The organism is Aurantimonas endophytica, from assembly GCF_014196845.1.
Classification (GTDB): domain Bacteria; phylum Pseudomonadota; class Alphaproteobacteria; order Rhizobiales; family Rhizobiaceae; genus Aurantimonas; species Aurantimonas endophytica.
Genome location: NZ_JACIEM010000005.1, coordinates 284,567 through 341,089, shown reverse-complemented (window position 1 = coordinate 341,089; position 56,523 = coordinate 284,567). Strand labels below are relative to the sequence as shown.

Here is a 56,523-nt window from a genome sequence, read left to right as displayed (position 1 = left end):
CTGGGCGAGGACGGTGTTCCAGTTCGGCGATGCTCCGCTCGTGAATGTCATCCGGCGGCTGTCCGACGTCGGCCTCCGGCCTGAAGATGCACCGATCCAACCAATGGAAGGATGGTCACCATGCGCTTCGCCCGAGCACTGCTTGTCAGTACCGCCGTCGCTTTCGGAGCTTCAGTTCCCGCGGCAGAGGCCGAGGATATCGACCTGGGCCAGTACCAGATGACCTTCGAGGAGAATTTCGATGACCTCGACGTCTCCGAATGGGGCCCGGGCACCCGATGGATCGCCCATACGCCATGGAGCGGGGATTTCGGAGACGCGAAGTTCGTGGCGCCTGGAGACCATTTCCCGTTCACCGTGCAGGACGGAATCCTGACGATCACGATGAAAAAGGGCGATGACGGTCGGTGGCGCAGCGGTCTTCTGGCCAGCGTCGATCGCAAGGGCGTCGGCTTCTCCCAGCAGTACGGGTATTTCGAGATGCGAGCCAAATTTCCGGCTGGCGAGGGTGTCTGGCCCGCCTTCTGGCTCGTGGGCGTCGAACGTCTGGCCGACAATCCCGCTGGCACGGCCGAGATCGACGTCGTCGAGCATTATGGGCGTGCTCCAGCGGAGTACAGTTCGTCGGTCCATGTCTGGCCGATCGCCGAAGGCGTGAAGAAATCTTCCGTGACCCACAAGACCCCTGTCCCTCGCGGCTCCCTGTCCGACGATTTTCACCGCTATGGCGTCCTGATCGAAGCCGAGCAGATGAGGTTCTACCTGGACGGAACGGAGGTCTGGTCGCACCCTACGCCGGAATTCCACCGTCAGCCGATGTTCATCCTTCTCAATCTCGGCCTCGGCGCAGGTTGGCCGATCGAAAATGCCCCCAATCCGGCCGAAATGAAGGTGGATTATGTGAGGGCCTATGCTCGGCCCTGACGGCGTACCGGAAAACATCGCGCCGCCGGCCGGGAGGTCGCGCCCGACATCCCTGCGCCTTTGCGTCGCGATCGCGACGGCGGGACGGCCGGAGGTGCTGGCAGACACGTTGGAGCACCTGTCGGGACAGAGCCGGATGCCGGACCAGGTCCTCGTCTGTCCGGCGCAAGCGAGCGATGTCGACCTGCATCGTGTCTCCTCCTTGCCCTTCGACGTCCAGATCGTTGCAGGCGGGCGGGGCCTTCCTCTCCAACGGAATGCGCTCATCGCAGCGTCCGATGCCGATATCATGGTCTTCATCGACGACGATTTCCTGCTCGCGCCGGATTTCCTCCAGGAAGCCGAGGCGTTGATGCGTGGTAATCCCGATGTCGTGGTCGCGACCGGCCATGTCTTGGCGGACGGCATACTCACGCAAGGCCTCGATTTCGAAGAGGCGGTCAGGATCATCGACGCCGCCGGCCCGAATCGCGGAGGAGAGTGGCACAGGACGTACAACGCCTACGGGTGCAACATGATCGTGCGCCTGCAGGCTGTTCGCGATCACTCGGTCAAGTTCGACGAGCGTCTGCCGCTATATGCATGGCAGGAGGATCTCGATTTCAGCCGCCAGCTGGCCGTCTACGGCGAGATCGTCCGATCGCCCCGGCTGCGGGGTGTCCATCTCGGCACCAAGCGATCGGGCCGCAGCCCCGGCAGACGCCTCGGCTATTCTCAGGTGGTCAACCCTGTGTATCTCGCCCGCAAGGGCACGATGGCCTGGAGCCGGTGCTTCCGCCAGATTGGCCGGAACATCACGGCGAACTGCGCCCGCGCAATCCGCCCGGAGTCCTGGGTCGACCGGCGCGGGCGGCTTCTGGGAAACCTCATCGGGTTGTTCGACCTGCTGCGCGGGGTTTGCGAGCCGGAGCGGGCAGTCAGACATTGAGCCGCAAATAGCTGGCTCGAAAAAGCTGAACATGCGCCGCTGAAGCGGTCTCGCCTGATGCGCCGAGCGCCGTTGGGGCGCGAGCCGTGCCGTACGGAAAATCGGCGGCGCCGAAAAGCCGTGACGGCACTTTATCGATCACGCAAAATCTTTCCCAAGCGGCATTCCGTCTACGCCATCTATGAATTAATGTTGATGACGTTGAAACAGACCCGACTTACGGGAATGATCACGGCCGCAGGGGAGGCTGCCTGGCTGTGGCGGGTTCAACCTCCGGCCCGCCGAAAAATGATTCATTTAGATCGCCCATTTACGAAATCGAATCTTCCGCGTGCTTTGATGTCTTCGGTCACAATTCATATAAGAGGAAGCTGTCGCAGCTGAAGTCATGATCTTGTCTATCGCCCTCTTGTTCGCTGTTTTCGGATGCGTCGCAGCCTTCCTGTCATCGGTACGTATCGTCATCTCCACGGCGATCCTCACGATACCTCTGTTCATCATCCTGGCAGCAGTTTCCGATTTCTCACTGGGCGACATGTTGCTCATGTGGCTGACCGCGCTTCTTTGCCTGCAGCTTGGGTACTTCGCCGCACTTCTGCTGATGGTGGCAAGGGCCAAGGCGCGGAACCAGGCGGGCGGCCGCGAAATCACCCCATCGGCGAAGACGCCCGGACTATCGGCTCCGAAACCGCCGATCTCGGAGTTGAAAAACTCGACACCGCCGGGCTGACCCAGCCCCGGGTCGGCGCCACCTGCGGTAAGGGTCATCAATGGATGTAGCGGGTTCGGCCGCGTAAAGCCGCGAGCGCCAGGCACAGCCGGCACGATCCATGTCCCTCTGCCATGAAGACGCAGCCGTCAGGCTACGGCGCCGTTGCATGCGACGCGCCACCTCCAGCGGCATCGAAGCATTCCCGCGCAGCGCCTGGCTGATCCGAAACGCAATGCAACCTCCCGCTGCCGCTTCGAACATTGCTTTCATCTGTCACATGGCGGGCGAAAGCTGGCAGCTGATCCCCACTGCCACTTTTGCTGCGACGCAACAAAGCTATAATGGCGCCAGCGAAGGCAATGGATCCTTGGGGTGATCTGGATGGACAAGGTGCTGGTCGTCGGGGGCGCGGGGTATATCGGCTCCCATACCTGTCTCAATCTGGCAGGGCGTGGATTCGAGCCTGTCGTGTACGACAATCTTTCCAACGGACACCGCGAATTCGTGAAATGGGGACCGCTGGAGACCGGCGACATTCGTGACGGCGATCGCCTTGACGCGGTGATAAGCCGACATGAACCCGTCGCGATCGTCCATTTCGCTGCATTGATCGAAGTGGGGCAGTCGGTCACGGAGCCCTTGCAGTTCTACGAAAACAACGTCGCAGGCACGTTGACCCTGCTCGCAGCTGCAGAGCGCGCCGGGATCGACAAATTCGTCTTCTCCTCGACCTGTGCGACCTACGGCATTCCCCGTTCGACGCCTATGGCCGAGACCCATCCCCAGGCCCCGATCAATCCGTACGGACGCAGCAAATATCTGGTCGAGGAGGTGCTGCGCGATCTGTCGGACCTCAAGTCTCTGCGAACGGTGATCCTGCGGTACTTCAACGCGTCGGGCGCCGACCCGGAAGGGCGGATCGGGGAATGGCATACGCCGGAGACACATGCGATTCCGCTCGCGATCGACGCGGCCCTGGGCCGGCGGGAGGGATTCGCCATCTTCGGCTCTGACTACGACACGCGGGATGGAACCTGCGTCCGCGACTACATTCATGTCATGGACCTCGCCGACGCCCACGGCCGCGCCGTGGAGTATCTCCTTTCAGGTGGAGAGAGCGTCGCCCTGAACCTGGGAACCGGCACCGGAACGACGGTCGCCGAGATGCTGGCTGCCATTGAAGCGGTGTCCGGCCGGCCCTTCCCCGTCAAACATGCCGGTAGACGAGCCGGCGACTCCCCCGCCCTCGTCGCCGACAACCAGAAGGCTTGGGAGGTCCTCGGTTGGCGCCCTGAACGCGACCTCGATGCGATCATCGAAAGCGCCTGGAACTGGCATGCCGGCAGAGCCAACGGCGCCGTCTAAATCAAGACGATCCACCGGAGCGAGCGCCTCCTGGCAGTTGAACGGATACCAGCGGGTGTGGACAGAGACAGCTCGTTTCGTCTGAACGCAGATCGAAGGAGGAAACGCCCTCGGCTTCCCCGCGGTCGGCGGTGACGGTGAATCGGCGTCATCCCCGCCAGCGGCCGCTTCCCAGCCGCTGCTTGTCCTCGATCCGGCTGATCCCGTGCCGAACGGCGTTGCAGGCCTTGTAGCACAGCGTCGGAAGGGCAAGCACATCCTTCAGCCGTGGCAGCGCATCCGGCGATTGAGACAGCAGCAGCCGCACAAGTTTCGCGACCGTTATGGCCTACTGGCGCGTCGATTGGCGGACGAATTCAAGGAAGGCCCGCATGGCCGCGCTGCTGTGCCGCTTGTTCGGATAATAGAGGTACCAGCTCGGCAGTGTCGGGCTCCAGTCGGCGAGCACTTCGACCAGCGTGCCGTTCTCGATACCCGCTCTAGCGTAGTCGTCGAACACATGGGCGACGCCCTGTCCGGCGACGGCAGCCTGAAGCTCCTGATGCGCCGAACTGAGGGTCAACCGACCCTCCGGCTCGAACGCGACGGATTCACCGTCCTTCTCGAACGCCCACGTCGCCAGCGCACCGCCGGGATAGCGGCGGCGAATGCAATCGTGGCCGATGAGGTCTGACGGCGTCCTGGGCTGCCCTCGCTCTTGCAGATAGGCCGGAGCGGCGACGATCGCGTAGCGCAACGGCCTTCCCAGCGGCACGGCTATCATGTCCTGAGCCAGTTGCTGCCCGAACCGGACACCGGCATCGAAACCCTGCTCGACGATGTCGACGATGGCTGCATCGCTGACGATCTCGACCCTGACGTCCGGGTGAGCCGCCATGAACGCGAAGGCGAGTGGGCAGAGGACGTGGTCGACCGCAGGCCCTGGCGCGTTGATTCGCAGTGTTCCGGAGGGCTGCTCGCGCAGCTGGTCGAGTTCGACGAGCGCCAGGCGGATGTCGTCCAGTGCCGGGCGAAGCCGCTCGAGCAGCCGCTCGCCCGCTTCCGTGACCGCCATGCTCCGCGTCGTCCGGTTCAGCAGACGGATGCCGAGTGCCTGCTCGAGCGCCGCCATCGTCTGGCTCATGACCGAGGAGGAAACACCCCGCTCGGCGGCCGCAGCGCGAAAGCCACCGCACCGCACGATCATTGCGAACGTCTCGAGATGTTCGAGTCGGACAGATGCCATTGATCTCTCCTGTAGATCAGCCTGCTCGCTTTTGATCGTCTTATCAACGCAGTGCCGAGACGTCATCCTGTAGCAGAGAGGCGTCCGGTCACGCGGCCGCCTTCGAACAGGCTCTCTGCACGAAGGAAGACGATGCTCACGATCAACCGACGCAAGATCATGCTTTCCGCCGTCGCCGGCGCCTCCGGGGCGCTTCTGGGCGGCGCGCTGCCCACGGCCGTCCTCGCGCAGCCCGCGGCGACGGCGCCGATCGGCAATGCCGGCCACTATCGCTTCCAGGTCGGCGACATAGCGGCGACCGTGCTGAGCGACGGCGTCATCGGCGGGCCTCCCAGCGTGTACGCGGGCGATGCGCCGGAAGCGGAGCTGGCGGACGTGCTGCGCCGCGCGTTCCTGCCGACCGACTTCATGACGCTGAACCTCAACACGCTGTTTCTGGAGATCGGCGGCCGCCGCGTCCTGCTCGAGGCCGGCGCCGGCAGCACGATGGGTCCCAATGGCGGCCGCGTGTTCGATCATCTCGGCGCCATCGGGCTTTCGGCCGACGATATCGACGTCGTCGTGATCTCGCACACCCATCCTGACCACGTCGGCAATCTGCGCGCCGCCGACGGTGGCCGGGCCTTTCCGCGAGCCACCATCATGGCGCCGAGGGCGGATTGGGCATTTTTCGTCGAGAACGAGCCGGATCTTTCCTACATGCCGGTGCCGCCGGAGTTCCGACAGCGCTTCGCCGCCAACATCAAGCAGAGCGTGCAGCCGGTCGCAGACGGCATCGAGCTCTACGAAGCCGGTGCGGAGCTGCTGCCGGGCCTGACGACCCTCACCGCGTCCGGCCATACGCCGGGCATGGCGGCGTTCCTCGTCCATTCGGGCGAGGACCAGCTGCTCCTGACGGCCGATCTTGCCTATCACCCGGTGGTCAATATCGAGCGGCTCTGGCGGCCTGGGCCGGACCGCGACCAGGAGGAAGCCGCCACGTCGCGCCGACGCATCTTCGATCAGGCGGCCGCCGACCGGATGCTAGTCCTCGGCTTCCATTATCCCTTCCCCGGCCTCGGGCGGATCCTGCGCACCGATACCGGCTACGCCTGGGTGCCTGCCGGCTGGCAGTTCTGAACGGATGAGGCTCCACACGATGCAGAACGATCCGACGACGATCGACAGACGCAGCTTCCTCGGTGCCGCCGGCATGGTGGCAGGGGCTGCCGCCGTGGGGGCGGCAGCCGGCGGGACGGGCAGCGCCTACGCGCAGGCCGGTTCGGCTGCGCAGGAGGCGCCCGCTTCGCAAAGCAGCGAGCCCGCCATCATCCGCCGGATCGGCCGCACGGGGCGCCGTGTCACGGCTCTCGGTCTCGGCACGTTCCTGACCTTCGACCTCATGCCGGGCGACCCGCGCGAACGCCTTCGCGCGGTCGTCGCCCGCTACGCCGCCGGCGGCGGTGGCGTCATCGACACCTCGCCGCTCTATGGGTCTGCCGAGATCACGATCGGTGCGTTCCTGTCGGAGATGGCGGAGACGCGCGATATCTTCGTCGCGAACAAGATCTGGTCGACCGGCGCCTATCTCGGCGACACCAGCCATGCGACCGCCAGCCTCGAGCAATCCAGGCTACGCGTGTGGCGGCCGACCATCGACCTGATGCAGTGCCACAGCATGACCAATGCCGGCGTCGTCGTTCCGCTTCTGCGAGCCTGGAAGAACGAGGGCCATATCGCCCATGTCGGCGTCACCCATCATGAATCGTCCTACCAGGCGGAGCTGACGCGGTTCGTCGAGCGCGGGGAGGTGGACGTCGTCCAGACGAACTACTCGATCTTCGATCGGTCGGCGGAGGAGCGGCTGCTGCCGGCTGCGGCGGATCAGGGCGTCGGGGTCTTCGTCAACCTCCCGCTCGAGAAGGCGCGGTTGATGCACGTCGTCGAGGGCCATCCCCTCCCCGAGTTCGCCAGCGAGTTCGAAGCCACGAGCTGGGCGCAGTTCTTCCTCAAATGGGTCATCGCCCATCCGGCCGTGACCTGCGTCCTTTGCGGGACCTCCGACCCGGATCACATGGCCGACAATCTGCAGGCCATGCGCGGGACCCTGCCGGACGCCGCGATGCGCCGGCGGATGGTGCGTCACATGGAGACGATCCCGGGATTTGCGGCCATCGGCACCATGGCCTGGTATCCTGGCAAGGACGCTCTGTACCAGGGCCAGATCAAGCAGGCCCAGGGGCTCGCGCGAGCCCGCCTGGCGGGCTGAACGCCGGCCGCAAGGGACTGCCTCTCAGAATGCCCTCCTCAGGTCGGCAGGACGAGGGCAGCCTTCAGACCGGGTTGGCGGGGCGACAGGACGATGTCGCCGCCGTGCTGGCGAGCGATGGCGCGGGCGATCGACAGTCCAAGGCCGATGCCGCCGGTCTCGCGCGAGCGCGAGCCCTCGAGGCGGAAGAACGGCGCGAAGACCTCCTCGATCCGTTCGAGCGGAATGCCCGGCCCCTCGTCCTCGACGACGATCTCGATCGCCGAGCGGGTGGAAACCAGCCGTACCTCGGCATGGCCCGCATAGCGCACCGCGTTCTCGATGAGGTTGCGGATCGAACGCCGGAGGCCCTCCGGCCGACAGCGATAGTTCAGCCGCTCGCTCCCGACGAAACTGACCTTCTGACCGATCTCGGCGAGATCCTCGCAGATGCTCTCGACAAGGGCCGACAGGTCGATCGTGCGTGTCGGCTCCGAGTTGGTTTCCTGGCGCACCAGCGACAGCGTCGCATCCGTCATGGCCTGCATCTCGGCGATGGTGGCGAGCATCTTTTCCTGGAGCTCGGCATCCTCGACCAGCTCGGCGCGCAGCCGCAGCGTCGTCAGCGGCGTGCGCAGATCGTGGCCGATCGCCGCCAGCATGCGCGTGCGGTCCTCCACGAAGCGGTGCAGCCGCTCCTGCATACGGTTGAAGGCTTCGGCCATGCGGCGGATGTCTTCGGGACCACTTTCCTGCAGCGGCGTCACCGCTTCGCCGCGCCCAAGCGTCTCGGTGGCCCTTGTCAGCTGGCGCAGCGGCCGGGTGATGCCCCGCACCGTCATGACGCCGACGAGCGAGACGAGAACCGCGGTCAAGGCGAGCGACAAAGGCAGATGCGTCTTCCAGATCGACGGCATCATGTGCTTGTAATAGGCGACGTTGAGCGTCCGCCCGTCGCTGAGCGGAACGATGACCCCGGCACCGTTGCGCTCGGCAAAGTCGAGCGTACGTGCTCGCGCCGGCAGGTTGGTCCCGCCTGCGATCGGAGCCGTCCACGTCACTCCCTCGAGGAAGAGCGCCGTGGTCGCCCCCTCCGGCACTTGCGTCGTTGCGGCGGAGCTGCCCGCCGAGGTGCCCTCGCCCGCGCCGTTCAGGAGATCGCGCAGGGGCAACTCGAAGCGTACGAACGCAGCGTCCACCCAGGGCCCCAAATCAGGTGCGGGATCGTCGGCGATCCAGAAGCGGGTGTAGTCGGTGCTGTTGACGCGCGCGATATCCGCCTGCAGCGCCGGCGGCACGGTCTCGACCAGGCGGGCGACCGCCGCCGCCCGGCTGCTGAGTTCGTAGCGCGCAGCCGCGCGGAGGTCCGCGATGAACTTGTCCCAGGAAATGCACATGCCGATGGCCTGGGACGCAAACAGCGCGATCAACATCGAGGTCAGGAGCTGGACCGACAGGCTCTTGCGCCAGAGGGTGAGCAGGCCGGTCACGACGCGAAGACCTCCGGCATGAAGCTGTAGCCGCCGCCCCAGTGGGTCTGGATGATGGCGGGATTCTTCGGATCGGTCTCGACCTTGCGGCGCAGGCGGCTGACCTGGTTGTCGATACTCCGATCGAAAGGATCGGCCTCGCGGCCGACGGTGAGATCGAGGAGCTGGTCGCGGCTGAGCACGACGCCGGGATGCTCGACGAAGACCTTGAGGAGGCGGAACTCCGCGGTGGAAAGCGGCACGCCCACGCCATCCTCGCCCTGCAGCTCGCGCCGGCCGAGATCGAGCACCCAGCGCTCGAAGCGCATCTGCCCCGCACGACGCGCCGCGCGCTGGGGCGGCAGGCTGTTGACCCGGCGCAGAACCGCCTTGATGCGCGCCTGCAGCTCGCGCGAGGAGAACGGCTTGACGAGATAATCGTCCGCCCCGAGTTCCAGGCCGATGATGCGGTCGGTTTCGTCGGCGCGGGCGGTCAGGAAGATCACCGGAACGTCCGGTCCCGTACCCGAGCGAAGTTCGCGGCAGAGGGTGAGGCCGTCCTCGCCCGGCATCATGATGTCGAGCACGATGAGGTCGGCCGCCGTGCGTGCCAGAAGGCGCCGCAGCGCCGTGCCGTTCTCCGCGGTGCTGACGCGATAGCCCTGCTGCTGCAGATACTTGCCGACGAGGTCGCGGATGTCGCGGTGGTCGTCGACGACGATGATGTGGGGCACAGACTCCATGATCTGCCTCGATCGCTGAACATGGCCGTCTTTATAACTGCGTCTTCCGCGCGATGCTCTGGCGAAACTGTATCAGGATGTAGCGGATCGCGGCGCGCACGGCTTTTGCCCGTTCCGGCCGATACAATTGATTACAACTGCCGACAGTCCGGGCACAGGGCTGCGACAGGTGCCGGCTAATTTGATCCTCGAAGCAAGAGGACGGCCGGAACGGATTCTCCCCCCGATCCTGCCAGGCGGTTCCAACGGACTGCCCCCGGTCGATGCCTCTGCTCCGGAAGCGCGACGGTGCCGAACGGCATCCGCGCTTCCGATCCTTAGCTCAAGACCGAAAGCAGAAACCATGACCCTTACCAGAACCCTCTCCGCCGCCCTTGTCGCCTCCGCGACCGTCATCTTAGCGGCCCCGGCTCAGGCGATCGTTCCAGGCTCCGAGCACTACGCGGATCGTCGCGACGAGACCGCGCGCCACGCGGTCGCGGAAGCAACTGCCATGGTCGGCGAGGCGGAACCGCGTCAGCGCCCGGCGTTCGAGGCGAGCGGCAACACCACGTTCGGGTACGCCACCGGTCCCCGCGTCAAGGCCGCGCCGCCGATCCTGAACGAACACTACCGCGACCGCGCCGACGAGATGTCGCGCGCCAAGATCCAGGCACGCTGACGGGGCACCCCTCCCCCTCGGTCGCCCTCGGACGACCCGGCCCTCCGCACTGCGGGGGCCGGGTCGAAGGACCAGCGGCGACAGCGATCATCAAGGCGTCGACTGCGGTCCGCCCCACCGGCGCAAACCCCGGAGATCCCATGGTATCCCTCATCGTCAACGGCTTGCCCGTGGAAATCACGGCGCAGGACGACAAGCCCCTCCTCTGGGCGCTGCGCGAGGACCTCGGCCTGTTCGGCGCCAAATATGGCTGCGGCGTCGCCCAGTGCGGTGCCTGCCGCGTCCTCGTCGACGGCGTGTCGACGCCCTCCTGCGCGACGACACTCGGCGACGTCGCCGGTGCGTCGGTGATCACGGTCGAGGGACTGCTAGGCCGGGACGGCACACTCTCCCTCGTGCAGCAGGCCTGGATCGACGAGCAGGTGCCGCAATGCGGCTACTGCCAGCCGGGCTTCCTCGTCGCGGTCACGGATCTCCTGGCGCGCACGCCGCGGCCCACCGACGCCGAGATCGACGAAGCCATCACCAATATCTGCCGATGCGGGACCTATCTGCGCATCCGCCGCGCCATCCACCGCGCCGCTGCGGCGCAGGCACAGGGCTAAGGATCTCGCAATGGCTCGCCTGCTTTCCCGACGCACCTTCCTGATCACCGGCGCGGCCCTCGGCGGCACGGTGCTCGTCGCCGGCGTGGCCGGTGCGGGCTTCCTCGCCAGCGTCGACGTGGATGGCCCCGACGGCTTCGTCGACGGCGACCGCGCGGTGTTCAACGCCTTCGTCGCGATCCACGACGACGGCCGCGTCGTCATCCATGTGCCCCGCACCGAGATGGGCCAGGGCATCCACACAGGCCTCGCGATGCTGGTGGCCGAGGAGCTCGACCTTCCCTTCGACGAGCGCATCGCCGTCGAGCACCCCACGCAACTGCTGCCGGTCTACGCCAGCTATTCCCAGATAATCGGCGTGCGGCCGGAAGAGGCGCGCGGGCCTGTGGCCTGGGCGGTGCGCCGCGCCGTCTCCGCCGTGCCCCTGATCGCCACCGGCGCGTCGGGCTCGACGATCGGCCTGTGGCATCCCATGCGGACCGCAGGCGCCGCGGCGCGCCACATGCTCGTGGCCGCGGCCGCAGCGCGCCTCGGCGTGCCCGCCAGCGACCTCACGACCGCCGACGCCGCCGTCCATCACGCGGCCTCGGGACAGAGCATCCCCTACGCCGATCTGGCAAGGGACGCGGCAATCCTGCCACCACCGCGCGAGCCGGCGCTAAAACCCCGCACCGCGTGGCGTCTGATCGGCCGCTCGCAGCCGCGCGTCGACCTGCCCCCCAAGGTCAGGGGCGAGCCCGTCTTCGGGGCCGACGTCGTCCTGCCCGACATGCTGCACGCCACGATCCGCCAGGCCCCCGTGTTCGGGGCACGTGTGGTGCGCCTCCGCAACGAGGCCGAGATCCGCACCGAGCCCGGCGTCCGCGACGTAGCGGTGATCGACGGGCGGGCCGTGGCGGTGGTCGCCGACTCCTGGTGGCAGGCCGAGATGGCGGCCTGGCGCCTCGACGTCGAGTGGTCCGGCACGGAGGACGATGGCGTCTCGAGCATCGCGCTCGGCGACCGGCTCCGCGCGGCTCTCGACGAGGCCGAGCATCACCTCCACCTCGAGGACGGTGACGTCGAGCCGGCCCTGGCGTCCGAAACGGCACAACTGGTCGAGGCCACCTACGAGGTGCCCTTCGTGACCCATGCCTGCATGGAGCCGATGAACGCGACCGTCTTGATGCGGCGCGACGGCACGGCCGAGGCCTGGGTGCCGTCGCAATCGCCGCTGATGATCCGGTGGGGCGTCCAGCAAGGCGCGGAATGGGCCGGCCTCGATCCCTCCGCCATCATTTGCCACGTGACGATGAATGGCGGTGCCTTCGGGCGACGCGGCGAGCAGGACGTGATCGCGCAGGCGGCCTACCTCGCCGCGCGCCACCCGGATCGCGCCGTCAAGCTCATGTGGCCGCGCGAGGAGGACATCGGCCGCGGCATGTTCCGCAGCCACGCCGCTGCCCGAATGCAGGCCGCCTTGGGCCCCGATGGTCTCCCCGTGGCCTACGACGCCCTTGTCGCCGCACAGTCGATCATCCAGTCCGTCGGCAGCCGCCGCCTGCCGATCACGCCCGGCCCGGACGGCGACTATCTGTCGATCGAGGGGCTCGAGAAGGCGCACTACGCCGTGCCTTCCCGGCGCGTGCGCAGCCATCACGTGCCGTCCCATCTGCCGATCGGCTTCTGGCGCTCCAATGGCTACTCCTTCGGCACGTTCTTCTCCGAATCCTTCGTCGACGAATGCGCCCTGGCCGTAGGGCTCGACCCTTTCGACTACCGACGCGTGCTCCTGCGCGACAGCCCCCGCCACCTCGCCGTGCTCGATCGCGTGGCCGCCCTGGCGGACTGGGGTGCGCCCATGGCGCCGGGGCGCGGGCGCGGGATCGCCATCGAGGAATGCTACCAGAGCGTCGTGGCCGAGGTCGCCGAGGTGACCATCGCCCCCGACGGCGAGATCACCGTCGACCGGGTCTTCTGCGCCGTCGACGTCGGCACCGTCGTGAACCCCGACGCCGTAGCCGCGCAGATGGAGGGCGGGATCGTCTTCGGCCTCACCACCGCGCTGATGAGCACTCTCACCGTCGAAGCGGGCGCCGTGGTGGAATCGAACTTCCACGACTTCCCCATGCAACGGATCCGCGACGTGCCGGAGATCGTCGTCGATATCCTGCCGAGCGACCTGCCGCCCGGCGGTGCCGGCGAGTGCGGCAACGTGCCGATCGCCGCGGCCGTCGCCAACGCGATCCACGCTGCCACCGGCCGGCGCCTGCGCTCGCTGCCGCTTGCCGTCACGGAGGCGACCGGCGAGCGACGCACCCGCTCCGTCCTGCCGCAGCTTACCGCGGGCGCGGCCTGATCGCCGCGCCGCACGACCGAATATCCACAAGGGCCACAGCCAACGACGGACGATCCGTCACGCAAACGAAGGACTCTCCCATGACCAAGCACTGGACAATCGAGGACATCCCGTCCCAGCGCGGCCGCACCATCGTCGTGACCGGCACCGGCGGCCTCGGTTTCGAGGACGCGCTGGCGCTGGCGCGCGCCGGCGGCGACGTGATCATCGCCGGCCGCAATCCCGGCAAGGGCCTCCAGGCCGTCGCCCGGATCAAGGCGAGCGTCCCGGGCGCGCTGGTCAGCTTCGAGGCGCTCGATCTGGCGGATCTCGACTCGGTTGCCGCCTTTGGCACCCGCCTCGCCGTTAGCCGCGAGAGCATCGACGTCCTGATCAACAATGCCGGTGTGATGGCCCCGCCGCAGCGCCAGACCACCGTCGACGGCTACGAGCTGCAGTTCGGGGTCAACTATCTGGCACATTTCGCCTTGACCGCTCACCTGCTGCCGCTGCTGAGGCGAGGCGTCAACCCGCGCGTCGTGACGCTGTCCAGCGTCGCCGCCCGCGGTGGCGCGATCGACTTCGACGACCTTCAGTCTGACGTTGGCTACAAGCCCATGAAGGCCTACGGCCAGTCCAAGCTCGCCTGCCTGATGTTCGCCTTCGAGCTGCAGCACCGCAGCGACATCGCCGGCTGGGGCATCGAGAGCATTGCCGCGCATCCCGGCGTCTCCCGCACCGATCTCCTGCACAACGCACCGGGCCGCACGAGCGCCCAGGGCCGCATGCGTACGTATCTCTGGTTCCTGTTCCAGCCGGCAGAGCGCGGCGCGCTGCCGACACTGTTCGCGGCGACATCCCCGGACGCCGATGCAGGCGGCTATTACGGTCCGGTCGGGATGGGCGAAATCCGCGGCTTTCCCGCCAAGGCCAAGCCGCCCAAGGCAGCGCTGGAAGCGCATGTCGCCCGCCGGCTCTGGGACCTGACCGAGCAGCTCGCCGGCGTCAGCTTCGGCGACGCCTTGCCCGACAATGTCACCCGATACGCCGCGACCGGCCAGTGGAGAGTCTAGGGATGGACCCGATCGGAGGTCTCGTCGGGTGGGTTGCGGTCTACGGCACCTTCGGCCTGTTCGCGATCGGGCTGGCCGAGCGCTTCGTTCCGATGTTGCCGTCCCACGCCCTGCTGCTCGCTGTCGGCGTGACCGCGGCAGACGACTACCGTTTGCTGCCAGCCGCAGTGTTCGCGACGACACTTGGCAGCACCCTCGGCTGCATGGCGAGCTTCTTCGCCGTAAGGGCACTTGGCGAGACGCGCACCTCGCGCCTCGTCGCAGGGACCGGGCGCCTGTTCGGCATTTCTACCGGGCAGCTCGAGCACCGGATCGCGTCCCTTCGGCGCAACGGCACGGCGCTCGCCTTCTCGCTCCAGCTCGTACCGACCGCGCGACTTGTCGCGCCGCCTCTTGCGGCCCTCCTGCAAGGCGGATCGGGACGCTTCCTGTTCGCCTCGGCGGCAGGCATCACGGTCTGGAACGGCATGTTCATCGGGGTCGGATACGCGGCCTCACAGGCGGTCGGAGACATGAACGCCACGGTTCTGGCTCTCGCCATTCTCGCCCTTCTCGTTGCCGCGCAAGCCAGTCTGTTCTGGATCGGCCGGAGAATGCGTGTTCGCCGCAGCCTGATGACCATGCCGGCCGAGACCTGCTGACGCGGACCCGGCTGCCCGTCCGCTCCGACTTCCGACCCTCACCGTATCCGGAACACTCCATGATAGTAACGCATGACATGGCCGAGACGCTTGGCTTCTTCCGGGCGTGGCTGAAGGCCCCGCTACGCGTTGCGGCCGTTACGCCGTCGGGACGTGCACTGGCCAATCTCATCACCTGCGAGATCGACCGCGGCACGGGCCCGGTGATCGAACTGGGACCGGGCACCGGCGCCTTCACGCGGGCCCTGCTCGCGCGCGGCGTCCGGCAGGAGGATCTGGTGCTGATCGAGTCCGGCGCGGAGTTCGCCGAAAACCTCCATCGGCGGTTTCCCGACGCGCGCACGCTGTGCATGGATGCGGCCCGTCTGCGCCGGGTCCATCTTTTCGAGGGGCGGCTCGCCGGCGCCGTCGTGAGCGGCTTGCCCCTGCTGTCGATGCCACCGCGCAAGGTGATCGGCATCCTTAGCGGCGCCTTCGGCAAGATGAGACCGGACGGTGGCTTCTACCAGTTCACCTACGGCCCGCGTTGCCCCGTTCCGGCAAGGCTCCTGGACCGGCTCGGCCTTAAGGCGGAGCGGATCGGCGGCACGCTCGCCAACCTCCCGCCCGCCTCGGTCTACCGGCTCAGCCTGATCGATCACTCCCCTGCCGGGTTGGGCTCCGGGCGGATGGCGATCGGCAGCCAAACGACGAGCCCGCGCCGCGAGCTCGTTCCGGAGGCAGACTGATGGCGTGGTCGGACGGCTACTTCACCGAGCTGACCTACACCCACGGCTACTACCCCGAACTGAACCCGGCCATGCTGCGACTGGCATGCCTCTGCCATGGGGTGGACCCGCATCTGGGAGAGACGCCGACCTATCTCGAGCTGGGGTTCGGTCAGGGCGTTTCGATCAACATCCACGCGGCGGCATCGGCAGGTTCTTACTGGGGCACGGACTTCAACCCGGCGCAGACGGCGTCCGCCCGCAAGCTGGCGCTGGCATCCGGGGCAGAGATCCGGCTTTTCGACGAATCCTTCGAGGAGTTCGCCGAGAGGGACGATCTACCCGACTTCGACATCATCGCCCTGCACGGCATCTGGAGCTGGGTCTCGGACACGAGCCGCGGGGTCATCAAGGACATCATCCGGCGGAAGCTGCGGCCCGGCGGCATCGCCTTTATCAGCTATAATTGCCTGCCCGGCTGGGCGCCGATCCTCCCGGTGCGCGAACTGATGCTCCTCTACAAGGACAGCGTCGCGGGAAAGACCGCAGGGGCGGCGGAGATGGTGGAGGGCGCGCTCAGCTTCGCGGGCGACGTCATGCGGGCCGGGTCGGCCTATTTCCGCGACAACCCCTTCGCGAGGCATCAGCTCGAAGGGATGATGAAGCAGCGCCGCAACTACCTGGCGCACGAATTCCTCAACGCGAACTGGCATCTCGAGCACTTCGCCGACATGGCTCGCAGCCTCGACGAGGCCAAGCTGACCTTCGCGGGCTCGACCCGCCTGCTGGACGCGATGGACGGGCTGCATCTCGACGAGGAGGGTCGCAAACTGGTCGCGCGCATCGACCACCCGGTCACGCGGGAGACGGTGCGCGACTTCATGGTGAACCGGCGGTTCCGGACCGACATCTTCGTCAAGGGAGCCCGGAGAATGCCGGACCCGGAACAACGCCAAGCCTGGCTCGCGCAGGCCTTCGTGCTGGCAAAGCCGTCGGTGGACATCCCGAAACGGATACCGTGCGGCAGGGGCGAGGTGGAACTGCCCGCGCACCGCTACGATCCGGTTCTCGAGGTCCTGTCGGACGACGACTACAGGCCCAAACGGGTCGACGAGCTCCTCGCGCATCCAAGGCTTCGCGACCGCAGGCCGGCAGACATTATCGACGTCCTGACGATGCTGGCAGGCTCGGGCCTCGCCTGTCCGGCCCAGACCCCGACGGACACGATGGTTGAACGGTGCGCCGCATTGAACGCGCACATCCTGCAACGGGCCAGCAGCAGCATGGACCTGCAGCACATGGCCTCGCCCGTCACCGGCGGCGGGATCGTCGTGCCGCACATGGCGCAACTGTTCGTCCTCGCCATGCAGGAAGGCAGGGACGACGTCGAAGCTCTCGCCGGCTATGTCTGGGAATTCCTGGAACGCGTCGGCGAGCGCCTCGTGAAGGATGGCAACAGGATCGAGGATCAGGCCGAGAGCCTGAAGGAACTCAGGGGTGCCGCCACCAAGTTCCTTCGGTTCGAGCGACCGCACTGGGAAGCCCTGCAGGTCATCCGATCCGACGCGTCCCCTGGGCGGACCATCCGCCGCGGGCATCCAACGGACGTGGCATGAACGCGCCGGCCCCTCGCATGGCCCGCCCTGTCGCAACCGCGACCCTGATCATGGCAATCAGTCCGCAAGCAGTCTCTTCCGCGCCGCAAGCATGCCCATAAGGTGCCCTCCAAGCCGCATTGCTCGCGGTACTTGGGGCAGTTCGTTCGCTCGCGGAATCCGCGTGGATTGGCTCCAGACCGGACCCCCCGGCTGAAACGGAACTCAGCCAAGCGGTGCGGTGAGCGGATCGTAGGCATACACCCACGCCGGATCTTCCGGCTCCTTCAGCCAGGTGTTGGCGTTAGAGATTGTCTGCACCCGCGTGGCCCGCTCAAGACGGGTCTGCTCGTAGAGCTGGAAGGCCTCCCCGTAATTCTCCGTGCCGCATTCGGTGAGGCAGCGGGTGAGCACCGCGGCGTCCTCGATCGCCATGCAGGCGCCTTGCGCCATGTGCGGGCGCATCGGGTGGCAGGCGTCGCCGAGGAGGCACAGACGGCCGCGGCTCCACAGATTGAGCGGATCGCGGCTCCAGAACGGCCACTTGGTGACCTCTTCCGTGGCATCGATCAGGGCGTTCACCACCGGGTGCGAATTGCCGAAGATCGCTTCCATCTCCTCGCGCGAAGAATCGACGAAGGCCGTGTCGTGCTCCCAGCCGTCGACCGGGACCCCGGTGACGTAATAGTATTCCGAGCCGTCGCCCTTGGTGTCGTAGGCCATGATGTGGCGGGAAGCTTCCCACCACCATTTCACGCAGGCCTCGAATTCGAGGCCGGAGGCGCGTAGCTTTTCGACATTGACCAGCGCCCGGTGGCCGACCCAGCCCGAAAAGCGCGGCTTCTCGACGCCGAGCAGCATCTCCCGGATCGCCGAGTTGATGCCATCGGCGCCGATCACCAGCTTGGCCGCGACCCGCCGGCCATTGTCGAAGGAGAGGAGGACGTCGTCCTCGCGCTCGTCGATCGCGGTCAGCTTGTGGCCGAAATGCACCCGGTCCTGCGGCAGGGCCTCGATCTGGACGGCATGCATGTCGCCGCGATGGATGGTGATGTAGGGGGCGCCATATTCTTTCTTGGCGAAATCGCCGAGCCGGATCTTCGACAGGTACTCGCCGGTATTGCCGTCGCGCGAGAACCAGAAATCCGGGTGCGAACCGATCGTGGCGAGCCGTTCCTCGAGCCCGATCTCGCGGAAGATCTTCATGACGTTGGGGCCGATGTGGATGCCGGCGCCGATACGGTGGAATTCGGGCGCCTGCTCGAAAGTGTGGACGGAAAAGCCTGCATGATCCAGCAGCGCCATGGCTGCGGCGCCGCCAAGCCCGGCTCCGATGACCGCAATGTCGACGGTTTCGATGGAACTCATGACCAGTCCTGTTGCTTGAATTCGTTTGTATACTAACAATTATGCGAGAGCTGTAAAGCCCCTATTGCGCCGCAGGCCAAAGGCCCGCGCGGCCGAAATGCCCCTCCATTCCAGCCCGCCGTTCGGGAAGGCATCTGGTTCGCCGGCAGGCCGTCCGATCCATTCCCCTTTCGCATCGTCCCGGCGGTAGGCCGGTTCCGGCTTCTCCATGACATGCTCTAGCGCCGCGCCGTGCCGTAGCGCGCGCGGACATAGGCGGCGAGTGCGTCGATCTGCTCGCCCGTCAGTTCCTTGCCGAAGCCGGGCATGTCGCGAGTCTTCAGGGAGAGCGGCGCCTCGATCCCCTCCCGGATGACGGTGCGCAGTGCCTCGTCGTCGCCAGACCGCAGCGCCGGACTGCGCCACAGCGGCACCTGCGCGGCGGTCGCCAGATTACCCATGGCCGGTTCGTGGCAGACCGCGCAGGCGCTCTCGAACAGGCGGTGCGTTGCATCAGGGAGCGAAGTGGCTGTCCGGCCGGCAGCGGCATTGCGCAGATCCTCCGACGGCCGAGGGCCAGCGACCGAACGCCCTGCCTCGTCCGTCGACAGCGAGGCGAGATAGACCGCCATCGCCTGGATGTCGCTGTCCGGAAGCTCCTTCAGATTGGCGACGACGTCGGCCATCGGGCCGGCGGCGGCCGCGAGATCGTCGGCGAGGCCCGTTCGCAGATACTTATAGAAGCGCTCCTCGTCCCAACCGAAGCTGGCGGCATCGGCGCCCGCGATGGCCGGCGCGTACCAGCCCTTGATCGGCGCGCCGGAAAGAGCCGCGTCGCCCCCCTTCTCGGCACCGAGCGCGGTGCGCGGCGAGTGACAGGCGCTGCAATGGCCCATTGCCTCGACCAGATAGCGCCCGCGGTTCCATTCCAGGCTCTTCTCCGCCACGGGCGCGAACGGCCCGGAGCGGAGGTGGAGCGCGTTCCACCCGGCATTGAGCGGCCTCAGGTTGAATGGCACGGCCATCTCTGCCTGGCGCGTCTCCTGGCGTACCGGCTCGAGCGTCTGCAGATAGGCATAGAGCGCGAACATGTCGTCGCCGCTCATCCTGGCGAAGGACGTATAGGGAAAGGCGGGATAAAGGTTGCTGCCGTCGCGGGAAACGCCCTTGCGCATGGCACGATCGAACGCGTCGAAGCTCCACTCGCCGAGGCCAGTGTCCGGGTCCGGCGTGATGTTCGAGCTGTAGATCGTCCCGAACGGCGTTTCGACGGCGAGGCCTCCGGCATTTGCCGATCCGCCGGGCACGGTATGGCAACTGGCGCAGTTGCCGGCAGCGAAGACCTCACGACCCTTCGCCAGGAGTTCGGCCGAGAAGCTCGCCGCCTTCGGAGCTGCCGTCGGCGCGATCGCTTTGTGGATCGGCAGGGCCAGCGCACCCGCTGTCAGCGAGCCGCCCAGCAGCGCCGCTAGACCGATGCCTTTCGCGCCCAAGCCCTTCGCCAACACCCGATCGCGCCAGGAAGGCCTCGCGACGGGACCAGCGACGAGCGCTGTCGGCGCGGACGCGGCGATGCCGAGCGCCGCGCGCATCCTCTCGGGCGTGAACGGCGCCTCGCGCATGCGGATCCCTGTCGCGTCGAAGATCGCATTGGCGATCGCCGCGGCCGCGGGCACCGCCGCGCTCTCGCCGACGCCGAGCGCCGGATCGCCCGAACGCTCGACCAGCATCGTCTCGATCGCCGGCGTCTCGGGGAAGGTCTGCAGCGGATAGGTCGCCCAGCTCTTCGCCGTGACGGTGATCTCGTCGAAGCTCAGCTCCTCCTTGAGCACCCGGCCGGCCGTCTGGTTGACGTTGCCGTGGATCTGGTGGCGCACCCCGTCCGGATTGATGACGAGGCCCTGGTCCTGGCCGACGAAAACGCGGGTGAGTTGCACCTCGCCGGTCTCCATGTCGACTGCGACGTCGCAGACCCAGGCGGAAGCTGCCGCCGCCGTGCCGGGGAAAGCGCCATGGACATAGGTCGCGAAGGCGAAGCCCTGACCGTAGGCCATGCGGCCCTCGCGGCGCTTGCGCGGTGCGCTGCGCGACTCCCAGCCGCCCTTCTCGGCGCTTTCGCGAATGAGTTGTGCGGTGCGCGCATCATCGATATGGGCTAGCCGGAAGGCGACGGGGTCGGCCCCCGCCTCATAGGCCAGCTCGTCGACGAAGCTCTCATGGGCGAAGGTGTTAGGCAGGGCCGACACGCCCCGCATCCACGCCGCGCGCACGATCGGCGCCATGTCGTGGACGGTGATCGCCTTGTGCGCGATCCGGTAGGGCGGGACGATCGTCCGGTCGCCCATGTCCGAGGGGCGAGGCTCGGGCGAGACGCGTCCGGTCAAGAGCAGGGCGAGGTTCGGCCCGCGATTGGACGGATACCAGCTGTCGAGACTGTAGGCGTGGAAGACGCCGTCCTTCAGCCCACCCTCGACGTCCATCACCTGGGCCGCCCCCTTCGGCTCCCAGAGATGCTCCTGAGCCCGCGTCAGCTGCACCCGCACCGGCCGGCCGACGGCCTCGGACAGGAGCAGCGCGTCGCCGCAGACGTCGTCGGCGCAGTTCCGGCCGTAGCAGCCGGCGGCCTGGTAGCGGCGGATGTCGATCCGTGCTTCGTCGAGCTGCATCAGATTGGCCAGATCGGCCCGCAGCATGTGGGGGTTCTGGGAGCCGGACCAGACGACGGGTTCTCCGGCATTCCAGTCGGCAATGGCGCAGGATGGGCCGATCGAGCCGTGCAGGTGATACGGCCAGACATAGGAACGCGTCAGCCGGACTTCGCACTGCGCGATTCCGACGGAGAAATTGCCGGTCTCGTCGCATGTGCGCGGCGTCGCCGGCTGGCTGCGGATCGTCTCCGCAAGGCTTGCCATGTCCGGCAGCTCCGGCGGCAGCAGCCATTCCACAGGCAGGGCTTCGGCGATCGCTTCGGCCTGGTCCGCCCGCTCCGCGACGACGCCGAGGAAGTCGCCCCGCCGGACGACGGCGAGAAAGCCCGACATGTCGCGCACGGCCGCCTCGTCGAAGGCGAGGAGGCTGCGGCCGATGAAGGCGCCACTGTCGCGGCCATGATAGGGCGGCCGCACGACATGGCCGTGGACCATGCCGTCGACGAATACGTCGTGGATGTAGGGATGGCTGCCGGTGACCTTGGCCGGCAGGTCCACCCGCGCCGCGGAGCGGCCGACGACGGTGTAGTCCTTCGGGTCCTTCACCGGCGTGCACTCGTCCAGCCGAAGCGCGATCTCCTCGCCGGCGATCAGGCTTTCGTAGCTTGCTACCGTGTCCTTCCAGCGGACCGAACCCTCCGCGAGCGTGACGCGCGTGGCCGGCGCGTTGAGCCGCCGCGCGCCGCGCAGCGCCAACTCCCGGCGGATCTGGGCCGCCGCGTGGCGCAGCGGGACGGCGGTGATCTGGATGGTCTCGGAGGCAATCGTCGGGCCTTGGTTCGGCGTCCGCGCCGTATCACCGAGCACCATGCGGACCCGGTCGAGCGGCAGGTCGAGCTCCTCCGCAACGATCTGGGAAAGCGCTGTCTCGACGCCGGTACCGAGATCGACATGGCCGTTGAAGCCGATGGCGATGCCGTCTGTATCGAAGGAGAGGAAGACGTTCCGCGTATCGCCATCCTCGCGAAAGACCAGGATGCACCCGTAGTCGCCGGTCACGCGGAGGGTCCTTCACCGTCCTGTGGCAAGGCAGCGGCACTGTCGCCGGTCGCAGCGCTCCCGGCCACCTCGCGCATCAGTTCGGCTGCCCGCATCACCGAGGCGACGATTTCCTTATGGGTCCCGCAGCGGCACAGATTGTGGCGGAGCGCCGATCTCACGTCGTCCTCGCGCGGATCGGGATTGGCCGACAGGAGCGCCAGCGCCGACATGAGCATGCCGTTCAGGCAATAGCCGCACTGCGCTCCAGCTGCCTCGATGAAGCCGCGCTGCACCGGATGCAACGCACCGGTGCTGGCATCCGCAAGCCCTTCGAGGGTGGTGATCACCGCGCCGTCCACCTTCGCCGCGCGAAGCACGCAGCTGCGCGCCGGGGCCCCGTCGACCAGCACCATGCAGGCCCCGCATTGGGCGAGGCCACATCCGTATTTCGGGCTGGTGATGCCGAGATCGCTTCTGATGACGTCGAGGAGGCTGCGTCGAGCGTCGACGGCGAAGGCGTAGCGTCTGCCATTCACGGCAATCTCGATCGACCGATCCATCGTCCTTCGTCACCCCCATCGGCCGATGCCTCGACAACAAGAAAACAAAGCTTGCAGAAAAATCGCTTGTACACAAACAATAATTCGATGGCCCCCTCCCGAGGGCGCTGGCGACCGGCGCCCTGTAGGAGCCTCAGCGGAGCGCGCTTGTCGACTTTCCTCTAACGTGGCAACGAGCGGATCGGACAGAACGCGAAAAGGGCCTCGGCGTGGCGACAGGCAGTGGTGAGGACATCCCGTTTCTTGGTTACGTGCTCGACGAGCAGGTCGGCTTTCTCTTGCGCAAGGCCTATCAGCGCCACATGACGATCTTCGCCCGGTCGACGATCGGCGGCCTGACACCGACCCAGTTCTCGACGCTGTTCCGGCTCTTTGCCGAGCCCGGCCCGATTTCGCAGAATGCCCTGGGCCGGCTCGTCGCCATGGATGCCGCCACGACGAAGGGTGTGATCTCGCGCCTGGAGAACCAGGGGTTGCTGACGACGCAGAAGGATCCCAACGACAAGCGGCGCTATCTGCTGCAGTCTACCGAAAGGGGCCGGGCGTTGATCCGCGATGCTATTCCGGTGGTCAAGGGCATCACCGAGGCGACGCTCGCCCCCCTGAGCAAGTCAGAACGCGAGACCTTCCTGCGGCTTCTGGCCAAGCTCTGCTGACAGAGGGCGCGTCACCTGCGCGTCACATCGCGCCCTCCCTTATTCGTCGTCATCCGCTGGCGATGTCGAGCCGATCGACAGCCGTAAGTTGCTGCCGACGGCTCACGCAAGGTCGGTCCCGGCCTGCCCAATAGTTCGGCATTTGGCGATCTGGACCGATGGGACACCAGCCAGATTCCGGGCTAACCATCTGATATTTCTATATCTGCGAAAAATTTCGCCGAGGAACTTGTTTCTATACAAACAATCTGCGTAGCATTATGCCAGCCACGTCAACGAGGTTGCGCCCATGAATGCGATCCGCATCGGCCAGATCGTCCCGAGTTCCAACGTCACCATGGAGACGGAGATCCCGGCGCTTCTGCGCCTGCGCGAGACGATCGCACCGGAGCGCTTCACCTTCCATTCGTCGCGTATGCGGATGAAGCACGTGACCAAGGAGGAGCTCGCGGCGATGGACGGCCAGAGCGACCGCTGCGCGCTGGAGCTCTCTGACGCCCGTGTCGACGTGATGGGTTACGCCTGCCTCGTCGCCATCATGTCGATGGGCCACGGCTATCACAACGAGTCCGCACGGCGCCTGCACCAGGTGACGGTCGACAACGGCAACCCTGCCCCGGTGGTCACCTCCGCCGGCGCCCTGTGCGACGGCATCAAGGCGATCGGCGCGAAGAAGGTCGCGGTCGTCGCGCCCTACATGAAGCCGCTGACCGCCATGGTGGTGGACTACATCGCCAATGAGGGCATCGAGGTCTCGACGTCGCGGGCCCTGGAGATCTCCGACAATCTCGCGGTCGCCGCCCATGATACCGGCAGGCTGCCGGGCATCGTGTCGGAGCTCGACGTCGGCGACGTCGATGCGATCGTGTTGTCGGCCTGCGTCCAGATGCCCTCGCTCGCTGCAGTCTCGATGGTCGAAGCACAGACCCGCAAGCCGGTGCTGACGGCCGCCATCGCCACCACCTGGTCGATGCTGAAGGCGCTCGACCTCGACACCCGCGTGCCCGGCGGCGGCACGCTGCTTTCGGGCCTCTACTGATCCGGACGAAAGACGAGATCCCAGGAGGAGTACCCATGGCCTTCGGCTACAACGTCCACGCCAACGGCATTCGCCAGCACCTGATCCGCTATCGCGGGAATGGTCCAACGATGCTGCTCATTCCCGGCATCACCTCGCCTGCGATCACCTGGGGTTTCGTCGCCGAGAGGCTGGCGGAAAAGTTCGACGTCCACGTCCTCGACGTGCGGGGCCGAGGTCTGAGCCAAGCGGGCAAACTCGACTATTCCCTCGACGCCATGGCGCGGGACGCCGTCGAGGTGACCAAGGCGGCGGGGCTGGGCAAGCCGATCGTGCTCGGCCACTCGATGGGCGCCCGCAACGCCATTCGCGCCGCGCGCCTCGCCCCGGACGCCTTTGCCGGCCTCGTCCTCGTCGATCCGCCGGTTTCCGGCCCCGGACGACGGGAGTATCCGTCGAAATGGGCGTGGTACGAGGATTCGATCCTGATGGCCCAGAAGGGCTGCTCCGCCGACGACATGCAGGTGTTCTGCCCGACGTGGACGCAGGAGCAGCGGGCGGTGCGGGCCGAATGGCTCCATACCTGCCAGCTCGACGCCATCGACACCGCCTTCAAGGGCTTCCACACCGACGACATCCACCAGGACCTGCCGCATCTGACGCTGCCGCTGCGGCTCGTCGTTGCCGGTGGCGCGCCGGTCATTCAGGACGAGGACGTCGCCGAGATCAGGCAGCTTGCTCCTCGAATCGAGGTGCGCACCGTCGAGGGCGCCGGACACATGATCCCCTGGGACGATCTCGACGGTTTCGTCGAGGCGGTCCTGGACTTTTCGGCCTGACGGCCTGCCAGACGAACAGGGAAGGACAGCCACGATGGATCCGTTCAGCTTTACCGAGATCTGCCTGCATCAGCTCAAGATGTCGGGTGTCCACGAGGGCGAGAAGCTCGTGGTGCTGACGCAAGGGTCCGAGCGGCTCGACTATGCCGACGCCTTCATGGCGGCCGGCCAGCGGCTCGGCGCCAAGATGTATCACATGCGGCTTCCGGCGGTGCCGCCGACAGGCGCATGGGCGGTCGGCCAGACCGGACTTGCGGCAATGCCCGATGCGGTCGAGGCGCTCAAGAACTGCGACATGCTGATCGACTGCATCTTCCTCCTGTTCTCGCCCGAGCAGATGGCGATCCAGGCCGCCGGCACACGCATCCTCACCGCCGTCGAGCCGCCGGAGCTGCTCGCCCGCATGCTGCCGACCAGGGAAATCCGGGAGAAGGTGGAGATCGGCGGCGAGATCCTGTCGAAGGCCAAGGTGATGCGCATCACCTCGCCGCACGGGACCGACGTCACCTACAAGCTCAATGCCTATCCGACGATCACCGAATATGCCTGTACGGATGAACCGGGCCGCTGGGACCACTGGCCCTCGGGCTTCGTCTTCACCGGCGGTGACGACGACGGCGTCGATGGCCAGATCGTCGTCGCGCCGGGCGACATTCTCCTGCCGCAGAACATCTATGTCCGCGAGCCGATCACCTACACGATCGAGAATGGCTGGGTCACCGACATCCGCGGCGGCCTCGATGCCGAACTCGTCAAGTCCTACATGGCCGGCTTCAACGACAAGCGCGGCATGGGCATGAGCCATGTCGGCTGGGGCATGAACCCGAACGCCAAGTGGCACCGCTTGGTGCCAGGCGAGTTTCCCGGCGGCATGGGAATGGAGCCGCGCTCCTTCTACGGCAACGTGATGTTCTCGACCGGCCCGAACAACGAGCTCGGCGGCCCCAACGACACCGCCTGCCATCTCGACATCCCGATGCGCGGCTGCTCGCTGTTCCTCGACGACGAGCCGATCGTCATCGACGGCGACATCGTCGTCAAAGAGATGCAGATGGCGCGCCACTGAGCGGTTTGCCCTCCCTCCGCCGCGGTTCGAGGGGAATCGCGGCGGCCACATCGACCGTCTTCCACCGTGCCCGCCGGGGACCCGCATGACCCAGGAAACCGTCTACAAGGATGCCGGCTTCGGCGCGAGCGTCCCGCGCGGCAGCAAGCCAGCGATCCTCGTCGTCGACTTCAGCTATGGCTTTTCGGATACGGCCTATCCGACGGCCGCCGACATGAGCGCCGAAATTGCCGCGACGCGCCGGCTGACCGATTTCGCCCGCTCCGCCGGCATGCCGGTGATCTTCACCACCATCGCCTACACGCCGCTGGAGCGCGACAGCCTGCCCTGGCTGAAGAAGGCGACCGGCATGGCGGCGCTGATGGTCGGCACCCGCCTCGTCGAGATCGACGCCGCCTGCGGCAGGACCGAGACGGACGCCCTCATCGTCAAGCACGGCGCTTCGGCCTTCTTCGGCACCAATCTCGCCGCGATCCTCACCGGCGCCGGCGTCGACACCCTCGTCGTCGCCGGTGCAACGACCTCGGGCTGCGTCAGGGCGAGCGTCGTCGATGCCGTGCAGTCGGGCTTCAACGTGCTCGTCCCCGCCGACTGCTGCGCCGACCGGGCGAAGGCGCCGCACGACGCCAATCTCTACGACATGGGTCAGAAATACGCCGATGTCACCGACAGCGAAGACGTGCTCGCCTGGCTGAAGAGCCTGGCCAGCCGATAAATCCGTCCGGCCCGGCGCGGCGCCACGCCTGCAGCCGCCGGATCCCACGAAAGAGGCGGTGCGCTTCGTGCCACTGCGCCGTACTTCTCGACGTCGGCAGGACAGCAGTCCGGCGACGGCGAAGCTTGGCCAGATCTAAAGTCCCGAAACCCCGCTTTGTTGGGAGGAGAATGCCTTGCGAAAACTCAGTCTTGGCTTGATGGGGCTGCTGATCGCAGCCTGTTACTTCGTGCCGTACGGCCTGCTTGGAAACGTCGAGAGCTGGAAGGGCGCCTTCCTGTTCTGGACCATCGCGGGCCTGCTCGTGATCGGCGTAAACGCCATGGCCACCGCCAGCTTTGGGAGTGACGAACAGTGAGCACGACCCTCATCCTCGTCGGGGTCGCGATCTACATCGTCGCCTCCGTCGTCGTCGCCTACATGTCGCGGTCCGGAACGGCCGCCACCATGTCCGACTACTTCATCGGCGGGCGCTCGATGGGCGGCCTCGTCTCGGCCCTCTCCTATTCGGCAACCACGTACTCGGCCTTCATGATGGTCGGCCTCGCAGGCCTCACCTACAAGGGCGGGGTCGGCGCGCTCGGCTTCGAGATCGTCTATTTCGCCGGCGTCTCGCTTGTCGCGATCTTCGGCCCGCGCTTCTGGGCCGTCGGCAGGAAATACGGCTTCGTCACGCCGTCCGAAATGCTCGGCGCGCGCTATGGCAGTCGCTGGGTGGCAATGGCCGCGGCGGTGGCGAGTTGCATCTTCCTCATCCCCTACTCGGCCGTGCAGCTTGCCGGCGTCGGCTACCTCCTGTCCGGCATGAGCGACGGGGCGATTTCCTTCGGCGCCGGCATCATCGTCGCCACGATCCTGGCCATCGCCTTCTCCTACATCGCCGGCATTCGCTCGGTGATGTGGACCGACAGCCTGCAGGCCCTCGTCATGATCGTCGCCTCCGTCGCCGTCGTCGGCTACGTCGTCGCCGAACTCGGCGGCTTTACGGCGCTATTCGACGCGGTCGCGGAGAGAAACCCGGCGATGCTCACCGTTCCCGGCCCGGGCCTGTTCTCCTTCACCACCTTCCTCGGCCTGACGATCCCGTGGTTCTTCTTCGCGATCTCCAACCCGCAGGTCTCCCAGCGCCTCTTCATGCCCGCATCGCTCGGCGCGCTGCGGCGGATGCTCATGATCTTCCTCGCCTTCGGCTTCGTATACACGCTGGTGTCGGTGCTCTGGGGCTTCTCCGCCTTCGTCGCCTTCCCCGATCTCGCCAATCCCGATCTTGCGACCTCGACGCTCCTGGCGTCGGACTTCGTGCCGCCGGTCCTGGGCGTCGTCGTCATGGTCGGCATCCTGGCGGCTGCCGTCTCGACGATCGACTCGATCCTCCTGACCCTCTCCTCGATGGTCGCCCGCGACGTCTACGCCAATGTCGCGACAAGGACCGACGACCGCAAGCAGCTGATGATCGGCAAGGTGATCATCCCGATCATCTCGCTCATCGCCCTCGGCTTCGCCGCGATGCAGTTCAGCCTGATCGCGGTCCTCGCGGTCGCCGCTTCGACCGGCCTCGTGGTCGTCGTTCCGGCGATCGTCGGCGCGTTCTTCTGGAAGCGCGGCACAGCTGCCGGGGCGCTGGCCTCGATCGTCGGCGGCGGCATCTTCGTCGTCGTGATGTATCTCACCGGCAACTCGATCCTCGGCCTCAATGCCGGCATCCTCGGCTTCCCGGTCTCGGCAGCGATGTTCGTCGTCGTGAGCCTCGCGACGCGCAGCCGGACCGACCTCGCCGAGGACTTCATCGCAACGGCCGATGCCTCGCTGCGCACGCCGGGCCTCGCAGCCCGGCCCGCCGCCGCCTGACCGAGGTTGCCAGCCGGCAAGGAGAGAGGAGGCTCGCGCTTCAGCGCGGGCCTCTTTCGTTGCAGGCATTGGCGTACAGCAAAGGCGGGGCCGATGGCTGGGGCCGCCAAGGGAAATCGCGCCGCCTCCCGTGAGTGCGCGGCACTCTGAGGGGTCTCCACAGCTTCAACGCCTGCAGCCCCCGCCCCGCAACCCGCCTTGACAAGCAGTACCTGAAGCTGAAAAGTACAGGTACAGACAAGTATCATGGACAGGTTCATACAGTCGTGCGGACAGTCGCTTCCTCCGCAGTCGCCTCCGGTAAGCCCGAGAGGATTGCCCGGATCCTGGAAAAGGAGATCCGCTCCGGCCAGCTCGCCCATGGCGATCAGCTGCAGAGCGAGAACGAGCTGGTACGGCGCTTCTCCGTCAGCCGCTCCACCGTCCGCAAGAGCCTCAGCGAGCTCGCGCGCCGTGGCCTGATCACCACCAGCGTCGGCATCGGCTCCTTCGTGACCTTCGACGGCAACGTCGTGGCCGACGAAGCAGGCTGGACCAAGGCTCTGGAAAAAGCCGGCGCCAATGCCGTCACCCGGACGCTGCGCCTCGAGATCGTGTCGGACCCGGCGCTAGGCGAGAAGCTCGGGCTGGAGAGTTCCGAGTTCATCGCGCTCGATCGCATCCGCACCCATGCCCTGGACGGTCACGCCATCTCGATCGAGCACTCCCGCATCCCGATGATGCCCGAGATCGAGAACCTGCCGGTGAAGGGCCTGCGCGACGGCTCGCTGCATGCCACGCTGCGCGAGGCCGGGCTGCACCCCGACCACGGCGAGGAGTGGATCGACGTCGTGCCCCTTGGCACCGAGGACGCCGGTATCATCGGCTGCGAGCCGGGCGCAATGTTCCTGCGCACCCGCCGCGTCATCCGCACCCGGGAGGGCCGCGTGATGGAGCACATCACCAGCCTGCTCAATCCCTCGCATTTCGCCCTGCATCGAGAGTTCTGACCATGGCCGAGGCCAACGACCAGAAATTCGACCGAGCCATGGGGGCGCTCGTCGGCGGCGCGCTCGGCGATGCACTCGGCATGCCGACACAGCTGCTGTCGCCCGCCGAGATCCGGCGGAGATACGGCTCTGTCGAGCGGTTCGTTTCGCCGAGCGCGGACCACCCCGTGTCGCGGGGGTTGCCCGCCGGCATGGTCACCGACGACACCGAGCAGACGCTGCTCCTCGCCGAGCAGCTTCTGGAAAGCCCCGATCGCTTCGACCACGGTGCCTGGGTCGACCGGCTGCTTGCCTGGGAAGCCGACGTCAAGGCGCGCGGCAGCTATGACCTCCTCGGCCCCTCCACCAAGCGGGCGATCGACCTGATCCGCGCGGGCACACCGCCCGGGGAGGCAGGACGGGAGGGCACCACCAACGGCGCGGCGATGCGCATCGCGCCGGTGGGCATCGCGTTGCCGGTCGACCCCCTCGACCGTCTGGTGGCCAAGGTGGAGGAAAGCTGCGCGGCGACCCACGCAACGTCGGTCGCCATCGCCTCGGCCTCCGCCGTCGCCGCGGCGATCAGCGCCGCCATCGACGGAATGGCGTGGAACGAGGCGGCCGAGCGCGGCATCGAGGCGGCGAGAGCCGCCCGCCATGTCGGCGCATGGACGGCCGCACCGGACATCGCGGCGCGCATCGAATGGGCGCGCGGACTCGTATCCGGCGTCGACGAGCAGGCGGCCATCGCGGCGATCGTCGACCTCGTGGGCACCTCGGTGGCCTCGCAGGAATCCATCCCGGCCGCCTTTGCGGTGGTGGCCGCCGCCAAGGGCAATCCCTGGCGCGCCGCCGTCATCGCCGCCAATCTCGGCGGGGACACCGACACGATCGGCGCTATCGCCGGGGCGATGGCGGGGGCGGCGAGCGGCCGATCCCGCCTTCCAACCGACAGGGTCGCCGAACTCGAGGGCTTCGACCTCGCCCATGCCGCGAGGCTCGCCAAGGGTCTCCTCGCCCTTCGGCTTGCCGCCTCGCCGACGACGGAGGCGGCCTGACGATGGCGCGGCTCGTCCATATCGGCGGCGCGGTCATGGACTATGTCTATCACGTCCCCGGCCTGCCCCGCCGGTCGGAGGAACTGATGGCGACGAGCTTTGCCCGGTCGCCTGGAGGCGCCGTCAACATGATGACGGCGGTCCGGCGCACCGGCCTTGCCACCGCCTGCGGCGGCTATCTGGGCACGGGGCCCGACGGCGACGCGCTGCGGGCGTTTCTCGCCGCCGAGGGCATCGACGTCCTGCTGCCGCCGCTCGCCGGCATCGACAGCGGCAACTGCGTGGTGCTGATCACACCGGATGCCGAGCGCTCCTTCGTCTCCTTTCCCGGCGCCGAGGCCCGGGCGATGGATCTGGAAGTCCTGGCCGAGTGCATGTCGCCTGGCGACTGGCTGGCCGTCAGCGGCTACGTCCTGTCCTATCCGGAAAGCCGCGAGGCCGTTCTGTCACTTGTCGCGGTGCTGGACGAGAGCGTCCAGGTGATCTTCGATCCGACACCGGTGATCGCCGACGTTCCCGCCGATGCTCTCTCTGCCATCCTCTCACGTACGACCTGGATGAGCGCCAACAGGCGCGAGGTCGCCTCCATCGCGGGCGGCGAAGCAAGCCTCGATGCGGCCGCCTCGATCCTTTCCGGCGGCATGCCACGTGCCCGCGGCATCGTGCTGCGCGACGGCGAGAACGGCGCCCATCTGCTGACGCGCGACGCCGCACCGGTCCCGGTGCCCGGATTTGCGGTGGCGGCAATCGACACCAACGGCGCCGGCGACACCCATGTCGGCGCCTTTGTCGGAGCCCTCGCCCGCGGCTTTCCAGCCATCGATGCCGTCACTTATGCCAATGCCGCCTCGGCGATATCGGTGACGCGGCGCGGCGGCGCCTGCGGCCCGTCCCACGACGAGATTCTCCACTTCCTGTCCCTCGCGGACCAAGACCGGCGGAGAACCGGCGCGATGAAAATGGGTCATTGAACCGGCCGCAGACGGCCAAAAGGAAACCAGCGATGCACAAGACACCCGCAATCCTCGCAGGCATCGGCCTGCTTCTGTCTGCCACCACGGCGATGGCGGCGGACCTCCACGTCCTCAACTGGAAGGGCTACGGCGCCGACGAGCCGTTCGCCACCAAGGCCTTCGAGGAGATGACCGGCGACAAGGTCGTCAACGACTTCTTCAACTCCGAGCAGGAGATGCTGACCAAGCTGCGGACCAATCCCGGCCTCTACGACGTCGTGATGATCAACGCCGCCTTCATGCAGCAGGCTCTCGACGAGAAGCTGGTCCAGCCCATCGACACCACCAAGATCGCGAACTACGGCGACCTGAACGAGGTCCAGGCCCGCTCGAATATGCTGAACGTCGACGGCAAGACCTATGGGGTTCCCTGGACCTGGGGCCTGACCACCATCGCCATCAACGACAAGGCCTTCGACACCCCGCCGACCTCGATCAAGGAAATGTGGAAGGCCGATCACAAGGGCCGCGTGACGATCCGCGACGACGCCGTCGAGGCGATCCAGCTCGGGGCGCTCGCCACCGGGCAGAGCATCAACGACGTCGAGGACATCGAGGCCGTCAAGCAGTCGTTGAGCGAGCTTCTGCCGAACATCCGCACCTTCTGGTCCTCGGAGAACGACTGGAACCAGATGGTCGCATCCAACCAGATCGACCTGGGCACCTACTGGTCGGGCTCGGCGGGACGGGCGAAGACCAAGTTCAACCTGCCGGTCTCCCTTGCCGTCCCCGACGAAGGCGCCGTCGGCTGGCTCGACAGCTTCGCCATTCCGCAAGGCTCGACCAATGTCGAGGGCGCGGAGAAGTTCATCGACTACATGCTCTCGCCCGAGTTCTACGCAGAGTGGGACTCAAGCGTCGGCGCGCCGGTGTCGGCGAGCCAGCGGGCCGTCGCCGCCCTGCCGGAGGACAGCTTCAACCGCAAGGTCATGGGAGCACCGGAGGTCGCCGAGCGTGTCCAGTTCCAGGAGCCGATCACCGACGCCCAGCGCGAGGAATATCTGAAAGTCTGGCAGGGCCTGAAAGTCGGCGCGAACTGAGGAAGTCGTCTCGTCCCGGCCGCAGGCACACGCTGGCGGCCGGAGTGAACATCGAGACGAGCGGCAAGCTGCCTCGCAGCGCCGCCGACAGGGATGAGGATCATGGCCACCACCGGCAAGACCCGAGATAACGGCCTGTTCCGGGCCCTGCCTCTGCTGACGCCCGCCTATGCCTGGCTGGCGCTGGCGATCTTCCTGCCCTTGTCGGCGATGGTCTACTTTTCGCTCCTGACTTCGATGTCGCCGGACGAGCAGTCCTCATCGCTGACCCTTGCTAATTACGCGACGTTCTTTTCCGACCCTCTCTATGCGACGCTGCTCCTGCGCTCGCTGAAGCTCGGGCTGCTGGTGACGCTGATATGCGTGGCGGTGGGCTTTCCCGCCGCCTATGTTCTCGCCAAGATCTTCAGGGGCCGCTCCCGCGAGGCGATCTTCCTGCTCGTCATCCTGCCGTTCTGGAGCAACTCGCTCGTCCGGGTTTTCTCCTGGTCGATGGTACTGCGCGAGGGCGGCATCCTCGATACCGCGCTGAACGCCCTCCTTCCCTTCAACGTCACCTTTGACCTGATGTATTCCTATCCGGCCGTCGTGATCGGGCTCGTCCACTCGTACCTGCCCTACATGGTACTGACCTGCTATCTCAGCCTCCAGGCCATCGACAACGCGCTGATCGAGGCGGCCCGATCACTCGGCGCGTCGCGCTTCACGACGTTGCGCCGGGTCGTCGCGCCGCTCGCTTTGCCCGGCGTCCTCGCCGGCTCGGCGCTGATCTTCATCCCGGTCGTCGGGTCCTTCATGGAGCCGCGCATCCTCGGCGGGCGCGGCGGAACGCTCTACGGCACGGTGATCGAAGACCAGTTCACCGCCGTCTACAACTGGCCGCTCGGCGCCGCCCTCTCCTTCATCCTGCTGGCCGTCGTCCTGGCAATCCTGCTCGTCGCGGCACCGGTCCTGAGGAAAGCCGCATGATCCGTGCCCCAGCCTTCCTGTCCGGCCTCGGCCGCGCCTATATCGGCGTCGTCCTTCTGTTCCTCTATCTGCCGCTGATCATCATGGCGGCGATGTCGTTCAACGCCTCGCCATTCTACCAGCTGCCCTTCGAGGGAACGACCGAGTGGTACGCGGCGCTGGCGCAGAATGACGGGCTGATCGCGGCGACGCTGAATTCCCTGCAGATCGCCGTCATGACGACGATCATCGCGACGGTCCTCGGCACCGCGGCCTCGCTCGCTCTGTTTCGCTACGATTTTTTCGGCAAGCGGGTGCTGCAGGCGCTGCTCTTTCCGCCGATCGCCATCCCCTGGCTGATTTCCGGCACGGCGATGCTGATCTTCTTCTTCGGCACCGGCATCGGCCGCGGCCTGCACGCGATCCTGCTCGGCCACGTCGCGCTGGCGCTGCCCTACGTCATCATTGTTGTCTCGGCGCGGCTGCAGACCTTCTCCAGGGATCTCGAGGATGCCGCCGCCTCGCTCGGCGCCAGCGCCTGGCAGACGACCCGCAAGGTGACGCTGCCCTGCATCGCCCCCGGCATCGTCGCCGGCGGCCTCTTCGCCTTCGCTGTCTCCTTCGACCAGTTCGTCGTCTCCTATTTCCTGGCGACACCCGGCCAGACGACACTGCCGGTCGAGATCTACGCGGCGATCCGCAAGGGCTTCACCCCCGAGATCAACGCCGTCTCGACGATCATCATCGTGTTTTCCATGAGCATGATGCTCGTCGTCTCACGGTTTTTCCGCTTTGGAGGCGATCAGTAATGGCGCGAGTCGAAGTCCAGAACGTCAGCCTCACCTTCGGCGCCCACAAGGCGGTGGACGACGTGTCGATCGCTTTCGAGGACGGCGGCTTCTATGCCCTTCTCGGCCCGTCCGGCTCCGGCAAGACGACGCTGCTGCGCATGATCGCCGGCTTCGAGTTCCCCGATAAGGGCTCGATCCGCATCGATGGCGAGGCGGTGGAGAACGTCCCCGTGAACAGGCGGCGCATCGGCATGGTGTTCCAGAACTACGCGCTGTTTCCCAACATGAGCGTCGAGGCCAACGTTGCCTTCGGGCTCGAGGTGCGCGGCGAGAAGGGCGAGAGCGTCCGCCGGGCGGTGTCCGATGCGCTGGACCTCGTGCAGCTGGGCGCGCTTGCCAAGCGCCGTCCACATCAGCTTTCCGGCGGCCAGCGCCAGCGCGTGGCGCTCGCCCGGGCCATCGTCACCAAGCCGCGGGTCCTGCTTCTCGACGAACCGCTGTCGGCCCTCGACAAGGCTCTGCGCACCGACATGCAGGTGGAGCTGAAGCGGATCCAGCGCGAGGTCGGCGTCACCACGATCTTCGTCACCCACGACCAGGACGAGGCGCTGTCGATCTCCGACCGGATCGGCATCCTCAAGGACGGCCGGATCGTGCAGGAAGGGGCCCCGGAGGAGATCTACGACCGGCCGAAGAGCGAGTTCGCCGCGACATTTCTCGGCGACGCGAACATCATCGCGGGCGAAATCGAGAGCGGACGGCTACGTCTTGACCAAGCGACCTTGATCGACTTGCCCCCTGGGGCGAAAACGATGTCCGGAACCCTGCGCTGCGCAATCCGGCCCGAGCGTGTGCGGATCACACCCGTGGACCTCGCCGCGGGCCCTGTCGCCGACCGGCCGGGAGTTCTCCGGGGAACGCTGGCGCGGCGGCTGTTTTCCGGCAGTGCGAGCACCTATTTCGTCGACTGTTCCGGCCGGGAGTTGAAGGCCGTGGTTCAGCGCGACACAAGTGCCGACATTTCCGTCGGGTCGCCCGTCATCCTTGATTGGCAGGTGGCGGATCTCATCCCGCTTCCGGCCACGTGAAGTCTGCGCCTCCCTAATTCGCAATGTGAGTAAGGTAGGTGACGGGTGGCCCGGTTCGCTGCTCAGCCTCGACAGCTCCGCGGGATTGGCACCGGCGCGCCTCTTCGGGGAACAACGCAAGCGTCGCAGTCGCGGCGTTGAGCTGTACCTGAATATTCGGGTGCTCGTGGTAGTCGACGAGCAGCCGCCGCGCGTCGCCAGGTCGCGCCGTCAGTTCGGCCTCGACGGCAAAGCGCCGACGGATCGCGCGATTGACCTTGGACTGCCCGAACTTCACCCAAGCAGCGTCCTGCTCTACGCGCAGGTCGACGAAGTGAGAAGTAGCTCGTCCAGAGCCGCCGCCCGGAGATCAAACGTCTTCATGGCTTAAGCACCCGAATTTGCGCATCGGATGGGCAGAAATCATTCCCACTCGATCGTGCCGGGGGGCTTGGAGGTCACGTCGTAGACGACCCGGTTGATGCCCTTCACCTCGTTGATGATGCGGGTCGCGGTGTTGCCGAGGAATTCCATGTCGAAGGAGTAGAAATCCGCCGTCATGCCGTCGACGCTGGTCACCGCGCGCAGTGCGCACACGAATTCGTACGTGCGCCCGTCGCCCATGACGCCGACGGTCTGCACCGGCAGCAGCACGGCGAAGGCCTGCCAGATGGCGTCGTAAAGGCCGGCCTTGCGGATCTCGTCGAGATAGATCGCGTCGGCCTGGCGCAGGATCGCCAGCTTCTCGCGCGTCACGCCACCCGGGCAGCGGATGGCGAGCCCTGGTCCCGGAAAGGGCTGGCGACCGACGAAGCGCTCCGGCAGGCCGAGCTCGCGGCCGAGAATGCGCACCTCGTCCTTGAACAGTTCGCGCAGCGGCTCGACGAGCTGCATGTTCATGCGCTCCGGCAGGCCGCCGACATTGTGGTGCGACTTGATCGTCACCGACGGGCCGCCGGAGAACGAGACGCTCTCGATGACGTCCGGATAGAGCGTCCCCTGGGCAAGGAAGTCGGCGCCGCCGAGCTTTTTCGCCTCGGCCTCGAAGGTCTCGATGAACAGCCGGCCGATGGTCTTGCGCTTGACCTCGGGATCGAGCTCGCCTTCCAACGCGTCAATGAAAAGGTCCTGCGCTTCGACGTGGACGAGCGGGATGTTGTAGTGGTCCCGGAACATCGAGACGACTTCCTCGGCCTCGTTCATCCGCAGGAGGCCGTGGTCGACGAAGATGCAGGTCAGCTGCTCGCCGATCGCCTCGTGGATCAGCACCGCGGCGACCGAGGAGTCGACGCCGCCGGACAGGCCGCAGATCACCCGTCCATCGCCGACCTTGGCGCGGATCTCGGCGATCGCCTGATCCTTGAAGGCGGCCATGGTCCAGTCGCCGGCAAGGCCGGCGACATTGTGGACGAAATTGGCGATCAGCTTCGCCCCGTCGGTGGTGTGCACCACTTCCGGATGGAACATCAGCCCGTACATCCTGCGGCTCTCGTCGCCAAACACGGCATAGGGCGCGCCGGGCGAACGGGCGAAGATCTCGAAGCCAGGCGGCATGTCGATGACCCGGTCGCCGTGGCTCATCCAGACCTGGTGGCGAGTGCCCTCCGGCCAGAGACCGTCGAACAGCGCACAGCTCTTCTCCACCTCGAGAAAGGCCCGGCCATACTCGCGATGCGGCGAGGCTTCGGCGCGGCCGCCGAGCTGCACGCACATCGTCATCTGGCCGTAGCAGATCCCGAGCACCGGGATGCCGGCTTCAAACACCGCCTGCGGCGCGCGCGGCGAGTCGATATCGCCGGTCGAGGCCGGCGAGCCGGAGAGGATCACAGCCTTCGGCTTCAGCCGGGCGAAGCCTTCCTCGGCCGACTGGAAGGGAACGATCTCGGAATAGACGCCGGCTTCGCGGACGCGCCGGGCGATCAGCTGCGTGACCTGCGAGCCGAAGTCGATGATGAGGACGGTATCGGGATGGGCTTTCATGGCGAGGCTTTAGGCAAGGAGGGCCCGGATGGCAAGGGCTTGGCAGGCGCTCCGGGGCGATTCCTTTCGCGCCTGCACAACGAATGGCGCGGGAACATCGACCCGGTCACGCCGTTTTGAAACATCGCCAGCACGCTGGCCCCCGGAAAGGACGAACCCATGGAAATCAAGAGCCTCGACGACCTGTTCCTGCACACGCTGCAAGACGTCTATTACGCCGAGAAGACCATCGTGAAATCGCTGCCGAAGATGTCGAAGAAGGCGACGTCGCCTGAGCTGAAGAAGGCGTTCGACAAGCATCTCGAGGAGACCAAGGGTCAGGTGACCCGACTCGAGACAGTCTTCGAGACCCTCGGCCAGAAGGCGAAGGCAGAGAAGTGCCCGGCCATCGAAGGCATCGTCAAGGAAGCCGAAGAACTGATGGAAGAGATCGAGGACGCCGAAACCCTCGACGCCGCCCTGCTCGCGGCTGCCCAGGCGGTCGAGCACTACGAGATTTCCCGCTACGGCACGCTGGTCTCGTGGGCAGAGACGCTGAAGCACACCGACGTCATCCAGCACCTGCAGGCGACGCTCGACGAGGAAAAGAAGACCGACGCGGCGCTCAGCAAGCTCGGCGAGAGCAAGCTGAACAAGAAGGCCGCCTGACCGGCACCGCGCCGTCGGCGATCAGAAGGGAGGATCGGCTCGGCCGGCCCTCCCTTTTCCACATCTTTTGCCCGGAGCCGTCGTCAGAGACGAGCGCATCACCCAGTTCAGACCGACGCATCCGGCGGAACGGGCTGATCGAGGATCAGCAGGCCCGAATCCAAGGCCACTTCCAGCCTGTCGACCGCGTCCGCCAGCTTCTCGTCGATGACGTGCAGCAGCGTCGCCCAGTCGTCGTAATGGTGAAGGGCGCTGGCTCCGTCGGAGATCCCGCGCAGTCCGAGCAGCGGCACGCTGAAACGCTGGCAGGCGCGCAGCACCGCGAACGTTTCCATGTCGACCATGTCGGCATCTATCTCGCGGTAGCGGATTCCGGAGACGATATCGGAGCCCGTCGAGAGTCGCGCCTGTTTGACGCTGGGGATCGGCGTCGGCAGGGGCGTGTCCACCGGATGGTCGAGGAAGGGCGTGACGCCTCTGACGAAGCCGAGCGGCGAGGCGTCGATGTCGCGCCAGGAGACCGACGAGACCTGGTAGATCTCGCCCTGCTCCAACGTCCGCGAGCCGGCCGAGCCGAGGGAGACGACGAGGTCCGGGCGATGGCCGGCCAGCGACAGCGCATGCAGCGCGACGCCGGTGCCGAGCGCCGCCTCGATCGGGCCGACGCCGGTCATCAGCGGCCGGATCCGCTGTTTCAGCATCGGGCCGTATTCCGCGGCGGCGGCCATGACGAACAGCACCCGCGCGCCGCCGATCTCGTCGAGAACCAGATCGCTTTTTGAGGGGTCGTAGGGGGTCATGACGAGGTCCGGCGATCGAAGACGAGGATGGCGGACGGCCCGCCTGCTAGTTCAACCACCATATCGCGCCGTTGAGAAGCACCGCATAGGCGGTCCAGGCCGCATAGGGCAGGAACAGGAGGGCGGCCGGGCGATCGGTGCCCCACGTCTCGCGCAGGAACCAGACGATCGCGGCGAAGAGGGCCAGCAGCACGACCAATGCCGGGACGATCAGGTTCGCCCCGAAGAACAGCAGTGGCCAGGCGAAGTTGAGCCCCAGTTGCAGCCACCAGACGCGCAAGGCCGACCGGTCGTCAATCCGCCAGACGCGCCAGCCGGCGATGCCGATCAGGACGTAGAGAATCCCCCAGACCGGGCCGAACAGCCATCCCGGCGGGTTGAAGCCGGGCTTTTCCAGTCCGGCGTACCAGCCGCCGGTCTCGACGACGAGGCCGAGCAGCCCGCCACCGCCGACGGTTAGCGCGACGAACAGCGCCAGGGTGACGAGAGGGTGCCTCATCGCCTTGTGAACAGCGCCAGGAAGAAGCCGTCGGTGCCGCTCGTGCGCGGCGTCAGCGTCAGCGTCGTGCCCTCCTTGTGCGGACGCGACAGAAATGCCGGCGGCGCCTCGGGAAAGACCGTGGCCCAGGTCGCCGCGACGTCGAGCAGCGCGAAGTCCGGCTGTGCCGTCAGGAATGCCTCGACCTGCGCCTCGTTCTCGGCCGGCAGCAGAGAGCAGGTCACATAAGCGAGTCGCCCGCCCGGCTTGACGAATGCCGCCGCGCCCGCAAGCGCCTCGCGCTGCTCCACGACCCGGCGCTCCAGCGCCTGTTCCGACAATCGCCACTTGGCGTCCGGCCGCCGCCGCCAGGTGCCGGTGCCCGTGCAGGGCGCGTCGACCAGCACCAGATCCATCCGCCCGCGATGCTCCGACAGGTCGTCGCGCGGGGCGTGCACCTGGACATTGCGCACTTCGGCCCGCTTCAGCCGCTCGTGGATCGGTGCCAGCCGCTGCCGGTCGGAATCATAGGCGTGGATCTGGCCGGTATTCTCCATTGCGGCAGCAAGAGCCAGCGTCTTGCCGCCGGCGCCGGCGCAATAGTCGAGCACCTGCTCGCCCGGCGCGACGCCGGTCAACGCCGCGACGATCTGAGAGCCCTCGTCCTGAATCTCGAACCAGCCCTTCTGGAAGCCGGCCTCGACCTGGACGTTCGGATGCCGCCCGTCGCCGGCGATCGGCGCGATGCGCAGCCCCTGCGGGGCGATTGGCGATGGCTGTGGGGCGAAAGGCTCCAGAGCCCTCGCAACCTTGTCGCGGTCCGCGCGCAGCGTGTTGGCCCGCATGTCCAGCGGCGGCCGCTCGCCGAGCGCGGCGGCTTCCTCGACCCAATCCTCGCCGAACGCTTCGGCCAGATGCGGGCCGATCCAGTCCGGCACGTCGGCCCGGACGGCGTCCGGCGCCTGGGCGATCTCACGCGTGCGATAGCCTGCGAGATCGTCCGCCGAGATCATTTCCGGCGCGAAGCGGTCACCCTCGAGAGCCAGAGCGAGGCCCTTTTCGTCGAGCCCGCTGGAATCGAGCACTGCACCGAATACCAGAGCGCGCGGCGAGGGATCGTCGAGCCGCCAGGCCAGCGAGCGTTTCCGGCGCAGGACGTCGTAGACGATGTTGCCGATCGCGGCGCGGTCACCCGACCCGGCGAAACGGTGCGAAAGCCCCCAATCCTTCAGCGCGTCGCCGACCGGCCGTCGCCGTGTCTCGATGTCGGCGAGAACCTCGATGGAAGCTGCCATTCGGCCGCCTAGACGCATGAAATGTTCCTCGGTGTTCGCAGGCGGCGACACCTCGGGTCGAGCCGCGCGCCGATCGGCAGCAAATGTGGGCGCGTCAGTAAGACACGTCCCGCCTGCCATTTTCCTGATGATGGCCCGTGCATAGGCCTTTGCCGCTGAAACGGAAAGGGCCGGGATCGCTCCCGGCCCTTTCAACGCTTGAAGTCTCGCACCGTCTGGCGAAAGGCTGCTGCCTACTCGGCCGCGGCGCTGTGGCTGGTGGAGAGGCTTGCCTCGGCATCGTCGCGCGTCTGGACCGAAATCGCCTGACGCACGCCGGCCCCGTAGTCGGGATGCGCCTTGTCGAAATGCGCCAGCTGCCGGTCCACGATGAACTGCGGCACGCCCTGCATCGCGCCGGCAATGTTGTTGAACAGGCGCTGCTTCTCGCCGTCGTCAAACAGCTCGAACAGGGCCCGCGGCTGGCTGTAGTGGTCGGCCGTGCCGCGGAAGTCGTAGCGCGCGACGTCGCCGGCATAGCGGTGCGGCGGCTCCTCGACGCTCGGATCCTCGACCGGGCCGCCGAACGAGTTCGGCTCGTAATAGGCGTCCGGGTTGGTCGCCAGGCCGAGCGTCATCTCGCCGCCCATGTGGTAGTGGGCCACGGGGCTGCGCGGCTTGTTGACCGCCAGCGCATCATAATGCGTGCCGATGCGGTAGCGATGCGCGTCCGGATAGGAGAACAGACGTCCCTGCAGCATCCGGTCCGGCGAGAAGCCGATGCCCGGCACCACGTTGGAAGGGTTGAACGCCGACTGCTCGACCTCGACGAAGTAGTTTTCCGGGTTGCGGTTCAGTTCCATCTCGCCGACCTTAATCAGCGGATACATGCCATGCGGCCAGACCTTGGTGAGGTCGAACGCGCTCCAGCCGGTCTTCTCCTCGAAGGCCGCGGCCTCGTCTTCCGGCATCACCTGGATGAACATGTCCCACTTCGGGAACCGGCCGTCCTCGATCATCCCGTAGAGTGCTTCCTGATAGCTCTCGCGGGACTTGGCGATGACCTTCTCGGCTTCCTCGTTGACGAAGTGGGCATGGCCCTGCCGGGTCTTGAAGTGGAACTTCACCCAGAAGCGCTCGCCCTGGTCGTTCCACAGCGAGAAGGTGTGGCTGCCATAGCCGTTCATGCGGCTCGGGTCGGTGGGGATGCCGCGGTCCGACATCAGGATCGTCACCTGGTGCAGCGATTCCGGGCAGAGCGACCAGAAATCCCACATCGCCGTCGCCGAACGCAGATTGGTGCGCGGATGGCGCTTCTGCGTGTGGATGAAGTCCGGGAACTTGTACGGGTCGGCGACGAAGAACACCGGGGTGTTGTTGCCGACGAGGTCCCAGTTGCCTTCCTCGGTGTAGAATTTCAGCGAGAAGCCGCGCACGTCGCGCTCGGCATCCGCCGCGCCCTGCTCGCCGGCGACCGTGGAGAAGCGCGCGAACATCTCGGTCTTCGTGCCCGGCTGCAGCACCTTGGCGCGGGTGTAGCGGCTGACGTCCTCGGTCACGTTGAGGGTGCCGTAGGCGCCCCAGCCCTTGGCGTGGACGACACGCTCGGGTACGCGCTCGCGGTTCTGATGCGCCAGCTTCTCGATCAGCTGGAAGTCCTCGAGCAGCACCGGTCCGTGGCGGCCCACGGTCTTGGCGTTCTGATTGCTCGACACCGGCGCGCCGGCAGTCGTCGTTAGTCTCGGGCGATCAGCCATCGGGGCCTCCGTTCGATTCTGGAATGAGTGTGGTTCCAATATACCCAGCGCGGTCGATAATCTCCAATCGTATTTTCAACCGATGCCAATCAGTTTATCCTATCGAGATGATCACCCTTCGACAGCTCCGCTATTTCGAGGCGCTCAGCGAGACGCTGCATTTCGGCCGCGCCGCCAAGCGTCTGAACATCAGCCAGCCGGCGCTTTCCGCACAGATCGCCCAGATGGAAGCCTTCTTCGGCGGTGCGCTCTTCCAGCGCTCTTCCGGGGGCATCGCCCTGACCGGCGAAGGCGCGGCAATCGGCGCACGTGTCCGTTCGATCCTCACCGAGGTGCGGGAGCTGGAGAGCATCGCGACGGCGGGCGATGCGCCGCTCTCGCGGCGTCTGCGGCTGGGCGTCATCGCCTCGGTCGCGCCCTATCTGCTCCCGTCATTGCTGGCGCTGCTTGCCAGCGAGCATCCGCGACTCGAATGCGAAGTGCGCGAAAGCGTCACCGACCGGCTGCTCCGGGAATTGTCCGCCGGTGAGATCGACTGCGCCGTCGTCGCGCTGCCGGTCGACGAACACGGGCTTGAGACGCTGACGCTGTTCGAGGACCGTTTCCATTTCGCCGTCCCGGCGGACCAGGCGGATCGCTACGCCTCGCAAGTTCCCATCGGACTGATGCGGGACGTCCGGCTCATCCTGCTCGAAGAAGGGCACTGCCTGCGGGACCAGGCGCTGGAGATCTGCCAGATCGCCGATGCCAGCGAGCGGGCGGGCCTCGGGGCGACCAGCCTGTCGACCATCCTGCGCATGGTCGCCGCCGGCCTCGGCGCGACGCTCATACCGGACATGGCGGTCGGCGACGAGACGCGCCGCGGCGGCATCGCCATCCTGCCGTTCGAGGATCCGGCGCCCGCCCGGACCATCGCTCTCGCCTTCCGACCCTCGACCGCGCGGCGGCAGGATTTCGAGGTTCTGGCCGACGTCATCCGGCGTGCCGGCAAGCCCGAGCGCGACTTGGCAGCGTGAGGAGGCTGCCAGTGGTCCCTTGGTTCGAATGGGTCTTCAGCCGCCGCCCGGATAGTTCGGGCTCTCGCGGGTGATCGTCACGTCGTGCGCGTGGCTCTCGCGCAACCCGGCGTTGGAGATCCGCACGAACTGCGCCTTCTCTCGGAATTCGGCGAGATCGGCCGCGCCGACATAGCCCATCGCCGCGCGCAGGCCGCCGGCCAGCTGATGCAACACGGCGGACACCTGGCCCTTGTAGGCAACCTGCCCCTCGATGCCTTCCGGCACCAGCTTCAGCGTGTCCTGGACTTCCGCCTGGAAATATCGGTCGGCCGAGCCGCGGGCCATGGCGCCCACCGAGCCCATGCCGCGATAGGCTTTGTAGGAGCGGCCCTGGTGCAGATAGATCTCGCCGGGGCTTTCGTCCGTGCCGGCGAGCAGCGAGCCGACCATCGCCGCCCTAGCGCCGGCCGCAAGGGCCTTGGCGAGATCGCCCGAAAACTTGATGCCGCCATCGGCGATGACCGGGATACCGGCCTTGTCGGCTTCCTCCGCCGCGCCCATGATGGCCGAGAGCTGCGGCACGCCGACCCCGGCGACGATCCGCGTGGTGCAGATCGAGCCCGGGCCGATGCCGACCTTGATGCCGTCCGCGCCGACGTCGATCAGCGCCTTGGTGCCGTCCGGCGTCGCGACGTTGCCGGCGATGATCTGCACCTCGTTCGACATGCGCTTCACCCGCGCCACGGCGTCCAGCACGCGCTGCGAATGGCCGTGCGCGGTGTCGATGACGATGAGGTCGGCGCCCGCGTCGATCAGCCGTTCGGCGCGCTCGAAGCCGTCGTCGCCGACGCTGGTCGCGGCCGCGGCGAGCAGCCGGCCCTGAGCATCCTTGGACGCGTTCGGGTTGAGCTGGGATTTCTCCATGTCCTTGACCGTGATCAGCCCGATGCAGTGGCCGTCGTCGTCGACCACCACTAGCTTCTCGATCCGGTGCTGATGCAGGAGACGCTTGGCCTCCTCCTGGTCGACAGATTCGCGCACGGTGATCAGCCGGTCCTTGGTCATCAGTTCGTGGATCGGCTGGCTGTCGTCGGTGGCAAAGCGCACGTCGCGGTTGGTCAGAATGCCGACGAGGCGGCCGCGGGTCTGCCCGCCCTGCCCGCCATTCAGCACCACCGGAATGCCTGAGATGTGGTGCCGAGTCATCAGCATGCGCGCGTCGCCGAGCGTGGCGTCTGGACCGATGGTCACCGGATTGACCACCATGCCGCTCTCGAACTTCTTCACCTGGCGCACCGCCTCGGCCTGCTCGGCGGGCGACAGGTTGCGATGGATGACGCCGATGCCGCCGGCCTGCGCCATGGCGATCGCCAGCCGGCTTTCGGTAACGGTATCCATGGCGGCGGAAAGGATCGGCAGATTGAGGCGCAGGGTGCGGGTAATCGCCGTCCGAAGGTCCACCTCGCCGGGCATGACCTGCGAATGGCCGGGCTGCAGCAGGACGTCGTCAAACGTCAGCGCGGTCGCGCCGGTCGCGGTTTCGATGATACGGGCCATGCCAGTCCTCGGTGCTGCATCCACCGCGAATAATCGAGTCGGCGGGAAAAAGGATTGGCACGGGCTGCTATCACGACCCCACCCCCTTGGGAAGGTCGGCTAGCGCAAGGCTGCCACCGCAACCTCATGGCAGGCCACGCAGCGGTTCGAAATGGCAGGCAGGAGCAGACGGATGCGGCGACACATGAACTTTATGGCACGATGGACTCTCGTGACGGTGGCGCTGACCGCCGCCGCGAGCGAGGCGCAGGCGGCACGATGCACCGATTACACGACCTGCCGTCAGGCGGTCATTGCCTGGTGCGCCGGCAACCATCCCGGTGCGGACCGCGACAAAGACGGTATCCCTTGCGAGAACGTTTGCGGCTCGCGCGCAGACGTGCTGGCCATCATGGCCGAGATCGGCTGCTCCCGCTGACTGCGCCGGGCGAGTTCGAGCAGCCCGGCGATAGCCGGACCGCTCGGTCGTGCCGGTCAGCCTTCGTCGGTAAGCGCCAGCTGGTAGGTTTCCGGGATGAAGCGGTAGCCGCCATCCTCAAGCTTCTGCGCATAGCCGATGGCGGGGAATGGCATGTGGAAGCCGATGAACGGGATCCGCTCCTCGGCGATCCGGTCGAAGACGCGCTTGCGCGTCTCTGTGGCCTTCGCCTTGTCCTGATCGAAGGAGACCTGCCATTCCGGTTTCTGCAGCGACGCGACATAATGGTTCGCGGTGTCGGCGGTCAGCCAGAGCCGCTGGTCGCCGGACGCGACCTCGAAGATCATGTGGCCCGGCGAATGGCCAAACGCCTCCATCGCCGTGATACCCGAGACGATCTCGTCGCCCTCGCTGACCAGCGTCATCTGCTCGCGCAGCGGCACGATCAGCCGCTCCACCAGCGCGGCGCCCTGCGCCCTGTCGCCGTTCTTGGCCTCGTCCGACGTCCACCAGTCGTATTCGACCTGACCGGCGACATAGCGCGCATTGGGGAAGGTCGGCGCATCGCCGGTCATCAGGCCCTGGATGTGGTCGCCGTGGAAATGCGTGAGCACGACGATGGTGACGTCCTCCGGCCGGTAGCCCGCCGCGTCCATGCGCTCGACCAGCCGGCCGAAGCCGTTCTCGCGGCCGGATTCGCCAAACCCGGTGTCGAACAGGATCAGATTGTCGTCGAGCTCGACCAGCGTCGGCGTGAAGCCGTTGGCGAAGCGGTCCTCCGGCAGGTAGTTCTCGCGCATCAGCTCGGCCATCGCCTCCTGGCTCTGGTCGGCGCCGAAGGTGGGATACGGGCCATCGCCCGGCCGCAGCCCGTCGAGGATCGTGGTGATCCGCGCCTCCCCGAGGGTGATGCGGTGCCAGCCGGGTGAGTCGGCGCTGGCGCGTGCGCGGGCCGCGGCGTCCGTGTCGGTGTCCTGCGCGAAGGCCCCGCGAACGGAGAGCACCCCGGCGGCGATTCCGCCGGCCGCGACGGCCAGTTTCAGCGCGTTGCGGCGACTGCAGATCGAACTGTCGACGGTATTCTGGCTCATGGTCCGTGTCTCCCTGTCGTGAAAACTCGCAGCGACCACAGGAATCGTGGCGGCCATGGCGGGCCAAACTGGCCCGGCACGCCGGCACGGCAACCGATTCACACGCCAAGTTGACCCACAGGACCTGCCGGCGCTTGACTGTATTCGATCGGCGGCGCATCCCGATAAGTCTGCCTTATCGTATTTTCCGAGGTCTGCCGTGAACCGGATCGTCCCGATCGTGCTTGCCGTCGCCCTGTTCATGGAGAACATGGATTCGACGGTCATCGCGACGTCGCTGCCGGTGATCGCCGCCGACCTCGGGACCAGCCCGATTGCGCTGAAGCTGGCGCTGACCAGCTATTACGTGTCGCTGGCGATCTTCATCCCGATCTCCGGCCGGTTGGCCGACAGCTGGGGCCCGAAGCTGGTCTTCCGTCTGGCCATCGCGGTGTTCGTCATCGGCTCGCTTGCCTGCGCCTTCGCCAATTCGCTCGAAGGGTTCGTCGCCGCACGCTTCCTCCAGGGCATGGGCGGCGCGATGATGACGCCGGTCGGGCGGCTCCTGCTGGTGCGCGCCGTGCCGAAATCGCAGCTGGTCAGCGCCATGGCCTGGTTCACCATCCCGGCGCTCATCGGACCGCTGGTCGGCCCGCCGATCGGCGGCGCGATCTCGACCTATGCCGACTGGCGCTGGATCTTCCTGATCAACCTGCCGATCGGCATTGCCGGCATATTGCTGGCGACGCGCTACCTGCCGCATATCGACCGGGTGAAGGGCGTGAAGTTCGACTTCCCCGGTTTCATGCTCTCGGGCTTTGCCTGCGCCGGCGTCGTCTTCGGCTTCTCGGTGGTGTCGCTGCCGGCCCTGCCGCCGGTCTTCGGCCTGGTGATGGCGGGCGCCGGCATCGTCGCGGCCGGACTCTACGTCGCCCACGCAAGGCGTACCGAGAACCCGGTGCTGAAACTGTCGCTGTTCCGGATCGAGACGCTGCGCGCCGCGATCGTCGGCGGAGCCCTGTTTCGCATCGGCGCCGGCGCGACGCCGTTCCTGCTGCCGCTGATGCTGCAGCTCGGCTTCGGCTACACGCCGTTCCAGTCGGGTCTCATCACCTGCGTCTCGATCGGCGGCGCCATGGGCATGAAGCTGCTCGCCCACCCGATCCTGAAGCGGCTCGGCTTCCGCAACACGCTGATCGCCACGGCAATCATCGGCGGCGGCATGATGGCCATGGTCGGCCTCTACCGGCCCGACAGCCCGATCGCCATCGTGCTTCTGCTGCTGCTCGTCGGCGGTTTCTTCCGCTCGCTGTTCTTCACCTCGATCAACGCGCTGGCCTTCGCCGACGTGCCGCGGCAGGGAACGGGCGACGCGACCGCGCTGATGGGGGCGCTGCAGCAGGTCTCGATCGCCACCGGCGTCGCCGTCGCCGGCGCGGTGCTCGAGGCCGGCATGGCGCTGTCCGGAAGCACCGAGGCGAGCCTTGCTGACTTCTCCGCCGCCTTCTTCGTCGTCGGTGGCATCACCGCGGCGGCGGCCCTCGTCTTCCTGCCGATGGCACGCGAGGCCGGCGACGAGGTGGCGGGGCGGCGCCAGCCCGCGGAGTAGGGTTCAGCCGAGCGGCCCGGCCTCGTCCTGCTCGGCCGCAGCGTCATCCCCCTCGGCCTGTCGGCCCTTGAAGCCCTTGGCCAGGATGTAGAGCTCGACCGAATCCTCCCGCGACGACGGCGGCTTGACGTGGTGGATCGTGGTGAAATTGCGCTTGAGGAGGTTCAGGAGGTCCTGCTCCGTCCCACCCTGGAAGGTCTTCGCGAAGAAGTGCCCGCCCGGCCGCAGGGTGCGCACGGCGAAGTCGGCGGCGACTTCGCAGAGATGCATGGTCCGCAGATGGTCGGTACGCCGATGCCCCGTGGTCGGCGCCGCCATGTCGGAGAGGACCACGTCCGGGTCGCCGCCGAGTTCGGCAAGGATCAGGCCGGGCGCCACCTCGTCGAGGAAATCCATCTCGAGGATGGTCGCGCCGATCACCGGCTCCACCGGCAGATAGTCGATGCCGACGACGCGGATGTCGTCCGCGACCGAGCCGACCCGATCGGCCGCGACCTGGCACCAGCCGCCCGGTGCCGCGCCCAGGTCAACGACGCGATCGCCTTTCTTCAGGAACTTGTAGCGGTCGTCGGTCTCGATCAGCTTGTAGGCCGCGCGCGAGCGGTATCCGTCGGCGCGCGCCCGGCGGACGTAAGGGTCGTTGAGCTGGCGCTCCAGCCAGCGGCGTGACGACGCCTTCAGCCCGCGCTTCTTCTTCACCCGGACCGTCAGGCCCCGGTCGTCGCCGCGTCCGCCGCTCATGAATGGGCCCTCCATGCCGTGTCACGGCGCCAGACCCCGTCGGCGTCCATCATTTCGGTCAACAGTCCTTCGCGCAGGCCACGGTCGGCGACGCGCAGCGTGCGCGCCGGCCAGACCCGCCGGATCGCTTCGAGAATCGCACAGCCGGCCAATACCAGATCGGCGCGGTCGCTGCCGATACAGGGATTTGCGACCCGCTCCTCGAAGCTCCAGCCGGCGATCCGCGCCACCAGCCCGTCGGCCTCGAGATCGGTCAGCCAGAGCCCGTCCACCTGGCGGCGGTCATAGCGCTCTAGCTCGAGATGCACGCCGGCAAGCGTCGTCACGGTGCCGGATGTTCCGAGCAGATGGAACCGCTCGCCGCCGACGAGGTCGCCCAGCCGGTCGCGGCCCGGGAAGCGCTCGATCATCTCCACCGTCTCGACGATCATGCGCTCGAAGATTTCCGGCGTCACGTCGCGCCCGCCGTGGCGCTCGGCGAGGCTCACGACGCCGACCGGCAGCGAGGTCCAGGCAACGATGCGGCTGGCCAGGCGCCGCGTGCTGCCGCCGCGCAGGTCGAGCAGCGCGATCTCCGACGAGCCGCCGCCAATGTCGAACAACACGGCGCCTTCCGCCGACTGGTCGACCAGCGAGCCGCAGCCCGAGACAGCGAGCCGAGCTTCCGTCTCGCGGCTGACGATCTCGAGGTCGAGTCCGGTCACCCGCTTCACCTGTTCGATGAACTCGACCCCGTTCGCCGCCGAGCGGCAGGCTTCCGTGGCGATCAGCCGGGCACGACCGAGATCGACGTCGCGCGCCGAGAGCTTCTGCGCGCAGATCGACAGCGCCGCGATGGCGCGGTCCATGGCGCCGCGCGACAGGCTGCCGGTGCGACTGAGCCCCTCCCCCAGCCGGACGATGCGCGAGAATGCGTCGATCACCCGGAACTGGCCGGGCCGTGTCGGCACGGCGATCAGCAGCCGGCAGTTGTTGGTTCCGAGATCCAGCGCCGCATAGGCAGGCGGCCGCATCCCGGCGCCGTTCACGGCGGTGGGAGAACGAAGCGCAGCAGCAGCCGAAACGCCTGCCGCAGGTGGCATGGCGTGTCCCGCCGCCGACAGGCTTGCAACTGGCGACAAGGCGCGCGGCGACGCCGCGGCGGACGGCAGCGATTCGTCGGCGTTCGTCTTGGCGCGACGTTTGCCGCGTCGCCGCGACTTGCGGGCGCCCCGCAGCTTGCCGGCCTCGCCCTTCTCCGTCTCCGAAACGCCGACTTCAGCTTTTTCGACGATCACCCCAGCGGGCTTGGCGCCGGCCTTGCGCCGCCGCCGGCGCTGCCGCTTGGTCAACGGCAGGTCGCTCGTCGGCCCGCCATCGACCGGCCCGCGATCGCCTGCCGACACCTCAGGAGCCGGCGCACGCAGTGGTGCAGCCTGCTGCCGCGGATCCTGGGTAGACCGCGCACGCGAGGTCGGGGACAAGCCGGGAGCTGGCTCCCGATTCAGATCCGCGGTCGGACGGCGTCTCCCACCGATTTCATGGTCACTCACACTGTCTCTCCGGCGCCGAGCGGCATTGGCCGTGCTCAGGCGCCTCAGGTTTCTGGTTCGCTACAGAGTGTATCAATCCACCGGGTGAGCACAAGGGTTGGGCCGAGCCCCCCACGGCGGGTCAACCGGCATCACGTGATCGCGCGAGGGAAACCGATAACAGGCCGGATCCGGTTGTCGTGACGGACCGCGGGCTCAGGGTGACAGCAGAAGAACATTCCGCGGCGGCCGGAACCGACCGGGCCGGGCGCCCACCGACGAGCGGCGAGGAAAAATCCTTGCCGAGGGTTCACAGCCCGCTCCGCCCCGTCTATATGGTCACCCGTGACGCACACGCTGCGTCGCCTGCTGGGGAATAGGTTAACGGTAGACCCACGGACTCTGACTCCGTTAGTCCTGGTTCGAATCCAGGTTCCCCAGCCAGCCTACCGCAAGTCACTGTAATCTCTATTGTTCTCAGCCGCTGAGAATCCTCTCGGTGCCGTTGCCGTGCTTTGGGCCCAAACCTGTAGCCCAGAGGTGACGCCCATGCGGCCGATCCCGGGCTCCAAGCTCAAGGGATCCGGGCAGTGGCGACTCGGCACGAAACAAGCAATCTCGAACGGCGCGGCCACACTTTCTACTGGCGTGCGAGGGTCCCGACGCGTTTCCGACAGGTGCCGCGGCAGGCCCGCCTGTCCTTCTCGCTTCGGTTGTCCGACCATCACAAAGCGGCCTACATGGCGCGGCGGCTGAACACGCTGCTCGCCGACCTGACCGTGAGATCAACTGCCGCGATGACGACCAAGGACCAGCTCGACCAGCTCTTCCGCGCCGAGATCGAGCGCATGAGCGCACATCTCGACGACATTGCCTTCGCCGTCCGGCGCAGCGGCGGGATCGATGACGTGCGCGAGATGGAAGCGGATATCGAGGTTGGCTGGGCCTACCGACTGATCCAGCTCTTCGGCACGACCCGTCCGCTCACCTTCGATGCGGCGTGCCCAGCGCGCGCGCTGCTGTTGCGCCACGGCATCCCGGAGCCGCACGTCATGGCGATCGCCGAGACCTTCTGGGCAGAGCAGAAGGGCGCCCGCGGCGTCGTCTTCGATCGCGACGTCCGACAGCAGATGGAAGATGTCGGCCTCGACCCGACGCTGGCCAATCGCGAACGGGCGAAGATGGAGTTGTTCCGCGCCAAGGCCGACGCCCTGCTCAACGTCACCGAACGCTGGCCGATGATTGACCGCCGGCAGAATGCGCTGGTCGCCACGACGCTGCCGGAGCACGAGCGGGCCGACCTGGTGTTTTCAGCTTCTGTCGACCCGATTGTTGATGCCGTCGGCACCGCGGGCTCTCAACACGTCTCGGCTGTGGCACCCGTAGCCGGCCGGGTCGCGCCCCCTGACATTGACGCTCCAGGGACCGCCGAGCAACCCCAAGAGGGATTGCAGCCAACCGAAGTGCCGACGCCGATGGATCCGCCGGAAATCATTTCCGCCGAGGCTCTGGATGCCGCGCATGTCGCGCCGGCGGAGCGTGTCCTCCACCTCGCCGACTTCGAGCACGCCTACGACGAACTCTACAAGAACAACCGCCAGAACTGGACGCCAGCCACGGCGAGCGACGTCCGAACGCTGGTGCGGATGTTCCGAGACATTCTGGAGGAGCATGGCGTCGCGCATTCCGGCGAAATCCGGCAACACCATGTGGCAGCGCTCCGCCAGCATCTGAACGACATCCCGACCCGTTACGGACAGAGCGCGCGCCAGCGCGCGATGAAGCCGGGGGCCCTACGGACCTTCGCTGTCGAGGAGAACGCACGGGCAGAGCGCTTGGGCAGAGCGCCCATCCCGGTCGGCTTGTCCGCATCGACGATCAGAAAGCATCTGGGCAACCTCGATACGTTCCTTACCCACCTCCAGGCGAACGGCTACGTCGTAGCGGACTGGTCGTTCAAGGGACTGCGCCCGAAGAAGCCCAAGCTGGGCGCTCTGCGTCTCAAGCAGGTGAAGCCAAAGCCTGAACAGGTTCGGCCCATCTTCGACATTCCGGTCTTCACCGGCTGCCGAGATGCGATGAACCGGGACATCCCCGGCGACGCGGTGTTCCATTCCGGGGTCTACTTCCTGCCAATGATGCTGGCCTATCTAGGCGCGCGCCGGTTCGAGTTCGCCGGGTTGGGGACGACGGATGTGCTCGTTACACCGAACGGCCCTGCCCTCCACATCCGGGAGAACACCATTCGCGGCATCAAGAACGCGCAGTCCGATCGGATTCTGCCGGTGCCCTCCGAGGTGCTACGCCTCGGATTTCTCGACTATGTCGGGGCCATCCGTCGTCTCGGATACCAGCAGCTCTTCCCCGAGCTGTTTTCGCCGTTGCTGAAGACCAATGACCCTGGGGACCGCTTCTACAAAGACTTCATTCCCCTCGTGAAGGCGTCACCGCACTTCTCGGAGAACCTGTGGAGCCGTGCCATCCATGCTCTCAGACATGGTTTCTCCGACACGATGAAACAGGCTGGCGTCGACACCGCCGTCATCAACGACATATCCGGACGGCTCGGCGAGTCCAAGACCGAGTTACGCTATACGAATGTTGCTGGCCTGCCGCTGATCGAGAGCCACGTCCGGAAATACCCTTCGATCACGAGCCATCTTGAGCCTCATCCGATCCGTCTATTGCCGTGGGTCGAAGCGAAGCAACTGCCGCCTTGGGCGGGCAAGAGCCCGGGGAAGCGGTTTCGGAAATGATTTCCATCTGCCCGCGAAACGTCAGTCTGGACCGTGGCAGACCGTCAAATTGGACATAGGCAAAGAAAGCGGCTTCCGGCAACGACCCGATCGGAAAACGTCTCGGCGCCGCTTGAGGCCAAAGCGAACCGGCAGCTTAGGGCTACCCCCGACCGAAAGCTGATGGGGTGGACGCCCCCTGACGGCATCGCTGTGCCAGAATGGAGTGTTGCAACCATTCGAAGGGAGGCGTCCGTGTCTGAGGTTACCACGATCGGTCTGGATATCGCGAAGAATGTGTTCCATGCGCACGGTTCGGATACACGCGGTCGAGGCGTTTTCTCGAAGCGGCTGAGCCGGGCGAAGGTGCTCGACTTCTTCGCCGCACAACCGCGTTGCACCGTGGCTATGGAAGCCTGCGGCGGTGCGCATCATTGGGGCCGTGAGCTAATGGCGCTCGGCCATGACGTACGGCTGATCCCGCCCGCGTACGTCAAGCCGTTCGTGAAGCGGCAGAAGAACGATACGGTGGATGCCGAAGCGATTTGCGAGGCAGCGCAGCGCCCAACCATGCGCTTCGTGGCCGTGAAGAGCGAGGAGCAGCAGGCGTCCGCCCTCGTGTTCCGGACCCGCGATCTCTTGGTTCGCCAGCGAACCCAGCTCGTCAACGCCATCCGGGGACACCTCACCGAGTACGGTTGGGTGGCGCCGAAGGGAGTGTCCTACGTCTCGATGCTCGGCGATATGCTCGAGGAGGAGATGGCAGCCTTACCGGCGACGGCGGTCGCGATGTTCCGCGTGATGCTGGATCTCCTGGCCGAGTTGGACGAGCGGATCGCGAATCTTGACCGGGAGATCGCTCGCCGTGCCCGCGAGGACGAGACGGCGCGCCGGCTGATGACCATTCCTGGCATCGGGCCGATCACCGCGACAGCGTTGACCGCCCTTGCTCCCACTGCCGAGACCTTCGCCAAGGGTCGCGACTTCGCCGCCTGGCTGGGTCTGACACCGTTGCAGCGATCGACCGGAGGCAAACAGAAGCTCGGCGCGACGTCGAAGATGGGCGAGCGAACGCTGCGCCGCCTGCTGATCATCGGCGCCAGCGCCGTCGTCAAACAGGCGGCACATCGTGGAGTTCCCAAGGGATCGTGGCTGGAACGAATGCTGGCGCGCAAGCCGCGCATGCTGGTGACGGTGGCGCTCGCCAACAAGATGGCGCGCATTGTCTGGGCCCTTCTGGCGAAGGGCGGAAGTTACCGAGCTCCGGCAGCGGTCGCGGTGTAAGCCGGGATCGACGTCAGAGGCTGTCGGGCACGCGAGGTCGGTCGAAGGAGGGTATGGCGCTACAGTCGGCGAGACGGGGCTGGAAGAACCAGGGAACGGCAGAGCGCTATCCAAGCGCGCAAAGCTGATGTGGATCCAGTCCGCGAACTCCCATACGGGCCCGCAGCCGATGGCTGCATCAGGAGGCCGGACAGATGGCAGCATCCGACATCGTGCCTACCGCCAAAAAACCGCTTGCGTCCGGAGGGGCGTCCACAGATGCCGTTCCGGTTCCGACCCTTCGCAGACATTGCGTTCACAATTGCCGCTTCCTGGAAGCAGACATTCGAACAAGGTTGGTTCGAGTGTGGGGCGGGTGACACCCCTTAAAATTTTGTTTCAGAACGGCGCCAGTAGGCAACGACATGGTGTTGGTCCGCCCGCAGCCCGACCGCCTGGCGCAAATGCGCGCGGATGGATCGGAAGGCGGTGAACTCGGTTCCGGCCCAGGCAAAGACGCGGGTCGGAGAGGCGGGGATCTGCACAGTGGCCACCGCGTCGGCAAGATCCGTAGTAGAGCCTGCAGGGACGCCGTCGCGCGAAAGCCATCGAATGGCGATCCCGCTCGGCGCATCGAGGTCCTGGACATAATGCCGGTCCGGCACCTCGATCAGGGCGATACCACGGGCGCTCGAGGGAAGGCTTTCGAGTATCCGGGCGATGGCGGGAAGCGCTGTTTCGTCGCCCGCCAGAAGATACCAGTCGGCCGGACGGATGCCGAGGCCGCCGGGTCCGATGACGCCCACCACATCGCCAACGACGGCGTTCTCGCCGAACGCCGATCCCGGGCCGGCATCGGCGTGGAGGACGAAATCGATCGCGATCGTCCCGCGCTCGGCGTCGACGTGACGGATGGTGTACTTGCGCACGAGGAGCTTGTCCTCGCCCGTGGGCCAGTGGATCAGCCCGTCCGGTCCGACCTTCGGCCAAACCGGCCCGCGGCCCGCCGGCGCGAACAGCAGCTTGCAGTGCAGGTTCTGTGCGGTAGAGAAGCGCGCCAGATCCTCACCGCTGAGCGTCAGCCGCCGCATCGCGGGCGCAATGGTCTGGACGCCCGCCACCTTCATAAGCCGGAACTCACCTGGGCTAGTGACGTCGCTGCCGTCGCCGGTCCACACGATGCGGCCGGCCGCCTTGCCCGCGAACTCCACGAGATGACTGGCTAGCGATGCGCGCAAGGAAATGAGATCCGACAGGAGCTGCGCCTCGGCCTTGAGAAGCAGGCGACCCGGAACGGCTTGCAGGGTGCCGCGGCTGCCTTCGAAGCGCACATGGACAACCGTCTCGCCCTTTTCGATTTCGGCCCCGTGCTCACCGAGGTGGTCGCAGATCGGCTGGAGGTAGAGGCCGGCGTCCGGCAGCGCGACATCGGCCTGGGCAACGAGCATGGTCATGCATAATTGTCCTGCGTCGGGGATTCGCCATCGACCATGATCTGAAGACGCCCTTGAGAGCAGCGCTCGACCCGCGCGAGGACGCCGTAGACATCGCGCAACATGGTATGGGTGACGGCCGCCTCGGGCGGCCCGTCGGCGCGAACGGCGCCCTGCGAAAGCACCACGATACGGTCGGCGAATTGTGCGGCAAGCGCCAGATCGTGCAGCACGGCAACGACCATGCGGCTTGAGGATGCGATCTCGCGCACGATGCGCATGACGCGCAACTGGTGCTTGAGGTCGAGGGCGCTAGTGGGCTCGTCGAGAAGCAGAAGCTCGGGCTCGCGGACCACGGCCTGCGCTAGGCTGGCAAGCTGGCGCTGCCCGCCGGATAGCCGGTCAAGAGGCTCGAGCGCCAGTTCCGCGATCCCGA

General features: G+C 66.7%; 54 protein-coding genes and 1 tRNA gene (1 of these 55 running past the window's edge). 36 read left to right on the top strand and 19 right to left on the bottom strand.

Annotated elements, in window-relative coordinates; genetic code table 11:
• The first annotated feature begins 120 nt into the window (after positions 1-120).
• On the top strand, positions 121-924 hold the full coding sequence (locus GGR03_RS19145) for a glycoside hydrolase family 16 protein (RefSeq protein WP_183210364.1): 804 nt from the start codon (positions 121-123) through the stop codon (positions 922-924).
• A complete protein-coding gene (locus GGR03_RS19140; RefSeq protein WP_183210363.1) occupies positions 911-1,852 on the top strand; it encodes a glycosyltransferase family 2 protein in 942 nt (313 codons plus the stop codon). The genes GGR03_RS19145 and GGR03_RS19140 overlap by 14 nt, the downstream gene beginning before the upstream one ends.
• Here GGR03_RS19140 and GGR03_RS19135 read toward each other — a convergent pair.
• On the bottom strand, positions 1,842-1,994 hold the full coding sequence (locus tag GGR03_RS19135) for a hypothetical protein (RefSeq protein ID WP_183210362.1): 153 nt from the start codon (positions 1,992-1,994) through the stop codon (positions 1,842-1,844). The two genes, GGR03_RS19140 and GGR03_RS19135, sit on opposite strands and share 11 nt — an antisense overlap.
• Before the next feature lie 246 nt (positions 1,995-2,240).
• Here GGR03_RS19135 and GGR03_RS19130 point away from each other — a divergent pair, with 246 nt between their 5' ends.
• From GGR03_RS19130 to galE, 3 genes are all read left to right on the top strand, one after another.
• Complete coding sequence (locus GGR03_RS19130; protein WP_183210361.1) at positions 2,241-2,582, top strand: hypothetical protein; 342 nt, start codon at positions 2,241-2,243, stop codon at positions 2,580-2,582.
• 148 nt (positions 2,583-2,730) lie between these two features.
• Positions 2,731-2,940 (top strand): hypothetical protein, encoded by a 210-nt coding sequence (locus GGR03_RS19125; protein WP_183210360.1) that lies wholly within the window; start codon positions 2,731-2,733, stop codon positions 2,938-2,940.
• A gap of 5 nt (positions 2,941-2,945) precedes the next feature.
• On the top strand, positions 2,946-3,929 hold the full coding sequence (galE, locus tag GGR03_RS19120; protein WP_210292215.1) for a UDP-glucose 4-epimerase GalE: 984 nt from the start codon (positions 2,946-2,948) through the stop codon (positions 3,927-3,929).
• 328 nt (positions 3,930-4,257) lie between these two features.
• Here the strand turns inward: galE and GGR03_RS19115 are convergent, their stop codons facing one another.
• Positions 4,258-5,220, bottom strand: coding sequence for a LysR family transcriptional regulator (locus GGR03_RS19115; RefSeq protein WP_425486725.1), 963 nt, complete (start codon positions 5,218-5,220; stop codon positions 4,258-4,260).
• 66 nt (positions 5,221-5,286) lie between these two features.
• Between GGR03_RS19115 and GGR03_RS19110 the strand changes: the two genes are divergently transcribed.
• Entirely contained in the window at positions 5,287-6,273 is a 987-nt protein-coding gene (locus tag GGR03_RS19110) for an MBL fold metallo-hydrolase (RefSeq protein WP_418884955.1), read from the top strand.
• Between the two features lie 19 nt (positions 6,274-6,292).
• Positions 6,293-7,402, top strand: a complete 1,110-nt coding sequence (locus GGR03_RS19105) for an aldo/keto reductase (RefSeq protein ID WP_183210358.1) — start codon at positions 6,293-6,295, stop codon at positions 7,400-7,402.
• A gap of 38 nt (positions 7,403-7,440) precedes the next feature.
• On the opposite strand, the gene GGR03_RS19100 is transcribed toward GGR03_RS19105, so the two are convergent.
• The gene (locus GGR03_RS19100) at positions 7,441-8,871 is read right to left on the bottom strand and encodes an ATP-binding protein (RefSeq protein ID WP_252920310.1); all 1,431 of its coding nucleotides are present in this window, start codon (positions 8,869-8,871) and stop codon (positions 7,441-7,443) included.
• Positions 8,868-9,593 (bottom strand): response regulator, encoded by a 726-nt coding sequence (locus GGR03_RS19095; protein WP_183210357.1) that lies wholly within the window; start codon positions 9,591-9,593, stop codon positions 8,868-8,870. Before GGR03_RS19095 ends, GGR03_RS19100 begins: the two co-directional genes overlap by 4 nt.
• Positions 9,594-9,936: 343 nt before the next feature.
• Here GGR03_RS19095 and GGR03_RS19090 point away from each other — a divergent pair, with 343 nt between their 5' ends.
• The 7 genes from GGR03_RS19090 (at position 9,937) to GGR03_RS19060 (ending at position 17,213) form a co-directional block, all read left to right on the top strand.
• Positions 9,937-10,254 carry a hypothetical protein gene (locus GGR03_RS19090; RefSeq protein WP_183210356.1) on the top strand — a complete coding sequence of 106 codons (318 nt, stop codon included), beginning with the start codon at positions 9,937-9,939 and terminating at the stop codon, positions 10,252-10,254.
• Between the two features lie 140 nt (positions 10,255-10,394).
• Positions 10,395-10,859: a (2Fe-2S)-binding protein gene (locus GGR03_RS19085; protein WP_183210355.1), complete on the top strand. Its 465-nt coding sequence runs from the start codon at positions 10,395-10,397 to the stop codon at positions 10,857-10,859.
• 10 nt (positions 10,860-10,869) lie between these two features.
• Positions 10,870-13,197 carry a xanthine dehydrogenase family protein molybdopterin-binding subunit gene (locus tag GGR03_RS19080; RefSeq protein WP_183210354.1) on the top strand — a complete coding sequence of 776 codons (2,328 nt, stop codon included), beginning with the start codon at positions 10,870-10,872 and terminating at the stop codon, positions 13,195-13,197.
• A gap of 80 nt (positions 13,198-13,277) precedes the next feature.
• Positions 13,278-14,249 (top strand): SDR family oxidoreductase, encoded by a 972-nt coding sequence (locus tag GGR03_RS19075; RefSeq protein ID WP_183210353.1) that lies wholly within the window; start codon positions 13,278-13,280, stop codon positions 14,247-14,249.
• Positions 14,250-14,251: 2 nt separating this feature from the next.
• Positions 14,252-14,890, top strand: coding sequence for a DedA family protein (locus GGR03_RS19070; RefSeq protein ID WP_183210352.1), 639 nt, complete (start codon positions 14,252-14,254; stop codon positions 14,888-14,890).
• A gap of 59 nt (positions 14,891-14,949) precedes the next feature.
• Positions 14,950-15,618, top strand: coding sequence for a class I SAM-dependent methyltransferase (locus GGR03_RS19065; protein ID WP_246368239.1), 669 nt, complete (start codon positions 14,950-14,952; stop codon positions 15,616-15,618).
• Positions 15,618-17,213, top strand: a complete 1,596-nt coding sequence (locus GGR03_RS19060) for a methyltransferase regulatory domain-containing protein (protein WP_183210351.1) — start codon at positions 15,618-15,620, stop codon at positions 17,211-17,213. Before GGR03_RS19065 ends, GGR03_RS19060 begins: the two co-directional genes overlap by 1 nt.
• A gap of 204 nt (positions 17,214-17,417) precedes the next feature.
• On the opposite strand, the gene GGR03_RS19055 is transcribed toward GGR03_RS19060, so the two are convergent.
• From GGR03_RS19055 to GGR03_RS19045, 3 genes are all read right to left on the bottom strand, one after another.
• Positions 17,418-18,560 (bottom strand): FAD-dependent monooxygenase, encoded by a 1,143-nt coding sequence (locus GGR03_RS19055; RefSeq protein WP_183210350.1) that lies wholly within the window; start codon positions 18,558-18,560, stop codon positions 17,418-17,420.
• A 218-nt stretch (positions 18,561-18,778) separates the two neighbouring features.
• Complete coding sequence (locus tag GGR03_RS19050) at positions 18,779-22,246, bottom strand: molybdopterin cofactor-binding domain-containing protein (RefSeq protein WP_210292214.1); 3,468 nt, start codon at positions 22,244-22,246, stop codon at positions 18,779-18,781.
• Positions 22,243-22,788, bottom strand: a complete 546-nt coding sequence (locus tag GGR03_RS19045; protein WP_183210349.1) for a (2Fe-2S)-binding protein — start codon at positions 22,786-22,788, stop codon at positions 22,243-22,245. The genes GGR03_RS19050 and GGR03_RS19045 overlap by 4 nt, the downstream gene beginning before the upstream one ends.
• A gap of 209 nt (positions 22,789-22,997) precedes the next feature.
• Between GGR03_RS19045 and GGR03_RS19040 the strand changes: the two genes are divergently transcribed.
• From GGR03_RS19040 to GGR03_RS18975, 14 genes are all read left to right on the top strand, one after another.
• Entirely contained in the window at positions 22,998-23,444 is a 447-nt protein-coding gene (locus GGR03_RS19040; RefSeq protein ID WP_252920309.1) for a MarR family transcriptional regulator, read from the top strand.
• A 289-nt stretch (positions 23,445-23,733) separates the two neighbouring features.
• Positions 23,734-24,483, top strand: coding sequence for a maleate cis-trans isomerase family protein (locus GGR03_RS19035; protein WP_484463084.1), 750 nt, complete (start codon positions 23,734-23,736; stop codon positions 24,481-24,483).
• Positions 24,484-24,518: 35 nt separating this feature from the next.
• Positions 24,519-25,301 (top strand): alpha/beta fold hydrolase, encoded by a 783-nt coding sequence (locus GGR03_RS19030; RefSeq protein ID WP_183210348.1) that lies wholly within the window; start codon positions 24,519-24,521, stop codon positions 25,299-25,301.
• 34 nt (positions 25,302-25,335) lie between these two features.
• Entirely contained in the window at positions 25,336-26,367 is a 1,032-nt protein-coding gene (locus GGR03_RS19025; RefSeq protein WP_183210347.1) for a 2,5-dihydroxypyridine 5,6-dioxygenase NicX family protein, read from the top strand.
• Positions 26,368-26,452: 85 nt separating this feature from the next.
• Positions 26,453-27,082: an isochorismatase family protein gene (locus GGR03_RS19020; protein ID WP_183210346.1), complete on the top strand. Its 630-nt coding sequence runs from the start codon at positions 26,453-26,455 to the stop codon at positions 27,080-27,082.
• Between the two features lie 175 nt (positions 27,083-27,257).
• Positions 27,258-27,440 (top strand): hypothetical protein, encoded by a 183-nt coding sequence (locus tag GGR03_RS19015; RefSeq protein WP_183210644.1) that lies wholly within the window; start codon positions 27,258-27,260, stop codon positions 27,438-27,440.
• Positions 27,437-28,930 (top strand): sodium:solute symporter family protein, encoded by a 1,494-nt coding sequence (locus GGR03_RS19010; protein WP_183210345.1) that lies wholly within the window; start codon positions 27,437-27,439, stop codon positions 28,928-28,930. Before GGR03_RS19015 ends, GGR03_RS19010 begins: the two co-directional genes overlap by 4 nt.
• Positions 28,931-29,196: 266 nt before the next feature.
• Entirely contained in the window at positions 29,197-29,919 is a 723-nt protein-coding gene (locus GGR03_RS19005) for a GntR family transcriptional regulator (RefSeq protein WP_183210344.1), read from the top strand.
• Between the two features lie 2 nt (positions 29,920-29,921).
• On the top strand, positions 29,922-30,956 hold the full coding sequence (locus GGR03_RS19000) for an ADP-ribosylglycohydrolase family protein (RefSeq protein ID WP_183210343.1): 1,035 nt from the start codon (positions 29,922-29,924) through the stop codon (positions 30,954-30,956).
• A 2-nt stretch (positions 30,957-30,958) separates the two neighbouring features.
• The gene (locus tag GGR03_RS18995; RefSeq protein ID WP_183210342.1) at positions 30,959-31,927 is read left to right on the top strand and encodes a PfkB family carbohydrate kinase; all 969 of its coding nucleotides are present in this window, start codon (positions 30,959-30,961) and stop codon (positions 31,925-31,927) included.
• Positions 31,928-31,959: 32 nt separating this feature from the next.
• A complete protein-coding gene (locus GGR03_RS18990) occupies positions 31,960-33,009 on the top strand; it encodes an ABC transporter substrate-binding protein (RefSeq protein ID WP_183210341.1) in 1,050 nt (349 codons plus the stop codon).
• Positions 33,010-33,111: 102 nt separating this feature from the next.
• A complete protein-coding gene (locus tag GGR03_RS18985; protein ID WP_183210340.1) occupies positions 33,112-33,978 on the top strand; it encodes an ABC transporter permease in 867 nt (288 codons plus the stop codon).
• Complete coding sequence (locus tag GGR03_RS18980; protein ID WP_183210339.1) at positions 33,975-34,766, top strand: ABC transporter permease; 792 nt, start codon at positions 33,975-33,977, stop codon at positions 34,764-34,766. Before GGR03_RS18985 ends, GGR03_RS18980 begins: the two co-directional genes overlap by 4 nt.
• A complete protein-coding gene (locus GGR03_RS18975) occupies positions 34,766-35,836 on the top strand; it encodes an ABC transporter ATP-binding protein (protein WP_183210338.1) in 1,071 nt (356 codons plus the stop codon). The genes GGR03_RS18980 and GGR03_RS18975 overlap by 1 nt, the downstream gene beginning before the upstream one ends.
• A 13-nt stretch (positions 35,837-35,849) precedes the next feature.
• On the opposite strand, the gene GGR03_RS18970 is transcribed toward GGR03_RS18975, so the two are convergent.
• Together GGR03_RS18970 and guaA are read right to left on the bottom strand one after the other, a co-directional pair.
• Positions 35,850-36,140: a DUF2019 domain-containing protein gene (locus GGR03_RS18970; RefSeq protein ID WP_246368301.1), complete on the bottom strand. Its 291-nt coding sequence runs from the start codon at positions 36,138-36,140 to the stop codon at positions 35,850-35,852.
• Positions 36,141-36,238: 98 nt separating this feature from the next.
• Positions 36,239-37,795, bottom strand: a complete 1,557-nt coding sequence (gene guaA / locus GGR03_RS18965) for a glutamine-hydrolyzing GMP synthase (RefSeq protein ID WP_183210336.1) — start codon at positions 37,793-37,795, stop codon at positions 36,239-36,241.
• A gap of 159 nt (positions 37,796-37,954) precedes the next feature.
• Here guaA and GGR03_RS18960 point away from each other — a divergent pair, with 159 nt between their 5' ends.
• The gene (locus GGR03_RS18960; protein ID WP_183210335.1) at positions 37,955-38,443 is read left to right on the top strand and encodes a YciE/YciF ferroxidase family protein; all 489 of its coding nucleotides are present in this window, start codon (positions 37,955-37,957) and stop codon (positions 38,441-38,443) included.
• Positions 38,444-38,550: 107 nt separating this feature from the next.
• On the opposite strand, the gene GGR03_RS18955 is transcribed toward GGR03_RS18960, so the two are convergent.
• The 4 genes from GGR03_RS18955 to GGR03_RS18940 all read right to left on the bottom strand — a co-directional run bounded on the left by GGR03_RS18955 (position 38,551) and on the right by GGR03_RS18940 (position 42,752).
• Positions 38,551-39,243 (bottom strand): 5'-methylthioadenosine/S-adenosylhomocysteine nucleosidase, encoded by a 693-nt coding sequence (locus GGR03_RS18955; protein WP_183210334.1) that lies wholly within the window; start codon positions 39,241-39,243, stop codon positions 38,551-38,553.
• A gap of 46 nt (positions 39,244-39,289) precedes the next feature.
• Positions 39,290-39,742 carry a TspO/MBR family protein gene (locus GGR03_RS18950; RefSeq protein WP_183210333.1) on the bottom strand — a complete coding sequence of 151 codons (453 nt, stop codon included), beginning with the start codon at positions 39,740-39,742 and terminating at the stop codon, positions 39,290-39,292.
• Positions 39,739-41,034 (bottom strand): RsmB/NOP family class I SAM-dependent RNA methyltransferase, encoded by a 1,296-nt coding sequence (locus GGR03_RS18945; protein ID WP_183210332.1) that lies wholly within the window; start codon positions 41,032-41,034, stop codon positions 39,739-39,741. Before GGR03_RS18945 ends, GGR03_RS18950 begins: the two co-directional genes overlap by 4 nt.
• A gap of 215 nt (positions 41,035-41,249) precedes the next feature.
• Positions 41,250-42,752: a catalase gene (locus tag GGR03_RS18940; protein ID WP_183210331.1), complete on the bottom strand. Its 1,503-nt coding sequence runs from the start codon at positions 42,750-42,752 to the stop codon at positions 41,250-41,252.
• A gap of 107 nt (positions 42,753-42,859) precedes the next feature.
• On the opposite strand from GGR03_RS18940, the gene GGR03_RS18935 reads away from it, so the two are divergent.
• Positions 42,860-43,768, top strand: coding sequence for a hydrogen peroxide-inducible genes activator (locus GGR03_RS18935; protein WP_183210330.1), 909 nt, complete (start codon positions 42,860-42,862; stop codon positions 43,766-43,768).
• Between the two features lie 36 nt (positions 43,769-43,804).
• On the opposite strand, the gene guaB is transcribed toward GGR03_RS18935, so the two are convergent.
• Positions 43,805-45,307 carry an IMP dehydrogenase gene (gene guaB / locus GGR03_RS18930; RefSeq protein WP_183210329.1) on the bottom strand — a complete coding sequence of 501 codons (1,503 nt, stop codon included), beginning with the start codon at positions 45,305-45,307 and terminating at the stop codon, positions 43,805-43,807.
• 211 nt (positions 45,308-45,518) lie between these two features.
• Here guaB and GGR03_RS18925 point away from each other — a divergent pair, with 211 nt between their 5' ends.
• Complete coding sequence (locus GGR03_RS18925) at positions 45,519-45,725, top strand: hypothetical protein (protein ID WP_183210328.1); 207 nt, start codon at positions 45,519-45,521, stop codon at positions 45,723-45,725.
• A gap of 56 nt (positions 45,726-45,781) precedes the next feature.
• On the opposite strand, the gene GGR03_RS18920 is transcribed toward GGR03_RS18925, so the two are convergent.
• On the bottom strand, positions 45,782-46,816 hold the full coding sequence (locus GGR03_RS18920) for an MBL fold metallo-hydrolase (RefSeq protein ID WP_183210327.1): 1,035 nt from the start codon (positions 46,814-46,816) through the stop codon (positions 45,782-45,784).
• Between the two features lie 199 nt (positions 46,817-47,015).
• Here GGR03_RS18920 and GGR03_RS18915 point away from each other — a divergent pair, with 199 nt between their 5' ends.
• Positions 47,016-48,404, top strand: coding sequence for an MFS transporter (locus tag GGR03_RS18915; RefSeq protein WP_183210326.1), 1,389 nt, complete (start codon positions 47,016-47,018; stop codon positions 48,402-48,404).
• Between the two features lie 3 nt (positions 48,405-48,407).
• Here GGR03_RS18915 and GGR03_RS18910 read toward each other — a convergent pair whose 3' ends face one another.
• Complete coding sequence (locus GGR03_RS18910; RefSeq protein ID WP_183210325.1) at positions 48,408-49,145, bottom strand: RlmE family RNA methyltransferase; 738 nt, start codon at positions 49,143-49,145, stop codon at positions 48,408-48,410.
• Positions 49,142-50,632, bottom strand: a complete 1,491-nt coding sequence (locus tag GGR03_RS18905) for a Ppx/GppA phosphatase family protein (protein WP_418884959.1) — start codon at positions 50,630-50,632, stop codon at positions 49,142-49,144. Before GGR03_RS18905 ends, GGR03_RS18910 begins: the two co-directional genes overlap by 4 nt.
• Before the next feature lie 394 nt (positions 50,633-51,026).
• On the opposite strand from GGR03_RS18905, the gene GGR03_RS18900 reads away from it, so the two are divergent.
• The 3 genes from GGR03_RS18900 to GGR03_RS18890 all read left to right on the top strand — a co-directional run bounded on the left by GGR03_RS18900 (position 51,027) and on the right by GGR03_RS18890 (position 54,675).
• Positions 51,027-51,100: transfer RNA gene (locus GGR03_RS18900), tRNA-Gln, on the top strand.
• 146 nt (positions 51,101-51,246) lie between these two features.
• Complete coding sequence (locus GGR03_RS18895) at positions 51,247-53,412, top strand: DUF6538 domain-containing protein (protein WP_183210323.1); 2,166 nt, start codon at positions 51,247-51,249, stop codon at positions 53,410-53,412.
• Between the two features lie 234 nt (positions 53,413-53,646).
• Positions 53,647-54,675: an IS110 family RNA-guided transposase gene (locus GGR03_RS18890; RefSeq protein ID WP_183210620.1), complete on the top strand. Its 1,029-nt coding sequence runs from the start codon at positions 53,647-53,649 to the stop codon at positions 54,673-54,675.
• A gap of 365 nt (positions 54,676-55,040) precedes the next feature.
• Here GGR03_RS18890 and GGR03_RS18885 read toward each other — a convergent pair whose 3' ends face one another.
• A complete protein-coding gene (locus GGR03_RS18885) occupies positions 55,041-56,045 on the bottom strand; it encodes a DUF2218 domain-containing protein (RefSeq protein WP_252920320.1) in 1,005 nt (334 codons plus the stop codon).
• On the opposite strand from GGR03_RS18885, the gene GGR03_RS24810 reads away from it, so the two are divergent.
• Positions 55,986-56,114, top strand: a complete 129-nt coding sequence (locus tag GGR03_RS24810) for a hypothetical protein (protein ID WP_343058917.1) — start codon at positions 55,986-55,988, stop codon at positions 56,112-56,114. The genes GGR03_RS18885 and GGR03_RS24810 overlap by 60 nt on opposite strands.
• On the opposite strand, the gene GGR03_RS18880 is transcribed toward GGR03_RS24810, so the two are convergent.
• Positions 56,105-56,523, bottom strand: the 3' portion of a protein-coding gene (locus GGR03_RS18880; RefSeq protein ID WP_183210321.1) for an ATP-binding cassette domain-containing protein. Its footprint extends 394 nt past the window's final position; only the last 419 of its 813 coding nucleotides appear in the window; its start codon lies off the right edge, out of view — the gene reads right to left on this strand; it ends in the stop codon at positions 56,105-56,107. The genes GGR03_RS24810 and GGR03_RS18880 overlap by 10 nt on opposite strands.

Excerpts from the sequence above, each read along its gene's own strand:
- GGR03_RS19045 (WP_183210349.1), bottom strand. The coding sequence starts at position 22,788 with ATGGATCGGTCGATCGAGATTGCCGTGAATGGCAGACGCTACGCCTTC.
- GGR03_RS19110 (WP_418884955.1), top strand. The coding sequence starts at position 5,287 with ATGCTCACGATCAACCGACGCAAGATCATGCTTTCCGCCGTCGCCGGC.
- GGR03_RS19125 (WP_183210360.1), top strand. The coding sequence starts at position 2,731 with ATGCGACGCGCCACCTCCAGCGGCATCGAAGCATTCCCGCGCAGCGCC.
- GGR03_RS19090 (WP_183210356.1), top strand. The coding sequence starts at position 9,937 with ATGACCCTTACCAGAACCCTCTCCGCCGCCCTTGTCGCCTCCGCGACC.
- galE (WP_210292215.1), top strand. The coding sequence starts at position 2,946 with ATGGACAAGGTGCTGGTCGTCGGGGGCGCGGGGTATATCGGCTCCCAT.
- GGR03_RS19070 (WP_183210352.1), top strand. The coding sequence starts at position 14,252 with ATGGACCCGATCGGAGGTCTCGTCGGGTGGGTTGCGGTCTACGGCACC.
- GGR03_RS18955 (WP_183210334.1), bottom strand. The coding sequence starts at position 39,243 with ATGACCCCCTACGACCCCTCAAAAAGCGATCTGGTTCTCGACGAGATC.
- GGR03_RS19025 (WP_183210347.1), top strand. The coding sequence starts at position 25,336 with ATGGATCCGTTCAGCTTTACCGAGATCTGCCTGCATCAGCTCAAGATG.
- GGR03_RS19095 (WP_183210357.1), bottom strand. The coding sequence starts at position 9,593 with ATGGAGTCTGTGCCCCACATCATCGTCGTCGACGACCACCGCGACATC.
- GGR03_RS18935 (WP_183210330.1), top strand. The coding sequence starts at position 42,860 with ATGATCACCCTTCGACAGCTCCGCTATTTCGAGGCGCTCAGCGAGACG.
- GGR03_RS19030 (WP_183210348.1), top strand. The coding sequence starts at position 24,519 with ATGGCCTTCGGCTACAACGTCCACGCCAACGGCATTCGCCAGCACCTG.
- GGR03_RS19130 (WP_183210361.1), top strand. The coding sequence starts at position 2,241 with ATGATCTTGTCTATCGCCCTCTTGTTCGCTGTTTTCGGATGCGTCGCA.
- GGR03_RS18995 (WP_183210342.1), top strand. The coding sequence starts at position 30,959 with ATGGCGCGGCTCGTCCATATCGGCGGCGCGGTCATGGACTATGTCTAT.
- GGR03_RS19055 (WP_183210350.1), bottom strand. The coding sequence starts at position 18,560 with ATGAGTTCCATCGAAACCGTCGACATTGCGGTCATCGGAGCCGGGCTT.
- guaB (WP_183210329.1), bottom strand. The coding sequence starts at position 45,307 with ATGGCCCGTATCATCGAAACCGCGACCGGCGCGACCGCGCTGACGTTT.
- GGR03_RS18980 (WP_183210339.1), top strand. The coding sequence starts at position 33,975 with ATGATCCGTGCCCCAGCCTTCCTGTCCGGCCTCGGCCGCGCCTATATC.
- GGR03_RS19020 (WP_183210346.1), top strand. The coding sequence starts at position 26,453 with ATGACCCAGGAAACCGTCTACAAGGATGCCGGCTTCGGCGCGAGCGTC.
- GGR03_RS18985 (WP_183210340.1), top strand. The coding sequence starts at position 33,112 with ATGGCCACCACCGGCAAGACCCGAGATAACGGCCTGTTCCGGGCCCTG.
- GGR03_RS19140 (WP_183210363.1), top strand. The coding sequence starts at position 911 with ATGCTCGGCCCTGACGGCGTACCGGAAAACATCGCGCCGCCGGCCGGG.
- GGR03_RS19035 (WP_484463084.1), top strand. The coding sequence starts at position 23,734 with ATGAATGCGATCCGCATCGGCCAGATCGTCCCGAGTTCCAACGTCACC.
- GGR03_RS19145 (WP_183210364.1), top strand. The coding sequence starts at position 121 with ATGCGCTTCGCCCGAGCACTGCTTGTCAGTACCGCCGTCGCTTTCGGA.
- guaA (WP_183210336.1), bottom strand. The coding sequence starts at position 37,795 with ATGAAAGCCCATCCCGATACCGTCCTCATCATCGACTTCGGCTCGCAG.
- GGR03_RS18975 (WP_183210338.1), top strand. The coding sequence starts at position 34,766 with ATGGCGCGAGTCGAAGTCCAGAACGTCAGCCTCACCTTCGGCGCCCAC.
- GGR03_RS19065 (WP_246368239.1), top strand. The coding sequence starts at position 14,950 with ATGATAGTAACGCATGACATGGCCGAGACGCTTGGCTTCTTCCGGGCG.
- GGR03_RS19000 (WP_183210343.1), top strand. The coding sequence starts at position 29,922 with ATGGCCGAGGCCAACGACCAGAAATTCGACCGAGCCATGGGGGCGCTC.
- GGR03_RS19105 (WP_183210358.1), top strand. The coding sequence starts at position 6,293 with ATGCAGAACGATCCGACGACGATCGACAGACGCAGCTTCCTCGGTGCC.
- GGR03_RS19085 (WP_183210355.1), top strand. The coding sequence starts at position 10,395 with ATGGTATCCCTCATCGTCAACGGCTTGCCCGTGGAAATCACGGCGCAG.
- GGR03_RS19080 (WP_183210354.1), top strand. The coding sequence starts at position 10,870 with ATGGCTCGCCTGCTTTCCCGACGCACCTTCCTGATCACCGGCGCGGCC.
- GGR03_RS18950 (WP_183210333.1), bottom strand. The coding sequence starts at position 39,742 with ATGAGGCACCCTCTCGTCACCCTGGCGCTGTTCGTCGCGCTAACCGTC.
- GGR03_RS18990 (WP_183210341.1), top strand. The coding sequence starts at position 31,960 with ATGCACAAGACACCCGCAATCCTCGCAGGCATCGGCCTGCTTCTGTCT.
- GGR03_RS19115 (WP_425486725.1), bottom strand. The coding sequence starts at position 5,220 with ATGACGTCTCGGCACTGCGTTGATAAGACGATCAAAAGCGAGCAGGCT.
- GGR03_RS24810 (WP_343058917.1), top strand. The coding sequence starts at position 55,986 with ATGGACAACCGTCTCGCCCTTTTCGATTTCGGCCCCGTGCTCACCGAG.
- GGR03_RS18960 (WP_183210335.1), top strand. The coding sequence starts at position 37,955 with ATGGAAATCAAGAGCCTCGACGACCTGTTCCTGCACACGCTGCAAGAC.
- GGR03_RS18945 (WP_183210332.1), bottom strand. The coding sequence starts at position 41,034 with ATGCGTCTAGGCGGCCGAATGGCAGCTTCCATCGAGGTTCTCGCCGAC.
- GGR03_RS18920 (WP_183210327.1), bottom strand. The coding sequence starts at position 46,816 with ATGAGCCAGAATACCGTCGACAGTTCGATCTGCAGTCGCCGCAACGCG.
- GGR03_RS19060 (WP_183210351.1), top strand. The coding sequence starts at position 15,618 with ATGGCGTGGTCGGACGGCTACTTCACCGAGCTGACCTACACCCACGGC.
- GGR03_RS18940 (WP_183210331.1), bottom strand. The coding sequence starts at position 42,752 with ATGGCTGATCGCCCGAGACTAACGACGACTGCCGGCGCGCCGGTGTCG.
- GGR03_RS18910 (WP_183210325.1), bottom strand. The coding sequence starts at position 49,145 with ATGAGCGGCGGACGCGGCGACGACCGGGGCCTGACGGTCCGGGTGAAG.
- GGR03_RS19075 (WP_183210353.1), top strand. The coding sequence starts at position 13,278 with ATGACCAAGCACTGGACAATCGAGGACATCCCGTCCCAGCGCGGCCGC.